The following is a 57,671-nucleotide window of genomic DNA, read 5'->3' on the forward strand; positions in this document are numbered from 1 at the left end:
CCGGCCGCCGGCGCACCGGAGGCGCGCGGTGCCCGGCGGCCGCCTCGCGGCCGCCGGCGGCGCGGCGGTTTCCTGACGCCGCCCTGGTGGTTCGCGGCGCCCGCCCTGCTCGTGTACGTGCTGGTCGTCCTGTATCCGAGCGCCAGCGGGGTCGTCTACGCCTTCACCGACTGGAACGGCATCGGTGACCGCTCGTTCAACGGCATCGACAATTTCCGGCGGCTGCTGCAGGACGACGCCACCCGCGGGTCGCTGGTCAACACCCTGCTGCTGACCGTCGCGATCGTCGTCGTCCAGAACGGCATCGGGCTGCTGCTCGCGCTCGGGGTGCACACCCGCATCAAGTCGCGCGTGGTGCTGCGGGTCGTGTTCTTCGCGCCCGCCGTCGTCAGCCCCGTGATGGTGGCGTTCCTGTGGAAGTACGTCTACAACCCGGCACCGGAGGCGGGGCTCAACGGGATCCTCGGCGCGATCGGTCTCGGGTCGCTGCGCCAGGACTGGCTGGGCGACCCGTCGCTGGCGCTGTGGTCGGTGGCGGGGATGGTGATCTGGCAGTTCGCCGGCTACTCGATGGTCATCTTCCTGGCCGGGCTGGAGGGCGTGCCCGTGGAACTGCACGAGGCCGCGATGATCGACGGCGCCGGCCGGTTCCAGCGGTTCCGCAGCGTGACCTGGCCGCTGCTGGCCCCCGCGGTCACGATCAACGTGATGCTGTCGACCATCGGCGGGCTGAAACTGTTCGACCAGGTCTACGCGGCGACGAGCGGCGGCCCCGGCCACTCCAGCGAGACGCTCTCGACCGTCCTGTACAAGCAGGCGTTCGTGTTCGGCAACTACGGCTACAGCACGGCGATCGCGCTGGTCCTGGCGCTGTTCGTCGCCGCGGTCTCGCTGATCCAGATCTACTACCTGCGCAGCCGGGAGGTGACCGCATGAGGCTTCGGTACGGGTTCCGCACCTTCCTGCTGGAAATGCTGATGATCGTGGTCGCGCTGGCGTTCCTGTTCCCGGTGTACGCGCTCATCACGCTGTCGCTGAAGGACAAGCAGCAGATCGCCTCGGCGCCGCTGTCCCCGCCGACGTCGCCGACGTTCGCGAACTTCTCCGACGCCTGGTCGCGGGCCTCGCTCGGGTCGGCGCTGCTGAACAGCACGGTGATCACGGTGGTCAGCCTGGTGGCGCTCATCGCCATCGGGTCGTTCGCCGCGTACTTCCTGGCCCGGTGCGCCACGCGGATGGGGTTCGTGCTGTACGTGCTGTTCCTGCTCGGCATCGTGCTGCCGTTCCAGCTCGGCATGATCCCGCTGTTCAAGCTGGCCGACTCGGCCGGTCTGCTCGGCACCTACCAGGGAATGATCATCTTCTACACCGGCATCCAGCTGCCGTTCACGATCTTCCTCTACACCGGGTTCATCCGGGCGCTGCCGGGCGACTACGCCAACGCCGCGCTGATCGACGGCGCCGGTCACCTCCAGGCGTTCACCCGGGTGGTGTTCCCGCTGCTGCGGCCGATCACCGGCACGGTGCTGATCCTCAACGCCGTGTTCGTCTGGAACGACTTCTTCACGCCGCTGCTCTACCTGGGCGGGTCGGCGCGGGAGACCGTCCCGGTGCGGATCTTCGCGTTCGTGGGGCAGTACGTGTCGGACTACGGGCTGGTCTTCGCCGGCCTGGTGCTCGCCGCACTGCCGATCATCGTGGTCTTCCTGGTGCTGCAGCGGTACGTGATCAAGGGCTTCGCCAGCGGGCTGAAGGGATGAGCCTGGCCGCGATCCCGTCCCGGCTGCTGGCGGTCCTGGACTCGCCGCCGCCCGCGTACTCCCCGGCGCCCATCTGGTGGTGGAGCGGCGAGCGGCTCGATCGGCGGCGGCTCCGCGACCAGCTCGAACGGTTCGCCGAGGGCGGCGTCCACAACCTGGTGGTGCTGAACCTGGCGCCCTCGGGACCGATGTTCGGCTCGGACGCCGACGACCCGCCGTTCTTCTCCGACGCCTGGTGGGACCTGCTGGACGCGGTGTGCGAGGACGCCGCCGAGCTGGGGGTGTCGCTCTGGTTCTACGACCAGCTCGGCTTCTCCGGCGCCGACCTGCAGGCCCGCTTGGTGCGCGACGTCCCCGCCTACGCGGGGCAGTGGCTCGAACCGTCCGGAACGGTGGGCGTGCGGGGCTTCGACTACCTGTCGGCCGAAGCGTGCGAGGTGCTGTTCGACCGCGTGCACGGCGAGTTCGCGCGGCGGCTCGGCCACCGGCTCGGCAACGTGATCGTCGGGTCGTTCCAGGACGAGCTGCCCTCGCTGCCGACCTGGTCGCCGACGTTCGCCGACGAGTTCGCGCGGCGCCGAGGCTACGACCTGACCCCGCACCTCGGGGTGCTGTGGGGGAAGGGAGAGAGCGGGCGGGACGCCTTCCGGATCCGCCGCGACTACCACCTCACCCGCGCGGAACTGGCCGAGGACGCGTTCTTCCGGCCGCTCGCCGAGTGGCACCAGGCGCACGGCCTGCTGCACGGGTGCGACCAGCAGGACCCGGCACGGGCCGGGCTCCCGGTGGACGGCGTCAAGATATACGCCGACTACGCGCGCACGCACCGCTGGTTCGGCGCCCCCGGTTCGGACCACCACGGCGACGCCCGCATCCACTCGTCACTGGCGCACCTGTACGGCCGGGACCGGACCTGGATCGAGGCGTTCCACTCCAGCGGCTGGGGCGGGACGCTGGAGGAGACCTTCGACTGGCTGCTTCCCTGGCTGCGCTCGGGCGCCACCCTCTACAACCCGCATGCCGCCTACTACACGACCAAGGCGGGCTGGTGGGAGTGGGCGCCGCCGTCCACCGACTGGCGGCAGCCCTACTGGAGGCACCACCGGGTGTTCGCCGACGCGGTCACCCGGTTGTGCGCCGCGCTGTCGCTGGGGAAGCACGTCTGCGACGTGGCGGTGCTGTTCCCGACCGCCACCGCACAGGCCGGGACGCGCCTCGACGGCGTCGACCCGGACGCCGTCCGCGCCCAGGACGTCTACCGGAGTCTCGTCGGCGACATGGCGTGGTTCCGGATGGTTCCCGGCGCGCTCGACCGACTGGGAATCGACGCCGACGTCGTGGACGACGACTCCGTGCAGCGGGCTGCCGTTACGCGAGGACGGCTCGACGTCGCGGACGAGTCGTACGGCATCGTCCTCCTTCCCGCGTGCACCGTGCTCGAAGGCGAGACCGCGCGCAGGCTCGTCGCGTTCGCCGAGACCGGCGGGCGCGTCATCGCGGTCGGGCCGCCGCCGCGCCACGGCGTCGGCGACCCGGACGCCGACGCGGCGGTGGCAAAGCTTCGCGCCTTGGCGGAGGTGGTGACGGACGCCGACGGCATCGAGGCGGTCCTCGCCGTCGACCGCCGGGTGGACGGGCCGGTCCCCGCCCTCGTCCGCGAGGTCGACGGCGCCACCGTCGTGTTCGTGACCGCCGCCCCGTCGATGGCCAGCCGTGTGTCGGTCGAGCGTCCCGGCGAGCGCGGCATCGACCTCGGCTGGCTCGACGTGACCTACGACTTCGACCCCGACCGCTACCTGCGCGACATGCGGTTGCGGGTGCGCGGCGTCCGCGGCCCGGCGTTCCTGGCCGGCCCGTTCGGAGGGCCGCCGCGGCCGCTGGAGGTCCGGGCGGTGGACGAGACGTGGGTCGAGGTGGTCGTGCCGTTCGACGACGCGCCCGCCGCGCTGCTCATCTTCCCCGGCGGCTCGGGCGGCGCGGGGAGCCTCCCGGCCGAAGAGCGGCCGACGGGCACGGGCCTGGACCTCGGTACCTCCTGGACGATGGAGACGGTGCCCACCCTCGACAACTCCTGGGGGGACTTCGGCCGCCCCGCCGGCCGCGACGTCCCGCTGGAATGCTGGAGCATGCGGCACCGCGTGGAGGGCGAGACGGCCTGGGCCGAGGCGCACGCCACGTTCGGACCGCATGGCGTTTGGGCCCTGGAGTCCGAGGGGTCGTGGCGTCCCGCCGTGTACTCCGACTCGCGCGGCATCCGCAAGGACGCCGTGCATCGCGACTTCCTCGGGCCCAAGGGGCACGTGCCCGAGGAGTTCCTCGACTTCGGTGAGGTCGCGGCCGGGGAAGCCGTGCTCTTCCGTTCCCGCGTGACCGTGCCGGGGAACGGTGGTTTCGTGGCGGTCGGCGCGTCGGCGTCCAAGAGGCTGCTGGTCGACGGGGCCGAGGTCCCGGTCGACGACGGGGGGCACCTGGCGATCGCCACGGCTCCCGTCGCGGGCGGGGAGCACGACATCGAGGTCCGGTTCGTCCCGGACGAGGAGGTGCGGCTGCGCGCCCACCTCGCCGTGGTCACCGATCCCGGCCGCTACCGGCGACCGGAGTGGATCACGGTCGCCGGGCCGGGGAGGCCGGGTGCGCGGGTCACGCTCACCGCCGCGGTGCCCCCGAGCGCTTCGGTCCTCCAGGTGGCCTCGGCGGCCCCCTGCCGGATCCTCGTCGACGGTGAGGAGATCGGCCGCCAGGGCGGTTTCGACCCGTACGCCGAACACGAGGTGCCCCGCGTCGGCCGCTACGAGGTGACCGGCGGCGAGGTGACGCTGGTCCTCACCGAGGGCGGGGCGCCCCCGGCCGTCATGGTGGACGGCGCGGTGGTCTCCGGCGCAGGGTGGACGGCCGCGTGCGACGGTGAGCCGGTGCCCGTCGTGCCGAGCCGCCGCCAGTACGGCGACCCGGCCTCGCTGCATCTGCAACGGCGCCCTCATCCGCTGCCCGGCGCGGCCTGGCTTGATGACGCGCCGGATACCGGCGACGTCCTGCCCGCGCGCTTCGCGGCACCGGACATCGGCCCGCGCGTCGAGTGGCTGCGCGTCACCGTGCCGCCGGGCGCTACGCGGATGGCCGTTGAGGTGCACGGTGAACTGCTGGAGGTGCTCCTGGACGGCGAGCGGCTGGAACCGGGCCCGGAGATGCAGCTGCCTCCGCAGGCGGGTCCCGGCGGGACTCCGCTCCAGGCGCCCGGCCGGAGGACGGCGGAGTTGCGGATCCTGACGATCCCCGGACACCAGGCCGGCGCCGCGCTCGCCGGGCCCGTGCGGTTCGCCGTGGGCCCCGGAACGATCGAGCTGGGCGACTGGGAGGACACGGGACTGGCCGGCTACAGCGGGGCCGTCCGCTACCGACGCCGCGTCGACCTCCCCTCGGCCCCGGCCGCGGCGACGCTCGACCTCGGACGGGTGCGCGGCACCGCCGAGGTCGCGGTCAACGGCGTGCACGCGGGCGTGCGGATCTGCGCCCCCTACCGCTTCGATCTCGGCGCCGCCCTGCGGGACGGCCCGAACGAGATCGAGGTCCTGGTCTGCGGCACGCTCGCGCCCTACCTCGATGAGGTGAGCCCGACCCACTTCGTCTTTCCAGGTCAGCGGGTATCAGGACTGTTCGGTCCGGTTCGCCTGCTCATGCCCACGGACGGGGGAACACCTCGCCGTCCAGCCGATCCCCAGCCGTGAGGCCGAGGCCGTCGGTCACGGGGTGGGCTTCGCCGCTGAAGGCGGTCTCCGCGTCCATGTAGATGTTGACGTGCGCGAGGCGGGCCGTCCCCGTCCGGTTGGGGAGCGCCATGTGCCCCGTGTAACCGCTATGGAAGGTGCAGTCGCCTGCCCGCAGAGGGAGGGTTACGCGGGGGGCCCACCGCAGCGCCGGATCCGCCGCGAACAGATCCTCCGCATCGTGCAGATCCTGCGGGCGGAGACCGGCGTGATGCTGGGTGCCGGGCAGGAACGTCATGCAGCCCCGTTCCGGCGGGACGTCGACCAGCGCGATCCAGGCGGAGAGGGGAAGGCGGTCGCCGCGGTGCGGCCAGTACGGACGGTCCTGGTGGAATTCCGTGGCGGTGCCGCTGTGCGGTTCCTTGACCAGCATCTGGTCGTGCCACAGCCGCAGCGGGAATCCGGCGAGCTGCTCGGCGATCCTGCCGAGACGCCGGTCCAGGGTGAGATCGCGTAGTGTCCGGTCGCGCCGCCACACGTTGACCAATTGGCTGAAGGTCCCGCGGGTCTCCAGGCTCTCGGCGCGATGGGCCTCCAGGAAGGTCTCGGCACCGGCCCTGAACCGCTCGATCCTGGACGGGTCGAGGACTCTCCTGACTCGGACGAAACCGTACTCGCGATACGCGTCCACCAGCTCTTGCGAGACCTGGCCATCGGCTCCGACATCGGTGCTCGCCTGCTCGTTCATCATGGGCCAAGCCTCGCCGGGGCATGCGGCCGAGGGCTAGGCCGATCCCGGTGAGGAGTCGTACGATCACGACATGCTCGCCACGCTGCACGAGCAAGCGCTGTTCGTCGACGGTCCGATCTGGGGTGGCGTCCACCACTTGAGAGCCGGCGTCGACCCGCATACGCACGACTTCCTCGAAATCGCGATCATCGGCCCCGGCGCCGGTCGGCACGTCACCAGCCACGGCGAGCGTCCGCTGCGGCACGGCGACGCGATCGTGTTGCGGCCGGGCGCGTGGCACGCCTTCGGCGACTGCGCCGATCTCACCGTTGCGAACTGCTGCCTGTCCGCCCACGCGCTGCGGGCCGAGCTGTACCAGTTGCCGATGCTGCGCCGGCTGCTGTGGACCGACCCGGTGTCCCACGGTGCCCGCGGTGTGGCGGTCCGATCCCTCGCCCCCTCGGACGCCGACGAGGCCATCGCGCAGATCAGCCTGCTCGAAGGGGACCTGACGGCGGGCCGCCGCCGGCCCGGCCGGGCGGTCGGCCGCCTGATGACCGTGCTGGGAATCCTGGCCGACGGCGCCGAGCCCGAACAGGTCACTCTCGAACCGGCCGTCCACCCCGCGGTCGCCGCGACCATCGCGCGGCTCGAAGCGGCGCCCGCGGAGCCGTGGAGGCTGGACGACCTCGCGCGGGCCGTCAACCTGGACCCCGCCTATCTCGGCCGCCTGTTCGGGCAGTGCACCGGCTCGTCCCCGATGGGCTTCCTGGCCCGGCTGCGCGCCGAGCGGGCGGCGGCGCTGCTGGTGAACTCGGCCCTGCCCGCCGCCCGGGTCGGCGCCGCCGTCGGCTGGGACGACCCGACGTACTTCGCCCGGCGCTTCAGGACCCTGGTCGGGCTGACACCCACGGAATACAGAAGGCGCAACAGACCCTCGGAATAGCGCCGGCCGAGCAGACTCGGCGAGCCGCAACACTAGGCCACGGTGGCCCAAGGACGCCTGCCGCCCCGGCGCACCCGGGGCTGCGCGGCCGCCCGCCGCGCAGTACCGGAGGCGTCGGCTCAGGCGCCGTTCGGGGCGCTCGCGCCAGTGTAGGAGTTCAGGTCGGAAACGAGCTCGGCGAGGGCCGGGCGGGGGTTACTGCCAGCCGGTGTTGTGGCGGGATGGCGGGGGGCAGGTGATCATTTCTCCTCCTCGTGTTCTCGGATACCGGGGGCCGGGGGTCAGTTCCACCGGCCGGGAGTGATCTCGCCGGCCAGCAGGTGGCGGACGGACTCGGCCACCGCGACCTCGCCGCCGCGGGGCTCGCCGACGTGGACGCCGACGCCGAAGGCCACCCGGCCCTCCTCGACGGCGGCGCGGAGGGCCTCCTCGTCCACGACGCCGTCCGCGGCCGAATAGACCATCCGGACCGCGGGACGGACCCGGTTCAGCGCCGCGCGGCCGATCAGGCCGGCGGCCCGGAACTGGACGGCGATGAAGTCCGCGGATTCCAGCAGGTCCTCCAGCGGCAGGAGCGTGATGTGCGGCCGGGCGGTGCGGTGGTGCTCCGGATCGGGGTCCCAGCCGACGATGCGCATCCCGAACGCGCGCATGCGCTCGGCGACCATCGCGCCGCAGGCGCCGAGGCCGACGACCCCGAGCACCTTGCCCTCCAGCCGCACGTCCGGCGGGGCGTGCCGGGCCGCGGACACCAGCAGGTCCACGGTGAGCTCGGCGAGGCTGACGGTGCGCGCGGTGCGGGCGCTGACGACCATGACGCCGGCGCGGGCGGTCGCGGTGACGTCCACGCCGCCGGGGCCCGGCCCGACGTTGGCGACGACCTTCAGCCGCCCGCCGGCCGCGACGATCCCGGCGTCCACCCGGGTCTCGCGGTGCACGACGAGCGCGCTGGCCTCGGCGACGGCGGCCACCAGCGCGGCGCGGTCGGTGCCGTCGCAGCGCCGGACGTCGAGGTCCGCGGAGAGCACCTCGATGGCGGCTGGGGAGATCTCCTCGGCGACCAGGACGACCGGGCGCGCGGAGACGGACGTTGGCGGGGGGAGTCTCACGGAAGCTCAGGATGACGCCCGCCGCTATATTTTTTCTCCAACAGCCGTTGTGCCGGCGGCTTTCTCCCGGTGTCAGGCCGTGAGGGCGAGGTCGACGCGCCGGATCGCCGCGGCCCGCAGGCGCGGTGTCTCCTCGGTGAGGGCCCGCTCCCTGGCGACGGCGTGCACCAGCCGGTGGAAGCGGTAGGTGTCGGGCCGCTCGGCGGGCACCTCCAGCAGGTAGGCCTCGACCAGTTCCTCCACCTGTGCCCTCGTCTCGGTGAGGGGCCGGTCCAGCAGCACCGAGGCGATCCAGAGCGAGAACTCCGGCGTGCTCAGCAGCGACAGCAGCCGCAGCGCCCGCCGCAGGTCGGCCGGCAGCCGCCGGTAGCCGAGCGCCAGCGTGGCCTGGACGTCGAGGTCGGCGACCCGCAGCTCGTCGAGCAGCCAGTGCGGGTCGGCGAGACGGTCCGCCAGGCGCGACAGCGGCCAGTGCGGGTGCCCGACGAGGCGGGCGCCGCACGCGCGGATCGCCAGCGGCAGGAACCCGCAGCGCTCGGCGATCAGGGGGAGCGCCCGCGGTTCGGCCGCCGCGCGCTCGGGGCAGGTGTGGCGGGCGAGCAGCTCGACCGCCTCGGCGGGCTCGAACGGCTGCAGCGAGATGCGGTCGGCGCCCTCCAGCGCGGCCAGCCGGGTGCGGCCGGTCAGCAGCACGCCGCACCCGGGGACGCCGGGCAGCAGCGGCCTGATCTGCCGCTCGCCGGCCGCGTCGTCCAGCACGATGAGGACCCGGCGTCCGGCGAGCCGGTCGCGGTAGTACCGGGTCAGCTCCTCCGCGCCGTGCGGGAGGTCCGCGGCGGGCGCGCCGAGCGTGCGCAGCAGCCGGGTCAGGGCCTCCGCAGCCTCCAGGGGCCGCGAGCTGCCCTGGAGGTCGACGTGGATCTGCCCGTCCGGGTAGGCGTCGGCGACCTGGTGTGCGACGCGCAGCGCGAGCGCGGTCTTGCCGACGCCGCCCATCCCGGTGATCGCGCACACCCGGGGCGCGCCCGCGTCGGCGAGCAGGGTCCGGGCGCGGTCGACCGCCGCGTCCCGTCCGGTGAAGTCCGCGGGCGGCGCTGGCAGCCGGGTAACCGGGGGCGCCGGCGCCGGCCGCGACGTGCTCGCGCTCGGCGCCAGCAGGGTGTGCCGGTCGGACAGGATCGCCTGCTGCAGGTCCTGGAGCTCGGCCGAGGGATCGATGCCCAGCTCGTCGGCGAGGAACCGCCGGTAGTCCTGGAAGGAGGCGAGGGCGTCGGCGTTGCGGCCGCACCGGTAGAGGGCGAGCATCAGCTGGGCGCGGGACCGCTCCCGCAGGGGGTGGGCGGTCACCACCGCCGTCAGCTCCGGTACGAGGCCCGCGTGCCGGCCGAGGGCGAGATCGGCCTCGACCCGGTCTTCCAGGACGGCCAGCCGCGCCTCCTCGAGCCGGGGGCGCTCCAGGTCGGCGAGGAAGTCGGTGACGCCGGTCAGGGCCTCGCCCCGCCACAGCGCCAGCGCGCCCGACAGCGACCGTGCGGCCGCCTCGACGCGCCGGTCGGCGAGGGCCGCGCGGCCCTCGGCCGCGAGCCCCTCGAACCTGGTCAGGTCGACGTCGGCGTGCTCGATGTGCAGCCGGTAGCCGGGCCGGTGCCGGTCCACGACCGCGCCGTCGCCGAGCAGGCCGCGCAGCCGGGAGGCGTAGGTCTGGATCTGGGCCTGGGCGGTGGCAGGCGGCGCGTCCTCCCACAGCATCTCGACGAGGGTCTGGTCGGAGACGACCCGGCCGTGTGCGAGGACCAGCGCGGTGAGGAAGGTGCGCAGCTTCGATCCGCGCAGTTCGACCCGGTCGGCATTGTCCCAGAGTTCGACCGGGCCGAGAATCCGCACTCGCATGGACCCTCCCTCAGCGTCATGTGTCACTACGGAGCGTGAAGCGAGAGCGCCCGCGGCCGGCTTCGGGACGGGCGCCGGACCGCTCGAGGGAAAGTGTGCGGGACGCACCCCCGGTTCGTCACTGTGCGCTACTGGCAGCTTCATGCCGTGGCAGGGTCTGTCCTACTGCGGTCACGGATCCCGCTCGGCTTCGCCCCCGTCGAACTCCGATGCATAATCCGGAACGGAGACTTGATCAAGACTGGGGGAGTCGGGATGCTCCATGGGCTCGGGCTTGGATCCGACGCCGAGGCGCTGTACCGAATGATGATCAGGTATCCGCGGGCTCCGACCGGGGAACTGGCGCGGCGGCTGGGGTGGACGGAGACGCGGGTGCGCGAGGCGCGCGGCCAGCTCGTCGCGCTCGCGCTGGTGCGCCATTCATGGGAGGAGCCGGGGGAGTACCGCGTCGTCAGCCCCGAACTCGGCCTCGAGGCGCTGCTCACCCGCCAGGAGGCGGAGGTACGCGATTACCAGCGGCGCATCGCCGACAGCCGCGCCGCGGTGGCGAGCCTGCTGGACGAGTACGGCGAGCTGCGCAGCTGCAGCGAGGGGTTGGAGGCCGAGCGGCTGGTCGGGATCGACGCCGTCCGGTCGCGCATCGAGGAACTCGCCCACCGCTGCGAGTCGGAGGTGCTGGGGTTCGCGGCGGGCGGGCCGCAGACGACCGACAACATGATGGCGAGCTGGCCGCTGGACCGGGCGATCCTCGACCGCCGGGTGCGGATGTGCACGGTGTACCTGGACAGCATCGCCGGCGATCCGGCGAGCATGGCCTACGCGCGCCGGCTCATGGGCTCGGGGGCCGAGGTGCGGACCGTCGCGGCGCTGCCGCTGCGCATGGCCCTGTACGACCGGCACACCGCCCTGGTCCCGATCGACCCCGACGACAGCGGTGCCGGGGCGGTGCTGCTGCGCGGCGCCGGGCTGCTGACCGCGCTGTGCGCGCTGTTCGACCGGGTGTGGGAGAACGCGTCCCCGCTCGGCGAGGAGCGCAACCGCGACGACGACGGGCTGCTGGCGCAGGAGCGCGAGGTGCTGCGGCTGCTGGCGCGCGGCTACACCGACGAGGCGGTCGCGCGCAGGCTCGGCGTGTCGGTGCGGACGGGCCGGCGCATCACGGCCGGCGTCATGCGCCGGCTCAAGGCGCGCAGCCGGTTCGAGGCCGGCGTCAAGGCGGTCGAGCGGGGCTGGCTGAAGGCGCTGTGAGCTGGCCGGGCGCGGCGGCGGACGCCGTGACCCGCACAGGTCAGGGCGCCGGGCGGCGCTGGCAGCATGTTGCCGCCGCAGGGTCATGCACCGGAGCTGGGCGCCGATTGGACCAGGATTTAACCGACAATTGCGATAATGCACCGGACTGCGGCATCGGGGGGCCTTTGCCGCGCAGGTCGAAACCACGGGGTGAGCGGGCGCGTGTCTGGCATGGGAACTGAGGACGGGAACGACGGGCCGGACCACGGCGCGGACCACCGGGCGGCGCCGCGGCCGCCCGCGGGACTGGTGGAGCGGATCGGCGAGCACGCGGCCCGGGCGCCGTCGCGCATCGCGGTCATGGAGGCGGAGGGCGCCGGCGGTCTCACCTACGCGGAGCTGGACGCCGTCGCCATGGCCAGAGCCGCCTGGCTGAGCGGCCACTGCGCCCCCGGCGACCGGGTGCTGCTCGTCTACTCGGCCGGATGCGAGCTGCTGAAGAGCCTGCTGGGCTGCCTGTACGCGGGGGTGACCGCGGTTGCCGCGCCGGTGCCGGGCCCGCCGTGGCATCTGGCGAGCGCGACCGGCAGGGCGCTGGACGCCGAGCCGCGCGTGGTGCTGACCGACATCCGCGACCTCATGGCGGTCGCGGACTGGATGGGGCAGGACGGCCTGCCCCGGATGTCGCTGCTCACCACCGACCTCGCCGACCTGGACGTCCCGGCCGCGCCCGGCGCGCCGCCGCCCCTCCGGCCGCCGGCGCCGGACTCGGTCGCGCTGCTCCGATACGTCCCGCGGCCCGCGGCGGGCGCGGAGCGGCTCACCCACACTCATGGCGAGGTCGCCCGCCATCTCGACCTCACCAGCCGGGTCATGGGCCTGGCCGAGGGGGTGCGGTCGGGCGCCTGGCTGCCGCCGCAGCCGGGCACGGGGGACCTGAGGCAGGTGCTGGCCGCGCTGTACGCCGGCGGCACCGCGATCACGTTGCCGCCGGGCGAGCCGGTCCCGCCGCGCCGCTGGCTGGAGCTGATCGACCGGCACCGCATCGAGGTGAGCGGGGCGCCCGCGCGCTTCTACGACGAGTGCGTGCGGGGGGTGCCGCCGGAGACGGTCGACCGGCTCGACCTGTCGCACTGGCGGCGGGCGCTGATCGAGGCCGACCAGGCCGCCGAGGGCGCCCCGGCGCGGTTCGCCGCCCGGTTCGCCCCCGCCGGTTTCCGGCCCGAGGCGTTCACGGCCTGCTACTCGCCGGCGTCGTGGACGACCCTCGTCTCGACCTCCCCGGCCATCACCGACGCCGGCGTCCGCTCGCTGGAGCGCGGCGTCCTCGAACCGCTCCGCTCCTGCTCGCTCGGCACCGAGGCCGCGGCCCAGGCCGACCCCGGCGTGGTGTCCCTGGTCGGGCTGGAGGTGCCGCCGGACATGCCGGTGGGCGTCGTCGACCCGGGCACCGGCGAGGCGATGCCGGACCTGCGCATCGGGGAGATCGAGATGGCGGGCGCGGACGGCCGCGAGCGCACCGGCGACCTCGGCGTCCGCTACGGCGACCGCGTGTACCTGGTCGGCCGCAGCGACGAGACCCTCTCCGCCTACGGGCGCACCGTGTACCCCGGGTTCGTCGAGCGCTGGGTCCGGGGGCTGCACCGCGCGTTCAAGGGCGCGATCGGCGGAGTCTTCACGGTGCCGGCGCTGCGCGAGGAACTCGTCGTCGTGCACGAGGTCCGGCAGGACGGCGCCGAGGAGTTCTGCCTGCCCTCGCTCGCCTGGACCATCCGGGACGCCCTGGCGCGCCGCTCCGGCGTGCGCGCCGGCAGCGTGGTGCTGCTGCCGGCCGGGGAGGTCCCGTGCAACGCCGAGGGCGGGGTCAACCGCGCCCTGCTGCGCGACCTGTTCATGGCGGACGCGCTGGAGTCGCTGCACGAGGAGCTCGACCAGGAGGTCCGGCGGCGCTACCGCCGCGAGCCCCCGATCCATCCGGTCCGGCTGATCCGGTCCCGCGCGCGCCGGCCGGCCGGGTCGGCGACGTAGTGGCGATATAGCCCAAATATTGGCACCTCCGCGACAGTGGATTCATCCGGGAGACGAAGTGACGGCCCGGAGACGTCGCGACCGGGCGCCGCCTGACGGCGCGCGCCCGGGAAAAGGGGAAGCCGTGCCGGGAAAGCTCGTGCGGGGTGTGCTCGAGAGCATCGGCGACACGCCTCTCGTCGAGCTGGAAAGGATTCTTCCGGAATTCCCCGTCCGGGTGTTCGGGAAGATGGAGCGGTTCAACCCCGGCGGGAGCATCAAGGACCGGACCGCGCTGGCGATGCTCCGCGACAGGATCCGCGACGGCGCGCTGGAGGCCGGCCGGTCGGTGGTCGTGGAGTCCACGTCGGGCAACCTCGGCGTCGGCCTCGCGCAGGTCTGCCTCTACCACGGCCTGCGCCTGGTCTGCGTGGTGGACGCCCGGACCACGGCGCGCAACCTCGCCGCGATGCGGGCGCTCGGCGCCGAGGTGGAGGTCGTGACCCGGCCCGACCCCGAGACCGGGGAGTTCCTGCCGGTGCGGCTGCGCCGCGTCCGGGAACTGGCCGAGACGCTGCCGCACGCCTACTGGCCGAACCAGTACGCCAACCCCCTGAACCCGGGCGCGCACGAGCAGACGATGCGGGAGATCGACCGGGCCCTGGACGGCCGCGTCGACTACCTGTTCTGCCCGGTCAGCACGTTCGGGACGCTGCGCGGCTGCGCCGACTACGTGCGCGGGCGCGGGCTGGCCACGACCGTCGTGGCGGTCGACGCCGTGGGCAGCGCCATCTTCGGCGGCCCGCCGGCGCCCCGCCTCATCCCGGGGCACGGCGCCTCCGTCCGTCCGGCGCTGGCCGACCCCGCCGCGGCCGACGACGTCGTGCACGTCACCGACCTGGAATGCGTGGCCGCCTGCCGCCGGCTGGTGCGCCGCGAGGCGGTGCTGGCGGGCGGCTCGTCGGGCGCGGCCGTCGCCGCCCTGGAGAAGCTCGCGGGCACCGTCCCGCGCGGGTCGCACTGCGTCCTCATCTTCCCGGACGGCGGCGACCGCTACCTCGACAGCATCTATTCCGACGAGTGGGTCTTCGAGCATTTCGGCGAGGTCTCACATCTGTGGAAGGAACCCGGAGAGAACACGCCGGAAATGGCGGACGAGAACTCCGGGCCCGGTATCTGAGCGCCGCCGGAAAACGGCGGCCCACTTGTATCCGTGAAGGGAACGTGCACATGGCCGAAGAGCAGACCGACGCGCGCCCGTACCGCGTCGTCCTCAACGACGAGGAGCAGTACTCGATCTGGTGGGCGGACCGCGAGCTGCCCGCCGGGTGGCGGGCCGAGGGCACCGAGGGCACCCGCGAGGAGTGCCTGGAGCACATCGGCGCCGTCTGGACCGACATGCGCCCCCTGAGCCTGCGCCGCCGCATGGAGCAGGAGGCCGCGGGCTGACGGCCCGCCGCCTCCGCGCCGCCCCGTAGCCCCGTCCGCTCGGCGCCCGAACCCGGGCGTCCGTCCCGCCGTGCCCGCCGTCCGCCTGGGAGCCACCATGTCCTTCGTGCCGAGCCCGCCCGACGGGGCCGTCACCGTTCCCGCCCTCATCGCCCGCAAGGCGGCCGAGTCGCCCAACGCGGTCGCCGTCGTGGACGGGGACGACGAGCTGACCTACGACGAGCTGGACGCGCGGAGCGACCGGCTCGCACGCCGCCTGCGGGCGCTCGGCGCGGGCCGGGGCCGGCGGGTGGGCGTGTGCCTGCACCGCGGCGCCGACCTGGTCGTCGCGCTGCTCGCGGTGTGGCGGGCCGGCGCCGCGTACGTGCCGCTCGACCCCGGGCATCCGCGCCGCAGGCTCGCCTGGATGATCCGCGACACCGGCGCCGACCTGGTGCTGACCACGGAGGCGGCGGACGCCGGCCGCGAGGCGGCGAAGGAGGCGGGCGCCCGCGCACTCCTCATAGAGGAGCTTCGTTCCGGCGCCGAAGAGCCGCCTCCCGCGGGCCCGGTCGAGGTGACGGGACTCGACGTCGCCTACGTCCTCTACACCTCCGGCTCGACCGGGGAGCCGAAGGGCGTCGTCATCGACCACGCCGGGTTCGCCAACGCCGTCGCCTGGCTGGCCCGCGCCCACGGGCTCTCGAACCGGGACCGGCTGCTGCACAAGACGGCCATGACGTTCGACGCCGCCCAGCTCGAGGTGTTCGCGCCGCTGGTGGGCGGCGGCACGCTCGTGGCGGCGCCGGACGGGGCCGAGCGCGACCCGGCCGCGCTGCTCCGCGAGATCGCCGCGCACCGGATCACCGTCGTCCAGGTCGTACCGTCGCTGCTGCGCGCACTGGTGGAGGAGCCCGGCTGGGACGGCTGCGAATCGCTCCGGCTCGTGCTGTCGGGCGGCGAACAGCTGCACGCCGAGCTCGCCCGCCGGCTGCGCGACCGGGTCCCGGCCGACGTCGTCAACACCTACGGGCCGAGCGAGTGCTCGGTGGACGTGACCGCGCACCGGCACGACCCGGCGCAGGCGTCGGGGCCGGTCGCCATCGGCCGCCCCGTCACCGGCATGCGGGTGATCGTCCTGGACGCGGCGGGCCGCCCCGTGCCGCCGGGCGTGCGCGGCGAACTGCACATCGGCGGCATCGGGGTGGGCCCCGGCTACCTGGACCGCCCCGCCCTCACCGCCGAGCGCTACGTGCCCGACCCGCTCGGGCCGCCCGGCTCGCGCCTGTTCCGCACCGGCGACCTGGTCTTCTGGCGCGAGGACGGCACGCTGGAGTTCGTCGGCCGGCTCGACCACCAGGTCAAGGTCAACGGCGTCCGCATCGAGCCCGGCGAGGTGGAGGCCGCGCTGTCGGCCCATCCCGGGGTCGCGCAGGCGGTGGTCGCCCCGTACCGGACCGCGGGCCTCGGCCTGCGGCTGGCCGGCCATGTGCGGCCGGTCGACGGCGGGCGCGGCCTCCCCGGCGACCTGCGGGACTTCCTGGGCGAGCGGCTGCCGGGAACGCACGTCCCCGCCGCCTTCGTCGAGATCGAGTCCTTCCCGCTCACCTCGAGCGGGAAGGTCGACCGCGCGGCGCTGCCCGAGCCCGGCGCGGCCGGCGACCGGCCGTGGGCGCCCGACGCGCCGCCGCGCACGCCGGAGGAACGGCTCGTCGCCGGCGTCTGGGAGGACCTGCTCAAGGTCGAGGGCGTGCGCGTCCGGGACGACTTCTTCCACCTCGGCGGCACGTCGCTCCAGCTCACCCGGCTGGCCAACCGGCTGCGGGCGGCCTCGGGCAGGGAGATCCACCTGCCCGGGCTGCTGGCGGCGGCGACGGTCGAGGAGCAGGCCAGGCTGATCGCGGCGCCGCCTTCCGCCGATCCGCCCGTGCCGGCGGCAGGGCCGGTGGCCGTGCCGCGCGAGGGCGGGCTGCCGCTGTCGTCCGGCCAGCGCCGCCTGTGGGTGCTGGACCGGATGAACCCGCGCGCCTTCGAATGGGTGTCGCCGCTGCTAATCCCCGTCCCCACCGGGACCTCGCCGGACGCGGTGCGCAGCGCGCTCGACGCGCTGGTCGCCCGGCACGAGGCGCTGCGCACCAGGTACGGCGTCGTGGACGGCGAGCCCGTCCAGTTCGTCGATCCGCCCCGTCCCGCGGAACTCCGCACGGTGGAGGTCACGCGCGAAGGGTTCGCGGCCCTGCTCGACGAGGAGTTCGACCGCGGTTTCGACCTGGAGAACGGCCCGGTCCTGCGGGCGGTGCTGGCGACCCTCCCCGGCGAGCAGGTGCTCGTGTTGACGATGCACCACATCGCCTGCGACGGCTGGTCGGCCGCGATCCTGCAGCGCGAGTTCGGGCTGCTGCTGGCGGCCGACCGGGACGGCGCGGAACCGGCGACGCTCCCGCCCCTGCCCGTGCAGTACGCCGACCACGCGGTCTGGCAGCGCGAACGGCTGGGCGAAGAGGTGATCGAGGCCGAACTCGCCCACTGGCGCCGCGCGCTCCACGGGCTCACCCCGCTGGCACTGCGCCCGGACCGGCTCCGGCCGCCCGTACGGGACCCGCGCGGCGCCCTCGTACCGTTCACCGTCCGGCGGGACGTCGCCGACGGGCTCACCCGCCTCGGCCGGCGGCACGACGCCACGCCGTTCATGACGCTCCTCACCGCGTTCGCCGTGCTGCTGGCGCGGCACACCGGCCGGTGGGACGTGCCGGTCGGGACGCCGGTCGCCGGCCGGCACCGTCCCGAGGTGGAGGGCGTCGTCGGGTTCTTCCTGAACAGCCTGGTCGTGCGCTGCGGCCTCGGCCCCGAGCTGCCCTTCGAGGAGGCGCTGGTCCGGGTCCGGGACGCCTGCCGGGACGCCTTCGCCCATCAGGAACTGCCGTTCGAGCGGCTCGTGGAGGACCTGGCGCCCGACCGCGACCTGTCCCGGACTCCGCTCTACCAGGCGGCGTTCGACCTGCACGACGAGGAGCTCACCGCGTCGGTGGCCGGCGGCGACCTGGACTCCTACATCAAGGCGTGGCGGGTCGCCAAGACGGACCTGACGCTGTTCATGCGCCGCGAGCCCGACGGCACGATGGTCGGCGGCCTGGAGTACGCCACGGCCCTGTTCGAGCAGGCGACCATCGAGCGGATGGCCGGTCACTTCGGCCTGCTGCTGGAGGCCGTCGCGACAGACCCCGGCGTTCCGGTGGGCACCCTCGGACTGCTGCCCGCCGACGAACAGGACCGGCTGCTGGCGTGGGGCGAGGGCACCGCCGTCGCCGCGGCGCCGCGTTCGGTGCTGGAACTGTTCGAGGAGCGGGCGGCCGCGTCGCCCAGTGCGGTCGCCGTGGTGGCGGGCACCGAGCCGGTCACCTACGGGGAGGTGGAGGAGCGCGCCAACCGGCTCGCCTGGTACCTGGCCGGATGGGGCGTGGGCCCCGAGTCGGTGGTCGGGGTGCGGCTCGACCGCGGCGCGGACCTGGTCGTCTCGCTGCTGGCGGTGTGGAAGGCGGGCGCGGCGTTCGTCCCGCTGGACCCGTCCGCGCCGGACGAGCGGACGGCGTCGATGCCGGCGGACGCGGGCGCCTCGCTGACGCTGACCGGGGCGGTGCTCAACGAGGACTCCGAGGAGATCGCGCGGATGCCCGTCACCCGCCCGGACGTGGCCCGCGACCCGGACCGGGCCGCCTATGTGATCTTCACGTCGGGGTCGACGGGGCGTCCGAAGGGTGTGCAGGTGACGCATCGGGGTTTGGCCAATCATGTGGGTTGGGCGTCGTCGGAGTTGCTGGGGGGTGACGGTGCGGGTGGTGCGCCGGTGTTCTCGTCGGTGGCGTTCGATCTGCAGGTGCCGAGTTTGTGGGCGCCGTTGGTGTCGGGTCGGGCGGTGCATCTGTTCCCTCAGGACGCCGACCTCGCCGGGCTGGGGAAGTGGCTGGCGTCGGAGGGGCCGTTCGGGTTCGTCAAGCTCACGCCGTCCCACCTGGAGATCCTCGCGGGGCAGCTCCCCATGGACGAACTCCGCGCCCTCGCCGAGACCTTCGTGGTCGCCGGCGAGGCGCTGCCGTCGGCACTGGCCGTTCCGTTCGCGCGGGCGAGAGCGCAGGGCCGGGTCCTCAACGAGTACGGGCCGACGGAGGCGTCGGTGGGGACGTGTGTGTTCCCGGTCGAGGGTGATGTGGCGGGTGAGGTCGTGCCGATCGGGCGGCCGTTGCCGGGGATGACGATGCGTGTTCTGGACGCGGAGATGCGTCTGGTTCCGGTGGGTGTGGCCGGTGAGCTGTTCGTGGGCGGTGTCGGTGTCGCGCGGGGTTACTGCGGCAATCCAGCGTTGACGGCTGAGCGTTTCGTCCCGGATCCGTTCGAGGTGGGGTCTCGGTTGTACCGGACGGGTGATCTGGTGCGGGTGCTGCCGGGCGGGGATGTGGAGTTCCTGGGCCGTCTGGACGATCAGGTGAAGATCCGGGGGTATCGGATCGAGCCGGGTGAGGTCCGGGCGGTGGTGGCCGCGCATCCGGGGGTGGCCGATGCGGTGGTGGTCGCCCGACAAGACCGGCTGGTGGCCTATGTGGTCCCGGCGGGGGACGTCACCGGCCTGCGTGAGCACTGTGCGGGGCTGCTGCCGGAGTACATGGTGCCTGCGGCATTCGTGGAGTTGCCGACGATTCCGTTGAACGCCAATGGCAAGGTCGACCGCCACGCCCTCCCCGAACCCGACACCGGGCCCGGCGACGACGCCGTCGAACCCCGCACGGTCGTCGAGGAGCGCATCGCGGAGATCTGGACCGAACTGCTCGGCACCACCGTGGGCGTGCACGCCAACTTCTTCCAGGCCGGCGGGAACTCCATCGTCGCGATCCGGCTGATCGCGGAGATCCAGGACGCCTTCGACATCGATCTGCAGGTGCGGACCGTCTTCGAGAACCCGACCATCGCGGCGCTGGCGCTGGAGATCGAGGACCGCGTCCGCGCGGAGATCGCCCAGCTGTCGGACGCCGAGCTGCTGGCCGGTTCGCTTCCCCTGGAGGGCCAGGACTGATGAGCATCGACGAGAACGCGCGCGACGCCGCGGCGCTGCGCGAGGACCTGCTCCGGCGCCGCCTCCAGGGTGGCGGGCGCGCCGGGGGCGCCGGGCGCCGCGCCGCGGCGATCGGCCGCGCCGACCGGGCCCGCCCGCTTCCGCTGTCCTACGGGCAGCAGCAGATGTGGTTCCTGCACCGGCTGGAGCCCGACAGCGCCGAGTACCTCGTGCCGCTGGTGCTGCGGATGCGCGGCCCGGTTGAGCGGGAACCGCTGGAGCGCGCCTGGCGGGAGCTGATCGTCCGGCACGAGATCCTGCGCACCCGCTACGCGATGTCCGGCGGCGCGCCCGTCCAGATCATCGACGAGCCCCGCGACCTGCCGGCGCTGCACGAGGTCGACCTGAGCGGCCACCCTGCGGGCGAGCGCGAGGAGCTGGCGGACCGGCTCGTCGCCCGCGAGACCGGGACTCCGTTCGATCTCGAACGCCAGTGGCCGGTCCGCGGGACGCTGCTGCGGCTGTCCGAGGACGACCACGTGCTCGCCGTGGTGTTCCACCACATCGCCTGCGACGCCTGGTCCTGCACGGTGTTCGGCACCGAGCTCGCGGCCCTCTACCGGGCCTTCGCGGCGGACGGCCCCGCGCCGCTGCCGCCGCTGCCCGTGCAGTACGCCGACTTCGCCGCCTGGCAGCGCCAGGAGCTGGCGGGCGACGCCCTGGAGGGGCGGCTCGCGCACTGGCGCGAGCGCCTCGCCGGGCTCGCGCCGCTCGACCTGCCCGCGGACCGCCCGCGGCCCGCCGTCCGCGACCACGCCGGCGCCGAGGTGTCGTTCGACCTGCCCGCCGCGCTGGGGGAGCGGGTGCGGGAGCTGGCGGCGCGCCACGACACCACGCCGTTCGTCGTCTTCCTGACCGTGTTCCAGGTGCTGCTCGCCCGCTACACCGGGCGGCAGGACGTCCCCGTGGGCACCGTCGTGTCCGGCCGGACGCGGCCCGAGCTGCAGGGACTCATCGGCTACGGCATCAACAGCCTGGTGATGCGGGCGGCCTGGACCGGGGACCCCGCCTTCGCCGACCTGCTGGTCCGCGGGCGCGCCATGGTGCTGGACGCCTACGACCACCAGGAGGTGCCCTTCGCCCGCCTGGTGGACGAGCTGCAGCCCGAGCGCGACATGTCGCGGACCCCGCTCTACCAGGTCGCCTTCACCCTGCACGGCGAGCGCAACGAGGGCGTCGACCTGCCGGGCGTCCGGGTGGAGGAGTTCGGCTCCGGGTCGGGACCGGCCAAGTGCGACCTGGAACTGCAGGTCCAGGAGGACGCCGGCGGCGCCTTCTCCGCGCGGATGCGCTACGCCTCGGCGCTGTTCGAGGCGTCCACGGTGCGGCGGATGACCGCGCACTTCCGGACCCTGCTGGAGGCGGCGCTGGCGGAACCGGCCGCGCCCGTGTCCCGGCTGGAGATCCTCGACGGCGCCGAGCGGGCGGCCGTCCTCGCCGATCCGGCCGTCCGCCCGCCGGTTGAACGCTGCGTCCACGAGCTCTTCGAGGAGCGGGCCGCCGCGGCGCCGGACGCGATCGCGGTGGTCGCCGGGACCGAGAGGCTGACCTACGCGCAGGTCAACGCCCGCGCCAACCGGCTCGCCCACCATCTGCGGTCGCTCGGCATGGGCCCCGAGTCGCTGGTCGGCGTCTGCCTGGAGCGCGGCCCCGACCTGATCCCGACGCTGCTCGGCGTGCTGAAGTCGGGTGCGGGGTACGTGCCGCTCGACCCCGTCAACCCCGCCGAACGGCTCGCCCACGTGGCGGCCGACGCGGGTGTGCAGGTCGTCGTCACGCGGCCCGAGCTGCTGGAACTGGTCGGCGACGTGCACGACGGCTCCACCGTCGTGGTCGGCCGGGACGAGGCGGACGCGCCGGACGGCGACCCGGCGAACCGCTCGGTCCCGGACAACTCGATCTACGTCATCTACACCTCCGGGTCCACCGGCCGGCCCAAGGGCGTGGCGCTGACGCACGCCAACGTGGTGCGGCTGATGACGACCGCGCACGAGCACTACGGGTTCGGCGCGGCGGACGTGTGGTCGCTGTTCCACTCCTACGCCTTCGACGTGTCGGTGTTCGAGATGTGGGGCGCGCTGCTGTTCGGCGGGACGCTCGTGGTGGTGCCCCGCGAGGTGACCCGTTCGCCGGAGGACTTCCTCGACCTGCTGGCCGAGGAGCGCGTGACCGTCCTCAGCCAGACGCCGACCGCGTTCCGCGGGCTGGTCGCCGCCGCGGCCGACGGCGACGAGCGTGTGGAACGCCTCGCGCTGCGTGCCGTCGTGTTCGCGGGCGAGAAGCTGGAGACCGCCGAGCTGCGGCCCTGGGCCGACCGGCGCGGTCTGGACGCCCCGGCCCTGGTCAACATGTACGGGATCACCGAGACGACTGTCCACTCGACCTATCACCGGCTGACAGGGGCGGACCTGGATCCCGCCGCCGGCAACCGCGTCGGACGCCCCCTCGCCGACCTGGCGATCCGCCTCCTCGACGGGTACGGCAACCCGGTCCCGGTCGGCGTCCCGGGGGAGATCCATGTCGCCGGGCCCGGTGTCGCCCGCGGCTACCTGAACCGGCCGGGCCTGACGGCCGAGCGGTTCGTGCCCGATCCGTTCGGCCCGCCGGGATCGCGGATGTACCGCAGCGGCGACCTGGCGCGGCGCACCGCGGACGGCGGCCTGGAGTTCCTCGGACGCGCCGACGACCAGGTGAAGGTGCGCGGCTACCGGGTCGAGCCGGGCGAGATCGAGGCGGCGCTGACCGCGCATCCCGCGGTGCGGCAGGCCGTCGTGGTCGTCCGCGACGAGCGGCTCGTCGGCTACCTCGTTCCCGCAGAGGACGCGGCGGACGGGTTGCCCGACGCCGCCGAACTGCGCGCGCTGCTGGCCCGCACGCTGCCCGACTACATGGTCCCCGCGGTGTACGTGCCGCTCGCCGCGATCCCGCTGACGCCCAACGGCAAGCTCGACAAGCGCGCGCTGCCCGAGCCGGGCGACGCGGCCGTGCGGGCCCGCGGCGCCTATGTCGCGCCGCGCACGCCCGGCGAGGCGCAGGTCGCGTCCGTGTGGGCGGACGTCCTCGGCGTCGAGCGGGTCGGGGTCCTGGACGGCTTCTTCGAGCTGGGCGGCGACTCGATCAGCGCGGTCGCGCTGGTCGGCGAGCTGCGCGCCCGCGGCCTGGACGTCTCGGTCCGGGACGTCTTCGCGCACCGCACGGTGGCCGCGCTGGCCGAACTGGCCGAGGGCCGTCCCGCCCTGCCCGCCGCCGGCGCCTCGCTGGTGCGGCCGTTCGAGCTGATCTCCGACCGCGACCGGGCCGCGCTGCCGGACGGGGTGGACGACGCCTATCCGCTGTCGCAGAACCAGATCGGCATGCTCGTCGAGATGTTCGCCGAGGACGGCCGCAACGCCTACCACAACGTCACCCTCTTCCGGATCAACGACGACGGGCCGTTCGACGAGGCGGCCTTCCGGGCCGCGGGCCGGATCGTCGTCGCGCGGCACGAGGTGCTGCGCACCTCGATCCACCTCACCGGCTACACGGTGCCGATGCAGCTCGTGCACGCCGCTGCCGAGCTGCCGATGGGCGTCCACGACCTCACCGGCCTGACCGGCGAGGAGGCCGACCAGGCCCTGGCGGAGTTCTCCGCCAACGAGCGGGCGGCGCTGTTCGACCTCGGCACGCCCGCGCTGATGCGCTTCCACGCGCATCTGACAGGGGACGGCGGGTTCTGGATGGCGGTGACCGAGTGCCACCCGATCCTCGAGGGCTGGAGCCACCACTCCCTGCTGATGGAGCTGCTGGACTGCTACCGGGCGATCCGCGACGGCCGCGACCCGGAACCGTACGAGGCGCCCGCGGTCCGCTTCGCCGACTTCATCGCCGCCGAACGCGCCTCCCTGGAGTCCGCCGAGGACCGGGAGTACTGGGACGGCGTCGTCGGCGGCCACGCCAAGTTCACCGTGCCCGCCGCCTGGTCCGGCGAGCGGCCCGCGCCCGACGGGCCCGACCCCAAGCCGAGCGAGAAGCACCTGGTCGGCATCCCCTGGCACGACCTCGAAGACGCTCTCCGCGCGCTGGCGACCGAGGCGGGGGCGTCGCTGAAGAGCGTGCTCGTCGCCGCCTACGTGAAGGTGATGAGCCAGCTCACCGAGGAGCCGGCCTTCCACGTCGGGCTCGTGTGCGACGCCCGTCCCGAGATCCTCGGCGCGGACCGCGTCTACGGCATGTACCTCAACACGCTGCCGTTCGCCGTGGACCGCGGCGCCCGGACGTGGCGGGAGCTGGTCCGGCGCACGTTCGAGCGCGAGGTCGAGCTCTGGCCGCACCGCCGCCACCCGTTCCCCGAGATCCAGCGCCGCGCGGGCGGGCGGCGCCGGCTGATCGACGTCTACTTCAACTACCAGGACTTCCACCAGGTCGACACGGCCCTGGTGGACGACCGCGCGGGCAGCGACGACGCGCCGACGGAGTTCCCGCTCACCATCTCCTCGCGGGTGGGGCACGTCATCCTCACCGCCGACTCGCACCACCTCACGCTCGAGGACACCGACCGCCTCGGCGCGATGTTCCGGGCCGTGCTGGAGGCGATGGCCGCCGGCCCGGACGGCGACGCCCGCGAGATCCTGCTGCCGCCCGGCGAGCGCGACCGGACCCTGGGGGAGTGGGCGGTAGGCCCGGCGGCCGAGGCGCACGCCGACGCCTGCTCCATGATTGGGGAACAGGCCGCCCGGACGCCGGACGCCGTCGCCGTGACCGGCGCGGCCGGCACCGTCACCTACGCCGAGCTGTGGGACCGGGCCGGGCGGATCGCCGGCCGGCTCCGCGACCTCGGCGCGGGCCCGGAGACGGTGGTGGGGGTGCTGCTCGGGCGCGGCCCCGACCTCCTGGCGAGCATGCTCGGCGTGTGGCGCGCCGGCGCGGCCTACGCGCCGATGGACCCGTCCGACCCGGCCGAACGGCTCGGCCATGTGCTGGCCGACGCCGGTGCGCGGATCGTGCTGACCGAGGAGGCGCACGAGGGGCTGCTCGCGGGCGCCTTCGACGGCACGCGGTTGCGGGCGGCCGAGGCCGCGCGGGAGGGGACGGCTCCCGGGCCCGTCGTCCGGGACCCCGACTCCACCGCCTACGTGATCTACACGTCGGGGTCGACGGGCCGCCCGAAGGGGGTGCGGGTCACCCACCGCGGCCTGGCGGGCTACCTGGGCTGGGCCGCCGCGGAGTACATCGGCGACACCGAGCGCACTGGAGAGGCGGGCGGGGCGCCGCTGTTCTCCTCGGTGGCCTTCGACCTGGCCGTCACGATGCTGTACGCGCCGCTGGTCGCCGGACGGGCCGTCCACATGTTCCCGCAGGACGGCGACCTCGCCGACCTCGGCGGATGGCTGGCCGCGAACGGCCCGTTCGACTTCGTCAAGCTGACCCCCTCCCACCTGGAGATGCTCGCCCACCAGCTCGGCCCGGACCGCGCCGCCGGGCTCGCCGGGACGCTGGTGGTGGGCGGTGAGCCGCTGCACGGCCCGGTCGCCGGGCTGTGGTCGCGGCTGCTCGGCGGCGGCCGGATCGTGAACGAGTACGGGCCGACCGAGATCACCGTCGCCGACGCCGCGTTCACCGTGGAGGAGCCGCGTCCCGAGGGCGTGGTGCCCGTCGGCCGCCCGATCCCGGGCACGACCCTCTACATCCTCGACGAGCTGATGGAGCCCGTCCCCGTCGGCGTCGTCGGGGAGCTGTACGTGGGCGGCGCGGGGCTCGCGCGCGGCTACTCCGGCGACCCCGCCATGACCGCGGAGCGGTTCGTGCCCGATCCGTTCGGGGGCGGCGGGCGCCTGTACGCCACCGGCGACCTCGCCCGCTGGCGCTCCGACGGCGACGCCGAGGTGCTCGGCCGCCGCGACGGCCAGGTGAAGATCCGCGGCCACCGCGTCGAGCCGGGGGAGGCCGCCGCCGTGCTGCGGGAGGCCCCGGCCGTCCGGGACGCGGTGGTCGTCGCGGGCGACGACGGGACGGGGTCGGTCCGTCTCGTCGCCTACGTCGTGATCGACGGCGCCCTCGACGGACTGCGCGAGCACTGCGCTGCCCTGCTGCCCGAGCACATGGTGCCGCGGACGTTCGTGCGTCTCGACCGCATCCCGCTCACCACGGCGGGCAAGCTCGACGAGCGAGCCCTGCCCGTCCCGGACCGCGACGCCGCGGGCACCGGGCCGGACCGTCCGTACATCGCGCCGCGCACACCCGTCGAGGAGCGCGTCGCCGCCCTGTGGGGCGAGGTGCTCGGCGTCGGCCGCGTCGGTGTCGACGACGCCTTCTTCGACCTCGGCGGCGACTCCATCCGCGCCGTCGTGCTCGCGGCGGCCCTGCGCGCCGAGGGCTTCGAGGTCGGGGTGCGGGACGTCATGGAGCACCGGACCGTCGCCGGGCTGTGCGCGCGGCTCGCCGAGCGGGACGGCGGCGCGGCGGCCGCCCCGAGGCCCGCCGTCGCCCCGTTCGAGCTGGTCTCCGACGCCGACCGCGCCCGGCTCCCGCTGGGCGTCGTCGACGCCTATCCGCTGTCGCAGAACCAGGCCGGGATGCTCGTCGAGATGCTCGCCGACGACACCCGCAACAGCTACGTGGACGTCACCTCGTTCCGCATCCGCGGCGGCAGCGCGTTCTCGATCGAGGCGTTCCGGCGGGCCGTCGCCGCCGTCGCCGGCCGGCACGACGTCCTGCGCTCGTCCCTGCACCTGGACGGCTACTCGACGCCGATGCAGCTCGTCCACGCCGCCGCCGACATCCCCTGCGAGCTGCGGGACCTGCGCGGGCTCGGCGAGCCGGAGCAGAAGGCGGCCCTGGCCGCCTTCGTCGCCGAGGAGCGGGCGCGCGCGTTCGGCGAGGCCGCCGACGGGCCGCTGCTGCGCGTCTTCGTGCACCTCCACGACGACGACGCCTGGCGCTGCACGTTCGTCAAGAGCCACGCCCTCCTGGACGGGTGGAGCTATCACCTGCTCCTCGGCGAGCTGGTGGACGCCTACGAGCGGATCCTGTCCGGCCGCGCCGAACCGGAGCCGGAAGCGCGGCCCGCAGTGCGGTTCGCCGACGCGATCGCGGCCGAGCTCGCGGCGCTGGACTCGGCGGAGGACCGCGCCTACTGGCGGGAGGTCGTCGGCGGGCGGAGCAGGCTCACCCTGCCCGAGGCCTGGCGCGGCGACCCCGTCCTGCCGCTGACCGACGTCCGCTCGGGCCTGTCGTTCCGCGACCTCGAACCGCGGCTGCGCGCCCGCGCGGCCGAGGCCGGGGCGTCCCTCAAGAGCATCCTGCTCGCCGCGCACCTGGCCGTGATGAGCCGGATCACGCCCGAGCCGGAGTTCCACACCGGGCTCGTCACGCACACGCGGCCCGAGGCGCCGGACGCCGAGCGGATCCTCGGCATGCTGCTGAACACGCTGCCGTTCCCGATGGACCGGACCGCCCGGACATGGCGCGATCTCGTCCGGCGGGTCTTCGACCGGGAGGTCGGGCTTTGGCCGCACCGGCACTTCCCGCTCCCCGCCATCCAGCGCGAGCACGGCGGCGGCCGCATCACCGACGTCTTCTTCAGCTACATGGACTTCGACGACGTCGGATCGGAGCGGGCCGAGGACGAGGGCAACGGCATCAACGCCAGCGCGACCGAGTTCCCGCTCGGCGTCACCGTGCTCGGCGGCATCCTCACGCTGCGCACCAACACGCACACCATGACCCAGGAGAACGCCGACCGGCTGGCGGGCATGTACCGGGCCGCGCTGGAGGCGGTCGCCGGCGACCTCGACGGGGACCCGCACGCCGAGCTGCTGCCGCGGGACGAACTCGACCGCCTGCTCTCGTGGGGCGAGGGCGCAGCCGTCGCCGCGACGTCGCGGTCGGTGCCGGAGCTGTTCGAGGAGCGGGCGGCCACGTCGCCGGAGGCGCCGGCGGTGGCGGCCGGCGGCATGTCGTTCACCTACGGGCAGATCGACGAGCGCGCGAACCGCCTCGCCCGGCACCTCATCGGCCGCGGCGTCGGACCCGAGTCCGTGGTGGGCGTCCTTCTCGGCCGCGACGCCGATCTGGTGGTGTCGCTGCTGGCGGTGTGGAAGGCGGGCGGCGCGTTCGTCCCGCTGGATCCGGCGTACCCGGCGAACCGGGTCACCTCGATGCTGGAGGACGCGGGCGCATCCCTCCTCCTAAACGCGTCGTTCCTGGACGGGGAGGCCGAGCGGATCGCGGCCATGCCGCCCACCCGGCCCGACCGAAGCCCGGACCTGGACCGCGCGGCCTATGTGATCTTCACGTCGGGGTCGACGGGGCGGCCGAAGGGTGTGCAGGTGACCCATCGGGGGCTGGCCAATCATGTGGGTTGGGCGTCGTCGGAGTTGTTGGGTGATGGCGTGGGTGGTGCGCCGGTGTTCTCGTCGGTGGCGTTCGATCTGCAGGTGCCGAGTTTGTGGGCGCCGTTGGTGTCGGGTCGGGCGGTGCATCTGTTCCCTCAGGACGCCGACCTCGCCGATCTCGGCGGATGGCTCGCGCAGGAGGGGCCGTTCGGGTTCGTCAAGCTCACGCCGTCCCACCTGGAGCTGCTCGGCCACCAGCTCGGCGCCGAGCAGGCCCGCGGCCTCACCGACACGCTGGTCGTCGCCGGCGAGGCGTTCGGGCGACAGGCGCTGGGGTCCTGGCGCGAACTCGCCCCGGACGGCCGGGTCCTCAACGAGTACGGGCCGACGGAGGCGTCGGTGGGGACGTGTGTGTTCCCGGTCGAGGGTGATGTGGCGGGCGAGGTCGTGCCGATCGGGCGGCCGTTGCCGGGGATGACGATGCGCGTTCTGGACGCGGACATGCGTCTGGTCCCGGTCGGTGTGGCCGGTGAACTGTTCGTCGGTGGCGTGGGTGTGGCGCGCGGTTATGTGGGACGCGCGGAGTTGACGGCTGAGCGTTTCGTCCCTGATCCGTTCGAGGTGGGGTCTCGGTTGTACCGGACGGGTGATCTGGTGCGGGTGCTGCCGGGTGGGGATGTGGAGTTCCTGGGTCGTCTGGACGATCAGGTGAAGATCCGGGGCTACCGGATCGAGCCGGGTGAGGTCCGGGCGGTGGTGGCGGCGCATCCCGGGGTGGCCGATGCGGTGGTGGTCGCCCGACAAGACCGGCTGGTCGCTTATGTGGTCCCGGCGGGAGACGTCACCGGCCTGCGTGAGCACTGTGCGGGGCTGCTGCCGGAGTACATGGTTCCGGCGGCGTTCGTGGAGTTGCCGGCGATCCCGTTGAACGCCAACGGCAAGGTCGACCGCCACGCCCTCCCCGAACCCGACAGCGCACCGGAGGACGAGGCCGTCATCGCTCCGCGCACGCCGGCCGAGGAACGCATCGCGGCGGTCTTCGCCGAGGTGCTCGGCCGGGCCCGCGTCGGCCTGCACGACGGCTTCTTCGAGAGCGGCGGCGACTCGATCAGCGCCATCGTCGTGGTGGGCACCCTGCGCGACGAGGGCTACGACGTCTCGGTGCGCGACCTCTTCGTGTCCCGCACCGTCGCCGGACTGGCCGAGGCCGCGGCGGGACGCGGCGCCGCGGCGGCCGCCGGGCGCGCCGTCGAGCCGTTCGAGCTGATCGGCCCGGACGACCGGGCGGTACTGCCCGCCGGAGCCGGCGATGCCTACCCGATGTCGCAGGCCCAGGTCGGCATGCTCGTCGAGATGATGGGCGGCGAGGGCCACTACCTGAGCTTCGCCGCCTACCGGATCCCCGATCCGCGGCCGTTCGACGAGGGCGCGCTGCGCGCCGCGGCCCAGGTCGTCGTGGACCGCCACGAGGTGCTGCGCTCCTCCCTCGACCTCGGCTCGTACTCGGTCCCGATGCAGGTCGTCCACGAGGCCGTCGAGGTCCCGGTGACCGCCCGCGACCTGCGGCGCCTGCCGGAGGACGAGCGCGAGGCCGCACTGATGGACCTGCTGACCGCGGCGCGGAACGAGCCGTTCGACCTGGCCGCGGCGCCGCTGCTGCGCCTGGGCGCCTACGTGGCCGACGGCGGCGGCTGGTGGCTGGCAGTCGCCCGCCCGCACGCGGTCACCGAGGGCTGGAGCCACAACGCCCTGCTGGCCGAACTGCTGGACTGCTACCGGCGCATCAGGGACGGGCGCGAGCCCGCGCCTTACGAGGCGCCGCCGGTGCGCTTCGCGGACTTCATCGCCGCCGAACTGGCCGCGCTGGACTCCGAGGAGGACCGCGCCTACTGGCAGGCGACCGTCGACGGGCACGCGCCCGTCGCCCTGCCCGAGGGCTGGGGCGGCGAGCCGGGGGCCGGCCCTGGGGAGCCGTATGACGTGCGCGTGGAACTGGGCGCGCTGGAGGAACCGCTCAACGCCCTCGCCGCGCGGGCGCACGTGTCGATCAAGAGCGTCCTGCTCGCCGCGCACGTGAAGGTCATGAGCCAGCTGACCGACGCGAGGGCCTTCCACGTCGGGCTGATCTGCGACGCGCGTCCCGAGGTCCTCGGCGCCGACCGCGTGTACGGGATGCACCTCAACACGGTGCCGTTCGCGATGGACCGTACTGCAGGCACCTGGTACGACCTGGTCCGGCGGGTCTTCGACCGCGAGGCCGAGCTGTGGTCGCACCGGCGCTACCCGATGCCCTCCATGCAGCGCGCCTGGGGCGGCGGGCGCCTGGTGAACGTGGTCTTCAACTACTTCGACTTCCCCCGGACGGGCCCGGACGAGGCCGGTGGGCCGTCCGGCGGCGCCGACCTGAGGCTCGGCGACTCGCGGACCGAGTTCGGCCTGACCGTGCACTGCCGGCCGGACCGGCTCAGCCTGAGCACCGACACCAGCGTGCTGGGCCGCGCGAACGGCGAGCGGCTGGCCGGGATGTACCGGGCGGTGCTGGCGGCGATGGCCGCCGACGCCGACGGGGACGCCCGCGACACGTACCTGGGGCCGGACGAGCCGGACCCGCTGCCGGACGAGCGCGCCGTGGCCGCCCGCGAGCCCGTCGCGATCCGCGTGCCGGCCGAGTTCGAGCGGCACGCGGCCGAGACCCCGGACGCCGTGGCGGTGCACGCCGCCGGGGTCTCGCTCGGCTACGCCGAGCTGAACGACCGGGCCGACCGGCTCGCGCACCGGCTCCGCGAGCTGGGCATCGGTCCCGAGACACTGGTCGGGATCTGCGCCGACCGGTCGGCCGAGCTGGTCCTCGGCGTGCTGGCGGTGTTCAAGGCCGGCGGCGCCTACCTGCCGCTCGACCCGGAGCTGCCGCCGGAGCGCCTCGCGGGCATCGCGGCCGACGCCGGTCTGGAGCTGCTGCTCACCCGCCGCGACCTGCTCGGCACGGCGCCGGGCGACGGGCGGACCGTGGTCCTGCTGGACGAGCCGGACGGATGGCCGCACCCGTCCGCACAGGCTCCCGTCCCAGCCGCCGAAGCCGGTACCGACGCCGACGCCGACCATCTCGCCTACGTCATCTACACCTCGGGATCCACCGGAAGGCCGAAGGGCGCCATGGTCCACCGGCGCGGCATGGGCAACCACCTGCTCGCCAAGATCGAGGACCTCGGACTGACCGCCGCCGACACCGTCGTGCTGAACGCCTCGCCCGCCTTCGACATCTCGGTGTGGCAGATGCTGGCCCCCCTCGTCGTGGGCGGCCGGGTCAGGGTGGTGGACGCGGCGACCGCGCTCGATCCGGAGAGTCTGTTCGGGCTGGTCGCGAGCGACCGCGTCACCGTCCTGGAGGTCGTCCCGTCGCTGCTGCGCGCGGCCCTGGACACCTGGGACACCGGCGCTCCGGCCCCCGCGCTGCCGGACCTGCGGTGGCTCGTGGTGACCGGCGAGGCGCTGCCGCCGGAGCTGTGCGCGCGGTGGTCCGCCCGCTTCCCCGGCGTCCCGGTGGTGAACGCCTACGGCCCGACCGAGTGCTCCGACGACGTCACGCACGCCGTCATCATGGCCGAGGACCCCACGTCCGCCGAGGCGCGGGTGCCGATCGGCCGCGCGGTCCGCAACACCCGCCTGCACGTGCTGGACGAATGGCTGCAGCCCGTCCCGGCGGGCGTGCCCGGCGAGCTGCACGTCGGCGGCGCCGGGGTGGGGCGCGGCTACCTGGACCGGCCGGACCTCACCGCCGCGTCGTTCGTCCCCGACCCGCACGGCCCCGCCGGAGCGCGCTTGTACCGCACCGGCGACCTGGCGCGCCGGCTGCCGGACGGCTCGCTGGACTTCCTCGGCCGGCTGGACGACCAGGTGAAGGTCCACGGCCACCGGATCGAGCTCGGCGAGATCGAGGCGGTGCTGGCGGCCGACCCCCGGGTGCGGCACTGCGTGGTCGTCGTGCGCGACGAGCGCCTGATCGCCTACCTGGTCGCGGAGGAGGGCGCGAGCCCCGCCCCGGCCGCGCTGCGCTCGGAGCTGGCCCGCACCCTGCCGGACTACATGGTCCCCGCGGCGTTCGTGGCGATGGACCGGCTGCCGCTGACCTCCAACGGCAAGCTCGACCGGCGCGCCCTGCCCGCGCCCGGGGAGGGCGACTTCGCCCGCGGCGAGCACGTGGCGCCGCGCACCGGGCTGGAGCGCCGGGTGGCCGACGCCTGGCGGCGCGCCCTGGACGCCGACCGGGTCGGTGTCGACGACGGCTTCTTCGACCTCGGCGGCGACTCGATCCGCGCGGTGGCGCTGGTGGGCGCGCTGCGCGCCGAGGGCCTGGACGTGGCCGTGCGCGACGTCTTCGAGTACCGGACGGTCGCCAGGCTGTGCGAGGCGCTGCGCGACCGGGACCGGCTGACCGCCGGCGACCGGGCGGCGGTCGCGCCGTTCCAGCTGATCTCCGAGCGGGACCGCGCCGCGCTCCCGGACGGCGTCGCCGACGCCTACCCGCTGACCCGCAACCAGATCGGCATGCTCGTCGAGATGCTCGCCGACGACGGGCACCGGGCGTACCACATCATCAACACGTTCCGGATCCGCGACGAGCGGCCGGTGGACGCGGACGCCCTCGCGGCGGCGGCGCGCACGCTGGCCGCCCGGCACGACATCCTGCGCACGTCGATCCACCTGACGGGCTACTCGGTGCCGATGCAGATCGTCCACGACCCGCGCGACGCGGCGGGCATCCGGGTCGGCGTCCAGGACCTGCGCGGCGTCCCCGACGTGACCGGCGCGGCGGGCGAGCGGATCCTGCGCGGGTTCGTCGCCGCCGAACGGGCCGACGCGTTCGACCTGGAGACCGCCCCGCTGATCCGGATGTTCGCCCACCAGGAGAGCGACGAGGCCTGGTGGCTGACCTTCACCCAGGCGCACCTGATCACCGAGGGGTGGAGCTACCACCTGCTGCTGATGGAGCTGCTGGAGGTCTACCGCCGGATCAGGGACGGCCGCGAGCCCGAGCCCTACGAGGCGCCCGGCGTGCGCTTCGCCGACTCGGTCGCCGCCGAGCTGGCGTCGCTCGACTCGGCCGAGGACCGCGGCTACTGGCGGCGGATCACCGGCGAGTACGCGCCGCTGACCCTCCCCGCGGACTGGGCGACGGCCACGACGGCCCCGGCGGGCCCGGCCGGTCCGGCGGCCACGGACGTCGAGCCGGTGTACGCGCAGGTGCCGTTCGAGGACCTCGGCGACGGGCTGCGCGCCCTCGCCACCGCGACGGGCGTCTCGCTCAAGGCGGTGCTGCTGTCCGCCCATCTCAAGGTGATGAGCCAGATCACCGGCGCCCAGGCCTTCCACACCGGCCTGGTCTGCGACACCCGGCCCGAGGAGCTCGGCGCCGACCGCGTCTACGGCATGTACCTGAACACGGTGCCTTTCGCGATGGACCGCGGCGCCCGGACGTGGGCCGACCTGGTCCGGCGGACCTTCGACCGCGAGGTCGAGCTGTGGCCGCACCGCCGCTACCCGATGCCCGACATCCAGCGGGAGTGGGGCGGCGGCCGGCTCATCAACGTCTACTTCAACTACCTGGACTTCCACCAGGTCGACACCGACGCCGTCGACACCGGCCGCCGGATCAGCAACGCGCCCGTCGAGGCGGGCATCGGGCTGACCGTGCACAACCGCGGCGACCGCCTCTACCTGAGCACGCACACCGGGGCGATCGGCCACGCCGCCGCCGAGCGGCTCGCCGGGATGTACCGCGCGGTGCTGGAGGCGATGGCCGCCGGGGCGGACGGCGACGCCCGCGCGATGTACCTGCCGGAACCGGCCGCCGAGGACGTCGCCGAGGGCGCGTCCGGCACCGCCGTGGGCGGCTGCCTGCACGAGCTTTTCGCCGAGCAGGCGGCGCGCACCCCGGACGCGCCGGCGGTCACCGCGGGCGGCGTGACGCTGACGTACGCCGAGGTGGACGCGCGCGCCGACCGGCTCGCCCGCCGCCTGCGGTCGCTGGGCGCGGCGCCGGAACGGCTGGTCGGCGTGTGCCTCGGCCGCGGCGCCGACCTGCTGCCCGCGCTGCTCGGCGTGCTCAGGTCCGGGGCGGGTTACCTTCCGCTCGACCCCGCCAACCCGGCCGACCGGCTCCGGTACATCGTCGCGGACGCGGGCGTGGACCTGCTGGTCACCGACGACGCGCGCACCGACCTCGCGCGGGCGATCCACGGGGGACGGCTCGTGGTGCTCGACGATCCGGCGGAGGCGGCCGTCCCGGCGGACGACGGCGCCGCGGACCCGGCCGGGTCCGCGGCCGTGCCGGGCAACCTCGCCTACACCATCTACACGTCCGGGTCGACGGGCCGCCCGAAGGGCGTCGCCGTCACGCACGCCAACGTCGTCCGGCTGATGACGACGGCGCAGGAGCACTACGCCTTCGACGACTCCGACGTGGTCAGCATGTCCCACTCGTACGCCTTCGACGTGTCGGTGTTCGAGATGTGGGCGGCGCTGCTGCACGGCGGCCGGCTGGTGCTGGTGCCGACGGAGGTGGCCCGCTCGCCGGAGGACTTCCTCGACCTGCTGGTCGACGAGGAGGTCACCGTCCTGTCGCAGACCCCGACCGCGTTCCGCTCGCTGGTGGCCGCGGCGGCCGCCGGAGACCCGCGGATGAAATCGCTCGCCCTGCGCGCCGTCGTGTTCGCGGGGGAGAAGCTCGACATCCCCGAGCTGCGGCCGTGGGTGGAGCGGCGCAGCCTCGCCCGCACGGCGCTGGTCAACATGTACGGCATCACCGAGACCACCGTCCACACCACCTACCACCGGATCACCAAGCGCGACCTGGACCCCGCGGCGGGCAACGCCGTCGGCCGACCGCTCAGCGACCTGCGGGTCCACCTGCTGGACGCGGAGGGCAACCGGGTGCCCGACGGGGTCGCGGGTGAGATCCACGTGTCGGGTCCGGGCGTGGCCCGCGGCTACCTCGGCCGCCCCGACCTCACCGCGCAGCGGTTCGTGCCGGACCCCTTCGGCCCCCCGGGATCGCGGATGTACCGCAGCGGCGACACCGCCGTCCGCAAGGACGACGGCTCGCTGGAGTTCGTCGGCCGGATCGACGACCAGGTCAAGATCCGCGGCTTCCGGGTCGAGCTCGGCGAGATCGAGGCCGCCCTCGCCGCCCATCCGCGGGTCGGGCACGCCGTGGTGCTGCTGCGCGACGACGAGCGCGGCGAGCCCGCGCTGGTGGGATACGTCGTCCCGGCGGGCGAGGAGAAGCCCGACGCCGCCGACCTGCGGGACCGGCTCGCCGAGACGCTGCCCGAGTACATGGTGCCCGCGGTGTTCGTCGCGCTGGACGGCATCCCGCTCACGCCGAACGGCAAGCTCGACAAGCGCGCGCTCCCCGCCCCCGGCGCCGCCGCGCTGCGCGCCCGCCGGGCCTACGTCGCCCCGCGCACCGCGCTGGAGCAGCGGATCGCGTCGGTGTGGTCGGCGGTCCTGGGCGTCGGCGGCGTCGGCGTCGAGGACGGCTTCTTCGACCTCGGCGGCGACTCGATCCGCGCGGTGTCGCTGGTCGGCGCCCTGCGGGCGGAGGGGCTGGACGTCGGCGTCCCCGACGTCTTCGCCCGGCGGACCGTCGCCGGGCTCGCGCGGGCGCTGGAGGGCCGGGAGGAGATCCAGGAGTCCGCCACCAGGGCCGCCCCGTTCGAGCTGATCGCCGAACGCGACCGCGACCGGCTCCCCGCCGGCGTCGCCGACGCCTACCCGCTCACCCAGGGGCAGGCCGGGATGCTCGTGGAGATGCTCTCCAGCACCGGGCAGCCGAACTACCACATCGTCAAGACCGTGGGCTTCTCCGCGGCCGAGCCGTTCGACGAGGACGCGCTGCGCCGGGCGATGGACGAGTTGGTGTCCCGGCACGAGATCCTGCGCACCTCCGTCGACCTGGAGCGCTACTCCGAACCGCTGCAGCTCGTCCACCGGGAGGCGCGGATCCGGCTGCGCGTGGTGGACCGCCGCGACCTCGGCGAGGACGCCGAGGCGGCGGTGCTCGCCGCGCACCTCGAGGCCGAGGCCGGAGAGCCGCTGGACCACGAGGCGGCGCCGCTGATGCGGCTGACCGTCCACCGGCTGGCCGGCGGGCGCTGGCAGCTGACGTTCGCCCAGTCCCACGTCATCCTGGACGGCTGGAGCTTCTACCTGCTGCGCGTCCAGGCACTGGAGCTGTACCGCGCCTACCGCGACGGCCGCGAGCCCGAGCCCTACACGGCACCGGACGTGCGTTTCGCCGACTTCGTCGCCGCCGAGCGCGCGGCGCTGGCAGGCGACGGCGACCGCGAGTACTGGCGCTCGGCGCTCGACGGGGCCGCCAAGTTCACCTTCCCCGACGGCTGGGGATCGGTCTCCGCCGGGCCGGGCGAGGTCCACCTGCACCAGGTCCACTTCGGCGACCTGATGGACGGCATCGAGCACCTCGCCTACGACGCCGGTGTGCCGGTCAAGAGCGTTCTGCTGGCCGCGCACCTGAAGGTGATGAGCCGGCTCACCCCCGAGCACGCGTTCGTCACCGGCCTGATGTGCCACTCGCGCGCCCAGGTCATCGGCGCCGACCGGGTGGCCGGGATGAGCCTCAACGCCCTCCCGGTCGTCATGGACCGCGGGGCGGCGACCTGGCGTGAGCTGGTCGCGGACGTCTTCGCCGCCGAGGCCCGGATGTGGGAGCACCGGCACCTCCCGATGTCGGCGATCCAGCACGACCTGGCCGGCGGCGAGCGCCTCATCGACGTGTACTTCAGCTACATCGACTTCGACCAGCCCGAGGAGGGGCCGGTCGACCGCAGGCTCGACTTCTGCTTCAGCTCCAACGAGTTCCCGCTGACCGTGGCCGTGCAGGCGGCCCGGCTCACCTTCCACACCAACTCGCGGGTGCTCTCGCCGGAGAACGCCGAGCGCCTCGCTGGCATGTATCGGGCGGTGCTCGCGGCGATGGCCGCCGATCCGGACGGCGACGCCCGGCAGACCTGCCTGCCCGACGGCGAGGACGAGACCCTCCGGCGCGCCGCGACCGGCCCGGTCGCCGACTACGGCCCGCTCAGCGTGCCCGAGCGGATCGCCGAGCAGGCGGTGCGCACCCCGCAGGCGCGGGCCGTCGTCTGTGGCGACGACGCCCTCACCTACGCCGGCCTCATCGAGCGGGCCGACGCCGTCGCGGCGGCGCTGTGGACCGCCGGCGCGGGCGCCGGCACCGTGGTGGGCGTCCTGCTCGACCGGGGCGTGGACCTGATCGCGGGCCTGCTGGGCGTCTGGCGGGCGGGCGCCGCCTACCTGCCGCTCGACCCGTCGCACCCCGCCGCGCGGCTGGGCGAGGCGCTCACCGACGCCGGCGCGGTGGCGCTGCTGAGCCGCGACGGCCTCGCCGAGCCGATCGGTACGGACTTCGCGGGCGCGGTGCTCGCCGTCGACCGGATCGACGCCGCCCCCGGCCGGGCGCCCGCCCCCCGCCCCCACGCGGACGAGACGGCCTACGTGATCTACACGTCGGGATCGACCGGACGGCCGAAGGGCGTCCAGGTGACCCACGGCGGGCTGGCGAACCACCTCGGCTGGGCCGCGGCGGAGCTGGCCGGGCGCGGCCGCGGCGGCTCCGCGGTCTTCTCCTCGGTGGCCTTCGACCTGGTCGTCCCGAACCTGTGGGCGCCGCTGCTGGCCGGCGGGGCGGTGCGGCTGCTGCCGCCGGACCTGGAGCTGACGAGGCTGGGCGAGGAACTCCTGCGGCACGCCCCGTTCGGCTTCCTGAAGCTGACGCCCGGCCATCTGGAGATCCTGTCCGGGCAGGTGACGCCCGAGCAGGCCGCGGAGCTGGCTGAGGTGATCGTCGTCGCGGGCGAGGCGCTGCCCGCCGGGCTCGCCGCCGAGTGGCTCGACCGGGTCGGGCCCGGACGCCTGGTGAACGAGTACGGGCCGACCGAGACCTCGGTCGGCGCGAGCGTCCACCCGGTGCACGGACCCGCGGACGGCGAGGTGGTGCCGATCGGCCGGCCGCTGCCGGGCGTCCGCATGCACGTCCTCGACGAGGACCTGCGGGAGGTCCCGATCGGCGTCCCCGGGGAGCTGTTCGTCGGCGGCGCGGGCGTCGCGCGCGGCTACCTGGACCGGCCCGCGCTCACCGCCGGGCGGTTCGTGCCCGACCCGTTCGGCCCGGCGGGCTCGCGGCTCTACCGCACCGGCGACCTGGTGCGGCTGCGGCCGGACGGCGCCGCCGAGTTCCTCGGCCGGCTCGACCACCAGGTGAAGATCCGGGGCCACCGGGTCGAGCCCGGCGCGGTCGCCGCGCTGCTGACCGCCCATCCCGCCGTCCGGGAGGCCGCCGTGGTCGCCGACCGGACCGCGGCGGGCGACGTCCGGCTGGTGGCCTACGTGGTCACCGGCGACGGCGAGGCCGGCCCCGGCGACGCGGCGGACCTCGCCGCGTACTGCGCGGCCGAGCTTCCCGCCGCCATGGTCCCCGCGGTCATCGTGCCGCTGGACGCCCTGCCGCTGAACGCCAACGGCAAGCTCGACCGGTCGGCCCTGCCGGCGGCCGAGGCGCGCCCGGACCGGCCGCACGCCGAGCCGGCGACGCCGACCGAGCGGCGCATGGCGGAGATCTGGGCCGGTGCGCTGAAGGTGGAGCGGGTCGGCCGCGACGACGGGTTCTTCGAACTCGGCGGGCACTCGATCCTGCTGATCCAGGTCGTGCTGGAGGCGGTCCAGGCCGGGCTGCCGGTGACGCTGCTGATGTTCTACCAGCACGAGACCCTGCGCGAGCTGGCGGCGGCGATCGACGCCCAGCCCCGGCCCGAGTCGCGGCCCGAAACAGAGCCCGAGCCACGGCCCGAGTCGCGGCGGACGGCACCGGCGCCGGCCACGGCGAAGCACGAGCCGCTGCCGGGCAACGTGCCGGGGCTGAGCGCCGCGATCGTCCAGGACGGGGAACTCGTCGCCCTGGAGACGCGCGGCGTCCTGGCGGCGGGCGGGGACGACCCCGTCACCCCGGACACCTGCTTCCAGGCCGGCTCGATGAGCAAGCACGTCACGGCGTTCGGCGCGCTGCGGCTGGTCGACGAAGGCGTGCTGGACCTCGACGAGGACGTCGCGGCCTACCTCACCGGCTGGCGGGTGCCCGGCGGCGCGCGCGTCACCGTCCGGCATCTCCTCGCACACCTGTCGGGGCTCGCGCCGAACCCCGGCAAGGGATACCCGCGCGGGGGGCCGGTCCCCACGGTGCTGGACGTCCTGAACGGGCGGCCGCCCGCGACCAACCCGCCGGTGACGATGGACGCGGAGCCGGGAGCGGTCTTCCGCAAGGCGAACGTGCACTACTCGGTCCTGCAACAGGTCATGACCGACGTCACCGGACGGCCTTTCCCGGATCTGATGCGCGAGCTCGTCCTCGAACCGGTCGGCATGACCGGGAGCGGCTTCGAGCACTCCTTCCCCGAAGGGAAGGGACGCCGGGCCGCCCGCGGGCACGACGCGGACGGCGAGCAGGTTCGCGGCGGCTGGCTCGTCCGCCCGGACATGGCGGCCGCCGGGCTCTGGACGACGGCGGCGGACCTGGCCGGGCTCGCGCTGGCGATCCGCCGCTCCCACCTCGGCCGTCCGCTGGCGCCGCTGTCGCGGGAGACCGCCCGGCGGATGCTCACCGTCCAGCACGAGGGCGCGTTCTACGGCCTCGGCACGGTCGTCGACCCCACCGGCGCCGACCCGCAGTTCGGGCACGGCGGCGAACCGGCCGGCTACCACGGCCTCACCGTGCTGCGGCTCGGCGCGGGCACCGGCGCCGTCGTGCTCACCAACGGCTCGGCGGGCCGGGAGGCGGTGCGGGAGCTGATGTCCCGCGCCGATCCGGGCACCGCCCCGCTCGACTACTGATCGGTCCCCGCCGGCACCCCTGGAGTGGTCCACCATGCGACGTCCTGCCCGACATCTGCTGTCGATCGACGATGTGAGCGACGCGGATCTGCGCGCCCTCGTCGACCGCGGGGCGGCCCTGTCCCGGGGCGAGGCGGATCCGCCGCGGCCCCTGGACGGGCAGGTCGCCGGGATGCACTTCCGGATGACCTCGACCCGGACCCGGGCCGCCTTCTCCGTCGGCGCGCTGCGGCTCGGCGCGCACGTGCTGGCGCTCGGCCCCGGCGACCTGCAGACCGGCACCGGGGAGACGTCCGCCGACACCGGGCGGGTCCTGGCCGGGATGCTGGACCTGATCGTCGCCAGGACCGGCGGGGCGGTCGCGGAGCTGCGCGGCTGGGCGGCGCAGGACCGCATGTCGGTGGTGAACGCGATGAGCGGGACCGAGCACCCCACCCAGGCGCTCGCCGACCTGGCCACGCTGCGCCTGCGGTTCGGCGACGTGGAGGGGCTGCGGATCCTCTACGTGGGGGAGGGCAACAGCACCGCCGCCGCGCTGTCGCTGGCACTGAGCCGCTTCCGCGGCGTCGAGCTGGAGCTGCGCACGCCGCCCGGCTACGGGCTCGCGCCCGACGTGCTGGCCGCGGCCGGCGGGCACGCCGCGCGGCGCGGCGCCCGCATCACCGAACTGCACACCATGCACGCCCCGCCCGACGACGTGGACGTGATCTACACGACGCGCTGGCAGACCACCGGCACCACCAAGAAGGATCCGGACTGGCGGACGGCCTTCGGCCCGTTCCAGGTCACCGAGAAGCTCTGGGCGCACAGCCCGAAGGCGGCCTTCATGCACGATCTGCCCGCCCACCGCGGCGAGGAGGTGACGCCCGGGGTCCTGGACGGCCCGGACAGCATCGCCTTCGAACAGGCCGCCAACAAGCTGTACAGCGCCATGGCCGTGCTGGAGTGGTGCCGCGGGGACATCGCGTGAGCGGCGTCGTCGAGGAGGTCGCCGCGCCCGACGAGCCGCGCGGCGAGCCGTCCGCTCCGCTGCGCCGCAACCGCGACTTCCTCATGCTGTGGTTCGGCGCGGGGCTGTCCATGCTCGGCGGGCGGCTGAGCGTCGTGGCCTACCCGCTGGTGATGATCTGGCAGGGCGGCTCGACGATCGGCGCCGGCCTGGTGGGCTTCGCGGCGCTGCTGCCCACGCTGCTGGTGCAGCTGCCCGCGGGCGTGCTGGTGGACCGCTGGGACCGGCGGCGGCTGATGATCTGGTGCGACGTGGCCGGGTTCGCGGCCATGGGCAGCGTCGGCGTCGCCCTGCTGTTCGGGCACGTCTGGTTGCCGCACCTGATGGCCGCCGCGTTCGTCGAGGGCGGCGCGACGATCTTCTACCGGCTGGCCGAGCGCGCCGCCGTGCGCAACGTCGTCCACCCCAAGCACCTGCCCGCCGCCCTGGCGCAGAACGAGGCGCGCGGGCGGGCCTTCGGGCTGGTCGGCGGGCCCACGGGCAGTTCGCTGTTCGCGCTGGTCCGGTGGTCGCCGTTCGTCGCCACCGCGATCGGCCACGCGCTGGCGCTGGTCATGCTGCTGCTGATCAAGCGCGACTTCCAGACCGGGCGGAGCGACGAGCCTCGGCGCCTGAAGGCCGAGATCCGCGAGGGCATCGGTTGGCTGCTGCGGCAGCGGTTCCTGCGCGCGGCCGTCGTCCTGGTCGCCGCCACCAACATCCTCTTCCAGGTGATGAGCCTGGCGCTGGTGGTCATCATCAAGGACAGCGGCGGCTCGCCGGCGGCGGTCGGCGTCATCAGCGTCGTGTCGGGCGTCGGCGGGGTGCTCGGCGCGCTGTCGGGCTCGTGGTGGGTGAAGAGGCTGCCGCTGGCGACCGTGATCATCCTGTCGTTCGCGGCGTGGACCCTGCTGATGCCGGCGGTCGCGCTGACCGCGAACGTGTTCGCGCTCGGCGCGCTGTTCGCCGGGATGACGTTCTGCGGCGCGGTGATGAACGTGACCGCCGGGGTCTACCAGGTGCAGATCACCCCGGACGGGATGCAGGGCCGGATCAGCAGCGTCATCCTCCTGGTCACCTCGGGCGCGAACTCGTTCGGGGTCATGGGGGCGGGCTTCCTGCTCAGCGGCTTCGGCTCCACCCCGACGCTCGCGGGCGTCGGCGTCGTGATGCTCCTCATCACGCTCGGGGCGGCCGTGAGCCCGGCGATCCGCAGCGGCAACGAGATCCGCCTCACCGGTGAGGCGGACGGCCCCGCGCCCGAACCCGAGCCCGCGCCCGAACCCGAGCCCGGCGCCGGTAGACGGGATAGCGAAGAAATATAGGGGCCCGGCGCACCCTGGAGATCACGACCCCGCGGACGACGAGGGAGAGGCAGATGGGCAACGGCCCGCAGTGGGCGCCACTGGAGATCGACCCGGCGGGCGCCGGAGCCGAGGCGACGCCGGACGGGCTGGCCCGCCACCTGCGCGGGCTCGCCGACCTAGAGGGCCTCCTCACGCGCGAGAAGGCACTGGTCTTCCGCGGCTTCGGCATCGGCCCCGGCGAGCTGGACCCGGTCCTGGACCTGCTGCTCCCCAACCGGCTGGCGTACGTGCACGGGAACTCGCCGCGCACGAAGGTCGGCAAGAACGTCTACACCTCGACCGAGTACCCGCCGAAGTACACCATCTCGATGCACAACGAGATGTCGTACGCGCACCGGTGGCCGGCCCGGCTGGCGTTCTACTGCGAGCGGGCGCCGGAGACCGGCGGCGCCACCCCCGTCGTCGACGGGACCCGCTGGCTGGAGGCGCTGGACGCGGAGGTGCGGGACGCCTTCGCCGCGGGCGTGCGCTACAACCAGAACCTGCACGACGGCCTCGGGCTCGGCAAGAGCTGGCAGGACACCTTCGAGACCGGGGACCGCGCGGACGTCGAGGCCTACCTGAAGGAGTCGGGGGCCGAGTGGGAGTGGCGGCCGGACGGCGGGCTGCGGGTGAGCCAGCTGCGCCCCGCCACCGTCGAGCACCCGGTCACCGGCGACGAGGTGTGGTTCAACCAGGCCGACCAGTGGCACGCCGCCGGGCTCGGCGACGAGACGGCCGCCGCGCTCGCCAAGATCATGCCGGCGGCGGACCTGCCGCAGTCGGTGACCTACGCCGACGGCTCGCCGATCCCGCCCGAGCACGTCGTCCAGGTGCGCGACCGGGGCCTCGCGGCCGCGGTGGACGTCGGCTGGCGGGCCGGCGACCTCCTGCTGATCGACAACGTCCTCGTCGGGCACGGCCGCCGCCCCTTCACCGGGCCGCGCCGGGTGCTCGTCGCGATGTCGGACTGACCGCGCCGGGCGCGGAACGAGCAAAGGACCTCGACACCGATGACCGATCAAGGGCGGGTGCTCCCGTACCCCGTGCAGGCCGAGCCGGGCGGCGCGGACGCCACCGACCACATCGCGGCCCACCGGCCGCGGCTGCGCGCGCTGCTGTCCGAGCACGGCGCGATCCTGCTGCGGGGCTTCCCCATCGGCGGGGTCGAGGGCTTCGAGGCCGTCGTGCGCGCCCTGTCGGGCGAGCCGCCGCTGAAGTACGCCGAGCGGTCCTCGCCCCGCTCGACCATCAAGGGGCATGTCTACACCTCGACCGACTACCCGCCGGACGAGGAGATCTTCCTGCACAACGAGAGCTCCTACCAGGTCACCTGGCCGAGGTTCCTGTACTTCTACTGCGACCGCCCGCCCGAGACGCAGGGCGCCACCCCGCTGGCCGACTCGCGCCGCGTCCACGCGTCCATCGACCCCGCGGTGCGCGAGGAGTTCGCCCGGCGCGGCTGGATGCTGGTCCGCAACTTCCACGAGCGGTTCGGCGTGACGTGGCGCGACACGTTCAACACCGGGGACCGGGCCGAGGTCGAGGAGTACTGCCGGCGCCGCGGCCTGGAGTTCGAGTGGCGCGGCACCGACGGCCTGCGCACCCGGGCCGTCCGCAAGGCCGCGCACGTCCACCCCGAGACCGGCGAGACCGTGTGGTTCAACCACGCGACGTTCTTCCACTACACGACGCTGCCCAAGGACGTGCAGGAAGGACTGCTGGCGATCCTCGGCGAGGACGGGCTGCCGACCAACACCTACTACGGCGACGGCGGCCGGATCCCCGACGACGTCATGGACCACCTGCGCGAGTGCTACCGGGACAACCTCGTCCGCGAGGACTGGCGGCAGGACGACGTGCTGGTCATCGACAACATGCTCACCTCGCACGGCCGCGAGCCGTTCACCGGCCCGCGCAGCATCGCCGTCGCCATGGCCGAGTCGTCCGATCCGGCGTCGTCCGATCCGGTAGGGAGAGCCTGACCTGTGGGCCCCGGCTGGCTCCGCACCTTCCGCCCGCGGCCCGCGGCGCGGCTGCGGCTGATCTGCTTCCCCAACGCGGGCGGGGCGGCCTCGGCCTTCCGCGACTGGCCCGGCCTCCTGCCGCCGCAGGTCGAGGTCGTCGCCGTGCAGTACCCCGGCCGGCAGGACCGCTACGGCGAACCGCTCGTCCGGGACCTGACCGCGATGGCCGACGCGATCACCGAGGACGTCATGGCGATCCTGGACCGGCCGGCGGCGCTCTTCGGGCACAGCATGGGCGCCATCGCGGCGTTCGAGGTGGCCCGCCGCGTCCGGCCGCGCTACCCGTCGCCGCTGGTGCACCTGTTCGCCTCGGCGCGCAAGGCGCCCGACGCCTGCGAGCCCACGGGGCTGGAGTTCGACGACGACGAGGTCCGGGCGTTCGTCCGCCGGCTCGGCGGCTCGGGCGCCGTCCCGCTGCAGGACGAGGAGCTGTGGAGGCTCACGTTGCCGATGCTGCGCAACGACTTCCTGATGGCCGACGAGTACCGCTACACCCCGGGCGCCCCGCTGACCTGCCCGATCACGGCCATCTCGGGCGAGAACGACCCGGCCTTCACCGCCGCGGACGCGCGGCGGTGGGCGGCGCACACCGTCGCCGGGTTCGAGGCGCGGTCCCTGCCCGGCGGCCATTTCTACAACGAGGAAGTTCCGGGGGAACTGGTGGCACTTCTGCTGGAGAGGCTGGACGGCGACCTGGACGGCTCCGGCCGGGTGGAGGCGCGCCATGGCTGAGCCCCGCGGGTCCGGCGAGCGGCTGCGGCTGTCGGCCGCGCAGACCGGCGTGTGGCTGGCGCACCAGCGCGACCCGTCCGCCCGCCGCTACGTCGTGGGCGAGTACCTGGAGATCGACGGGCCGGTGGACCGGGCGCTAATGGAGGCGGCGTGGCGGCGGCTGCGCGCTGAGGCCGACGTCCTGCGGGTCCGCTCGATCGAGGAGAGCGACGGGCTCTGGCAGGTCCTCGGACCCGCGGACGGCGAGGACGGCCCCGACCTGCGGTACGCCGACCTCACCGGGAAGGCCGACCCGGACGCGGCGGCGCTGGCCTGGATGCGGGCGGACATGGACCGGCCGGTCGACCTGGCCGCCGGGCCGCTCTGCGCGTTCGCCCTGCTCAAGCGGGCAGGCGACCGCTACAGCTTCTACCACCGCTACCACCACGTCCTGGCTGACGGCTTCGGCTACTCGCTGGTCCCGCGGCGGCTCGCGGCGGTCTACTCGGCGCTGGAGCGCGGCGAGGAACCGGCGCCGGCGGGCTTCGGGACGCTGCGCGGCCTGGTCGAGGAGGAGACCGCCTACCGCGCCTCCGACGACTTCGTCCGCGACCGCGCGTACTGGACGGAGCGCTTCGCCGACATGCCCGCGCCGACCCGCCTGATCCGCGGCGCCGGCGAGGCGGGCGGGCGCGGCGCCCGGCCGGGGCTGCGGCGCACCGCCTCGCTGCCCGCCGGGACGACCGCCCGGCTGCGGGCGGTGGCCCGGGACGCGCGCACGGGCTGGCCCGTGGTCTTCGTCGCCGCCGTGGCGGCCTACCTGGCGAGGATGACCGGACGCCGCGAGGTCGTCCTCGGCCTGCCGGTGACCGCGCGCACGTCGCCGTCCGCCCGCCGCACGCCCGGGATGCTGGCCAACACCGTCCCGCTGCGGATCGAGGTCCCGCCGCACGCGGGCCTGGCCGGGCTGCTGCCGGCCGTCGCGGCGGAGTTCGGCGCGGCACTGGCCCACCAGCGGTACCGGCACGAGGACCTCTGCCGCGACCTCGGGCTCACCGGGGACGACCGGGGCTTCCTCGGCGCGATGGTCAACATCCTGTCCTTCCCGCGCGACCTGGCCTTCGGGACGGCGCGGGCGACCGCGCACAACCTGTCCTCGGGCCCGGCGATCGACCTGACGGTGGGCGTGTACGAGGGGGCCGAGGGCGCGGGCGCGGCGCTCGCGTTCGACGCCAACCCGGACTTCTACGGCGAAGACGACGTCGCCGACCACCGGGACCGGTTCCCCCGCTTCCTCGACAATGCGCTGGCGGACCCGGAGGGCCCGGTCGGCGGGATCGACCTGCTGACGCCGTCCGAGCGGGACACCCTGCTGCACCGCTGGAACGACTCCGGCCGCTCGGCCGGCCGCGACGGGACCCTGGACGGGAGGTTCGCCGCGCAGGCCGCCGCGACGCCCGACGCGGTCGCACTGGAGTCCGACGGCGCGGCGCTGAGCTATGCCGAGCTCGACGCCCGGTCGTCCGCGCTGGCGTCCGAGCTGCGCGCCGCCGGCGTGGGCCCGGAGCGGTTCGCGGCCCTGGTGCTGCCCAGGTCGCCGGAGTTCGTCGTGGCGATGCTGGCCGTCCTGAAGGCGGGCGGCGGATACCTGCCGGTCGACCCGGACTACCCGGTGGAGCGGATCCGCCACATGCTGGAGGACTCCGCCCCGATCTGCGTGATCACCGGGGCCGGCGCGGCGGCGCCGCCCGTCCCGGGACCCGCGCGCGTCGACCTGGACGCCCACGCCCGGGTGCGCTCGTTCGCACCGGGCCAGGTACCGGCCGGACCGCGCCGGGCCGCCGCCGGATCCGGCCCCGCCCACCCGGCCTACGTGATCTACACGTCGGGCTCGACCGGCCTGCCCAAGGGCGTGGTGGCCACGCACGCCGGAGTGGTGAACATCGCCGCCGACCACATCGAGCGGTTCGGGGTCGGCCCCGGCTCCCGGATGCTGCAGCTGGTCTCCCCGAGCTTCGACGCCTCGATCGCCGACATCTGGCCCGCGCTGCTGTCCGGCGCGACCCTCGTGCTCGCGCCGGCCGGCCGGCCGCCGCTCGGCGAGGCGCTGCTGCGGCGGCTCGCCGATCAGCGGATCACGCACGCGGCGCTGCCGCCGGTGGTGCTGGCGGCGCTGCCCGAACCGGACCTGCCCGGCCTGGTGACGCTGGCCACCGGCGGCGAGGTCGCCGAGCCGGAGGTGGTGGCGCGCTGGGCCGCCGGACGCCGGATGATCAACGTGTACGGCCCGACCGAGACCACGGTCGCCGCGACCGCGAGCGACCCGCTCACCGGCCGCGAGCGGCCCCCGATCGGCCGCCCCGTCTCCAACACGCGGGTGTACGTGCTGGACCCGGGCCTGCGGCTGCTGCCGCCGGGCGTGCCGGGGGAGCTGTACATCACCGGGGACGGCCTGGCCCGCGGCTACCTGCGCAAGCCCGCGCTGACCGCGGACCGCTTCCTGCCCTGCCCGTTCGGGGCGCCCGGCGGGCGCATGTACCGGACCGGCGACCTGGTGCGCTGGCGGCCCGACGGGAGCCTGGAGTACCTGGGCCGCACCGACGACCAGGTCAAGGTCCGCGGGTTCCGGATCGAGCCGAGCGAGATCGAGACGGTGCTGACCGGGCATCCCGCCGTCCGCGCCGCCGCCGTCGTGGCCCGGGAGGACCGGCCGGGCGACAAGCGGCTGGCCGCCTACGCCGTGCCCGAGCCGGGGCGGGACGTGCGGCCCGCGGAGCTGCGCGAGTTCGCCGCCCGCGCGCTGCCGGACTTCATGGTCCCCGCCGCCGTCGTCGTCCTCGACGAGCTGCCCCTCACGCCCAACGGCAAGGTGGACCGGCGGGCCCTGCCGAAGCCCGACTTCGCCGCGCCGGCGCCCGGCCGGGCGCCGCGCACGCCCGCCGAACGGCTGCTGTGCGGGCTGTTCGCCGAGGTGCTCGGCCTGGAGGCGGTCGGGGCCGAGGACTCGTTCTTCGACCTCGGCGGGGACAGCATCGTGGCGCTGCAGCTGGTGTCGCGGGCCCACGCCGCCGGGCTGCGGATCTCCTCGCGGGAGGTGTTCGAGCACCGGACCGCCGCGGCCCTCGCGGCGGCCGCCCGCACGGGTGACGCCGCGGAGGCCGAGCCGCCGGAGGAGCGCCTCGGGCCCGTCCCGCCCACCCCGGTCGTGCGGTGGCTGCTGGAGACGGCGGACGAGATCGACGGGTTCCACCAGTCGGTCCTGGTCCGCGCGCCCGCGGGGCTCGGCCGCGAGAGGCTCGCGGCGGCGCTGCGGACCCTGGTCGATCACCACGACGCGCTCCGCCTGGAACTGGGCCCGGACGGGGGACCGGCGGTCCGGCCGCCGTCCGGACCGGGCGCCGCCGTCCCCCTCATGCGCGTCGACGTCGCCGGGCTGACCGGCGAGGAGACCGACGCGGTCATCGCCGCGGAGTCGCTCGCCGCGCGGGACCGCCTCGTCCCGCGCGAGGGCGTGATGCTCCAGGCCGTGTGGTTCGACGCGGGCCCCCGGGAGCCCGGACGGCTCCTGCTGCTCGTCCACCATCTGGCCGTCGACGGGGTCTCCTGGCGGATCCTGCTGCCCGACCTGGCCACGGCGTTCGACGGCGGCGAACCGCCGCCGGTCCCGACCTCGCTGCGGCGCTGGGCGCGCCGATTGACCGAGGCCGCCGCGGCGCCCGGCCGCGCGGACGAGCTGGACCACTGGACGCGCGTCCTGGACCGGCCGGACCCGCCGCTCGCCGCCCGGCCGCTCGACCAGGCCGCCGACCGCGCCGGCGACGCCGGACGGCTCCGGCTGCGCCTGCCCGCCGAGGTGAGCGCGCCGCTGCTGGCGGTCGTCCCCGCGGCGTACCGGGCGGGGACGGCGGACGTGCTGCTGACCGCCCTGGCGCTGGCGATCCGCGAATGGCGCGGGCGCGCCGGCTCTCCTGGCGTGCTGCTGGAGGTGGAGGGCCACGGCCGGGAGGAGGGCGTGGTGCCCGGCGCGGACCTGTCCCGCACGGTCGGCTGGTTCACCAGCAACCACCCGGTGCACCTCGACCCCGGCGGCGTCGCCTGGGACGAGGTCGTCGCGGGAGGCCCCGGCGCCGGAGCGGCGCTGAAGCGGGTCAAGGAGCAGATGCGCGCCGCACCCGACCACGGCCTGGGCTACGGCCTGCTGCGCCACCTCAACGCCGACACCGGCCCCCGCCTCGCCAAGTACAACGCGCCGCAGATCGCGTTCAACTACCTCGGCCGCTTCGACCTCGCGCGGGACGGCGACTGGAGTCCCGTGGCGGTGGCGGGCGGCGCCGATCCGCGGATGCCGCTCACCCACGTCCTCGCGTTCGACGTCATCGCCCACGACCGGCCGGACACGGAAGGCCCCGAACTTGAGGCCACCGTGACCTGGGCCCCGGGCCTGCTCGGGGAGGACGAGGTGGCCGGGCTCGCCGACCTGTGGGAGGCGGCGCTGCGCGGTCTGGCCGTGCACGGCGGCGGCGGGCGGACGCCGTCCGACCTGCCCGCGACCGGCCTGGACCAGGCCCAGATCGAGGAGCTCGAAGCCGCGCATCCCGGGCTGGTGGACGTCCTGCCGCTGGCGCCGATGCAGGAGGGGCTGCTGTCCCACGCCCTCATCACCGAGCGCGAGGTGGACGTCTACACCGCCCAGCTGCGGTTCGATCTCGACGGCCCGCTCGACGCGGCGGCGCTGCGGCGGGCCGCCGGGGCCGTCCTCGCCCGGCACGTGAACCTGCGCGCGGCCTTCCGCCACGACGGGCTGCCGCGCCCCGTCCAGGTGCTGTGCGGCGCGATGGCGCCGCCCTGGACCGACGTCGACCTCACCGCGCTGGGCGAGGCCGCCGCGGCGGACGAGGCGCTCCGGCTGGCCGGGCAGGAGCGGGTCCGCCGCTTCGACATGGCGCGCCCCCCGCTGCTGCGGTTCCTGCTGCTCAAACTGGCGCCCGAGCGGTACCGGCTCGTGCTCACCATCCACCACATCCTGTGGGACGGCTGGTCCACCCCGGTCCTGCTGGAGGAGCTGTTCACGCTGTACGAGCAGGACGGCGACGACACCGGCCTGCCCCGCGTGACCCGTTACGGCCGGTACCTGGAATGGCTCGCCGCCCAGGACGAGCGCGCCGCGCGGGACGCGTGGACGCAGGCGCTGGAGGGCCTCGCCGGGCCCACGCTCGTCGCCCCCGCCGTCGAGGACCTGCCGTCCGCGCCCCAGGAGCAGGTCCAGGACGGCCTGGCCGAGGACTCCACCGAGCGGCTGACCGCCTGGGCGCGCCGCAGCGGACTCACCCTCAACACCGTCGTCCAGGGCGCCTGGGGGCTGCTGCTCTCGCACGCGACCGGCCGCGACGACGTGGTGTTCGGCGGCTCGGTGTCCGGCCGCCCGCCCGAGCTGCCCGGGATCGAGCGGATGGTCGGGCTGTTCACCAACCTGGTGCCGGTCCGCGTCGCGCCGCGCGACGGGGAGACCGTGCGCGGGTTCCTGACCCGCCTGCAGGACGAGCAGGTCCGCCTCATCCCGCACCACCATCTCGGGCTCGCCGAGATCCAGCGGCGGGCGGGCGAGGGCGCGCGGTTCGACAGCACGATGGTGTGCGTCAACTACCCGCTCGACGTCGCGGCCCTGGACACGCCGCTGCGCGAGGTGCGGCTCGCCGGCCTGGAGGTCGACGAGGGCACCCACTACCCGCTGCGCCTCATCGCGATCCCCGGCCCCCGGCTCCGGCTGTGGCTGGGCTACCGCTCCGACGCGTTCGGACGGCCGGAGATCGAGCGGCTGATGGCGCGGCTGACCCGCCTGCTGGAGGCCGTCGCCGCCGAGCCGGACCGCCCGGTGCGGGAGGTCGACGTGCTCACCCCGCAGGAGCGGCGGCGCCTCCTGGTCGAGTGGGGTGGTTACGGACAGTAGGTGCCCGGCGTCCCTCCCGATCGGCCGCTCTGTGGAGACCTCCATGCCTCTCGCCGCCAGTCCCGTCCCTCCGGTGCCCCCGCACCAGCTCCTGGTCTTCCTGCTCCAGGTCTTCCTCCTGCTCGGGCTCGCGCTGCTGCTCGGCCGCGGCGCGGCCCGGGTCGGCATGCCCGCGCTCGTCGGGGAACTGCTGGTCGGCCTGCTGCTCGGCCCGTCGCTGCTCGGCCACCTGGCCCCGGACCTGTCCGGCTGGCTGCTGCCGCAGCGGCCCGAGCAGATGCACATGCTGGACGCGTTCGGCCAGATCGGCGTGCTGCTCCTGGTCGGCATCACCGGCGGCCGGCTGGACCTCGGCATGGTGCGGCGGCGCGGGCGCACCGCCGTGCAGATCAGCGTCACCGGCCTGGCCGTCCCGCTCGCGCTCGGCATCGGCACCGGATACCTCGTCCCGGGCTCGCTGCTGCCCGCGACCGCCGACCGGACGGTCTTCGCGCTGTTCCTGGGCGTGGCCATGTGCGTGAGCGCCATCCCGGTCATCGCCAAGACGCTGACCGACATGAACCTGCTGCACCGCAACATCGGGCAGCTCACCCTGGCCGCCGGGATCGTGGACGACATCGTCGGCTGGCTGTTGCTGTCGATCGTCTCCGCGCTGGCGGTGTCGCATCTGGACGGCGGCCGGCTCGGGCTCTCCCTGCTCTACCTCGCCGCGGTCGTGGCGTTCGCCGCGCTGCCCGGCCGGCCGCTCGTGCGGTGGGTCATGGGCCGGGCCGCCGCGGCCGGGCCCGGCGTGACCGTCGCGGCGGCCACCGCGCTGATGCTCGGCGGGGCGGCGGCGACCCAGGCGATGGGGCTTGAGGCGATCTTCGGGTCGTTCGTCATGGGCATCGTCATCGGCACCTGCGGCGCGGTCGGGCCCGCCGCGCTGGCGCCGCTGCGGACGGTGGTGCTCGGCGTGCTGGCCCCGGTGTTCTTCGCCACCGTCGGTCTGCGGGTCGACCTCACCGCGCTGGCGCGGCCGCAGGTGCTGGCCACCGGGACGGCGGTGCTGCTGGTCGCGGTGCTCGGCAAGTTCGGCGGAGCCTACCTCGGGGCGCGGCTGGGGCGGCTCGGCCGCTGGGAGGCGCTCGCGCTCGGCGCCGGCATGAACGCCCGCGGCGTCATCGAGGTGGTCGTCGCGATGGCCGGGCTCAGCCTCGGCGTGCTGAGCGCCGAGACGTTCACGATCGTGATCCTCGTCGCGGTCGCGACCTCGCTCATGGCGCCGCCGATCCTGCGGCTCGCCATGGGGCGCGTCGAGCACACCGCGGAGGAGCGGCTCCGCGAGATCGACCTCCTCGGACCCGGGACCGGAGAGCGGGTCGGGTGAGGACATGAGAGGAAGGGAGACGGCGATGGCGGCGACGGCGCCCCATCTGGTGTTCCTCAGCGGGACCCTGCACGCGGGGTCCAAGGCGGACCGGATCGCGGCGTGGTGCGCGCGCCGGTGCCGCGGGGCCACCACGACGGTCTTCACCGGCGAGGACCTGGAGTTCCCGCACTACCGGCCGGGGCTCAGCGGGCGGCACGCCCAGCTGACCCGCTACCTGTACGAGCTGGCGTGGGCCGACGGGATCGTGCTGATCTCCCCGGCGTACCACGGCACGGTCTCGGGGCTGCTGAAGAACGCGCTCGACTACGTCAACGACCTGTCGCAGGAACGCCAGCCGTTCCTGCAGGACAGGTCCATCGGCTGCGTGGCCCTGGCGCTCGGCGACCAGGGGGCCGCCTCGACGCTCGCGACGCTCCGCACGATCGCGCACGCGCTGCGCGGCTGGCCGACGCCGCTCGGCGTGACGCTCACCAGCGCGACCGCCGCGCTGCGGCCGGACGGGGAGCCCGCGCGGCCGGAGACCCGCGACCGCCTCGATCTCATGCTCGGCCAGGTCCTCGCGGTCGCGTGGCGCAACGCCGAGGCGCGGCGGCGGGCGCAGGCGCGGGCGGCGCTCGGGCCCGAGAGCGCGGCCCGCCGGGTGACGCTGGCCGACACCGACACCAGGGAGAGCCGACGATGACCACGCCACTGCCCGACTGCCGCACCCTCGCGGAGGCGTTCGGCGAGCGCGCCGCGGCGACGCCCGGCAAGCCCGCCTTCGTGTTCGCCCGCGAGCCGGGCCAGGGGCCGGACACCGTGCTGACCTACCGCGACCTGCGGCGGCGGGCGCTGTCGGTCGCGCGGCGGCTGCGCGACCGGACGGCCCCGGGCTCGCGGGTGATGCTCGCCCTCCCCACCGGTCCGGAGTTCGTCGAGTGCTATCTCGGCTGCCTCATGGCCGGGATGGTCGCGGTGCCCGTCCCGGCCCTGGACGGCCGGCGGGAGGCGCGGGAGCGCGTCGCCGGCATCGCCCGCGACTGCGGCGCGTCGCTGGTCCTGGCCGACGAGCGGGACGTCGGCGCCACGCGGGAGTGGATCGGCGAGACCGGCCTGGACGGGCTCGCCGCCGTCGCCGTCGCGGGCCTGGCCGAGGGGGAGGGGGCCGACCCCGGAGCCGGGCCGGACCGCGACGACCTGGCCGTCCTGCAGTACACCTCCGGGTCCACGGGCGACCCCAAGGGCGTCATGCTGACGCACGGCAACATCCTCGCCAACGTCGAGGCGCTGCGGGTCGCGGGCGGGCTCGGGTCCGCCGACCGGCTCGGCGGCTGGATCCCGCTGCACCACGACATGGGCCTGTTCGTGCTGCTGAGCACCGCCCTCGCGATCGGCGGCACGTGCGTGCTGATGTCGCCGGTGGGCTTCCTCAAGCGCCCGGTCGAGTGGCTGCGCATGATCGACCGGCACGGCGTCACCGCCACCGCCGCGCCCAGCTTCGCCTTCGAGCGCTGCGCCCGCCTGGTCACCGACGAGCACCTGGCGGAGCTGGACCTGTCCCGGCTGCGCTACATGTGGAACGGCTCGGAGCCGATCCACGCGCCCGCCATGCGGGCGTTCACCGAGCGCTTCGCCCGGGCCGGGTTCCGCCCCGAGACGATGAGCCCCGGCTACGGCCTCGCCGAGGCGACGGTGTTCGTGTCGCTGCGGACCGCGGAACCGGTCGTGCGCACCATGGACGGACGGGAGGTCGTCGGCTGCGGGACGGTCGCCGGACTGGACGTGCGCGTCGTCGACCCGCGGACGCGGCGCGCGCTGCCCGACGGCGAGACCGGCGAGATCTGGCTGAGCGGCGCCAGCGTCGGGCGCGGGTACTGGGGGCGCCCGCGGGAGAGCGCCGACGTGTTCGCCGCCGGGATCGACGGCGAGGGCGGCCGGTGGCTGCGCACCGGCGACCTCGGCCTCCTGCGGGACGGCGAGCTCTACATCACCGGCCGGCTCCGCGAGATCCTCATCGTGCACGGCCGCAACCTGTTCCCGCAGGACCTGGAGCAGATCGCCCGGGACGCCCACCCGGCCCTGTCCGGGCTGGTCGGCGCCGCGTTCGCGGTGCGGGCCCCGGACGAGCGGGTGGTGCTGCTGCACGAGGTGGCCCCGCGGACCGCCGCCGCCGACCTGCCCGGGATCGCGCGGGCGGTGTCCCGGCGGCTGGCCACCACGCTCGGCATCCCCGCCGGGAACGTCGTGCTCGTCCGCCGCGGCGCGGTGCGCCGGACCACCAGCGGCAAGATCCGGCGGGGCGAGATGCGGGCGCGGTTCCTGGACGGCGACGTCGCGGTGCTGCACGCCGAGCTGGAACCGGCCGTGCGGCGGATGCCGGGCCGCCCGCTCGTCGGCGCCGGTGACGCGCCGTGACCGGCGCGACCGGCGCGACCGGCGCGACCGCGGCCACCCGGCCGGGGACCGGTCCCGCCGGCGAGCTGGAGGCCCTCCTCGACGCGCGGCCCGACGTGTTCTCCGCCGAACGGTCGGGGGAGCTGGACCGCGCTGAGGAGCTCCCCGCCGACGCCTGCGCCCTGCTCGACGCGTTCGGCCTGCCCGCCTACTACGTCCCGGCCGAGGCCGGCGGGCGCCTCGACGACCACGAGCTGCTCTTCCACCTGCTGCGGACCGTCGCCCTCCGCGACCTGACGGTCGCGGTGGCGCACGGCAAGACCTACCTCGGCGCGATGCCGGTCTGGGTCGCCGGCGACCCCGGGCAGGCCCGGCGGCTCGGCGCCCGGATCCGGGACGGCGCGCGGGTGAGCTGGGCGCTGACCGAGCCCGGTCACGGAGCCGACCTGCTGGCGGGCGAGGTGTCGGCCCGGGCGTCCGGCGGCGGGTACCGGCTCGACGGCGTCAAATGGCCGATCAACAACGCGACGGCCGGCGGCCACCTGTGCGTCCTGGCCCGCACGGACGAGGCGGGCGGGCCGCGCGGCCACAGCTTCTTCCTGGTGGACAAGGCCGAGCTGCCCGCCGGCTCCTACCGGCCGCTGCCCAAGGCCCGCACGCACGGGATCCGCGGCGCCGACATCAGCGGCATCGCCTTCGAGGGCGCCCGCGTCCCCGCGTCCGCGCTGGTGGGGCGGGAGGGAGGCGGGGCCGAGACGGCGCTGCTCGGGCTCCAGCTCACCCGGACCATCTGCGCGTCGCTGTCGGCGGGCGCGGCCGAGCACGGCCTGCGGCTTGCGGTCCGGTTCGCGGGCGAGCGGCTCATCCAGGACCGGCCCCTGATCGAGCGCTACAACGTCCGCGCCGTCCTCGCCCGTGCCGCGGGTGCGCTGGCCGCCGTCGAAGCCGCCGGGATCGTGGGGGCGCGGGCCGTGCACGGGCTCACCGGGGAGATGAGCGTGGTCTCCGCCGTGGTGAAGGCGCTGGCGCCCACGCTGACCGACCGGATGCTGGGTGAACTGGCCGAGCTGCTCGGCTCGCGGGCCTTCCTCACCCGCGAGTACGCCTCCGGCGCGTTCCAGAAGCTCCAACGCGACCACCGGGTGGTCGGCATCTTCGACGGCAGCACGGTCGTGGCGCGCAACGCGCTGATCAACCAGTTCCCCCGGCTGGTCCGCGGCCACGCGGCCGGGATCCGCGACGCCGCGGGCCTGGCCGCGACGGCCCGCGCGGGCACGCCGCCCGGGGAGCTGGAGTGGGCGCGGCTGTCGCTGGTGTCGCGGACGGGCTGCAGCGTCGTCCAAGGGCTGCGGCCGGCGGTGGAGGGGCTGGCTTTGGACGGCGCGGAGCCGCTGGTGTGCGACGTGCTCACCGCCATCGACGCGGTGCACGGGCGCATGGCGGCGATCCGCCCGTCCGCCCGTCCCGACATCGGGGCGTTCGAGGTCGCCGCCGACTACGAGCTGTGCTTCGCCGCCGCGTCCTGCCTGCACCTGTGGGCCGCGGGCGCCGCGGGCGGGTCCGCGGACGGCGCGCTGTGGCTGCGGGTCGCCCTCCGGCACCTGCTGGACGGGCTGGGCCGCGGCCCGGGCTCCGACCCGGCGGACGACGAACGGATCGCCGGGCTGCTCGCCCGGGCGGTCGCGGAGGGGCGGCCGCTGTCGCCCTTCCGCGGCGACCAGGACGGAGAACGGACGTGACCACTTCGACCGCCGGTCCCGGGACGGACGCGGACCTGCTCGACAAGCTGCTCGGCGACCCCTGGGAGGCCGGCAACCCCACCGGCTTCGGCGCGCTGCTGGAGGCCGACGAGCGCGAGGAGATGCACGCCGAGTCCGAGGGCGTCCTGGACGACTACGGCCTGAACGCCGAGTTCGTTCCCGCCGAGCTCGGCGGCAGGTTCCGGCAGCTCGACCGGCTCGTCGAGGTGATGCGGACCGTCTGGCGCCGCGACCCCTGCCTTGGGCTCGGCTACGGTGCCAGCTCGTTCATCGCGTCGGTCAACGTCTGGAGCGCGGGCGACGCGCGGCAGCGGCGCGAGGCCGCCGGCCTGCTGCTGGCCAACCGCAAGATCGCCTCGGTCTACCACGAGCTGGCGCACGGCAACGACTTCTCCCGCGCCGAGTTCGCCGCCGTCCGCGCGGGCTCGGGCTGGCGGCTGGACGGCCGCAAGGAGGTGGTCACCAACCTGCGCCGCGCGGACGCCATGGTGATCTTCGCCAGGACCCGGCCGGACCCCGGCAGCCGAAGCCACTCGCAGTTCCTGGTGCCCGCGTCGGCGGTCCCGGACGGCGCCCTGCGCCATCTGCCGCGGTTTCCGAGCTCCGGCATGCGCGGGGTGCAGCTCGGCGGCGCCGAGTTCCGCGGCTGCCCGGTGCCCGGCGACGCGCTGCTGGGCGAGCCTGGCCGCGGGATCGAGACCGCGCTCAGCTCGTTCCAGCTCACCCGCAGCGCGCTGCCCGCCATGTGCGTCGGGATCGTCGACACCGGGCTGCGCGCCGCGCTGGCCTGCGCGCTCGACCGGCGGCTCTACGGCGGCGCCGTCGCCGACCTGCCCTACGTCCGGGCCGTGATCGGGCGGGCCCAGGCCGACCTGCTGGCCGCCGACGCGTTCGGCACGGTGGTGACCCGGTCGCTGCACGTGCTGCCCGGCGAGACCGGGGTGTCGGCGCCGGCCGTGAAGTACCTGGTCTCGCGGCTGCTCATGGACGCCATGGACGGGCTGG

The 57,671-nt window shown here is 74.8% G+C and carries 24 protein-coding genes (1 of these 24 running past the window's edge); 21 read left to right on the plus strand and 3 right to left on the minus strand.

From position 1 onward, the window contains the following. The 3 genes from ABD296_RS24950 to ABD296_RS24960 all read left to right on the plus strand — a co-directional run. The coding region (locus ABD296_RS24950) for a carbohydrate ABC transporter permease (RefSeq protein ID WP_344271636.1) at positions 1 to 936 on the plus strand (936 nt) is incomplete at its 5' end. Then, positions 933 to 1,760, plus strand: a complete 828-nt coding sequence (locus tag ABD296_RS24955) for a carbohydrate ABC transporter permease (RefSeq protein ID WP_344271639.1) — start codon at positions 933 to 935, stop codon at positions 1,758 to 1,760. The genes ABD296_RS24950 and ABD296_RS24955, both read left to right, overlap by 4 nt. Further along, entirely contained in the window at positions 1,757 to 5,485 is a 3,729-nt protein-coding gene (locus ABD296_RS24960) for a glycosyl hydrolase (RefSeq protein ID WP_344271641.1), read from the plus strand. Before ABD296_RS24955 ends, ABD296_RS24960 begins: the two co-directional genes overlap by 4 nt. On the opposite strand, the gene ABD296_RS24965 is transcribed toward ABD296_RS24960, so the two are convergent. Further along, entirely contained in the window at positions 5,433 to 6,215 is a 783-nt protein-coding gene (locus ABD296_RS24965; protein WP_344271644.1) for a phytanoyl-CoA dioxygenase family protein, read from the minus strand. The two genes, ABD296_RS24960 and ABD296_RS24965, sit on opposite strands and share 53 nt — an antisense overlap. A gap of 70 nt (positions 6,216 to 6,285) precedes the next feature. Here ABD296_RS24965 and ABD296_RS24970 point away from each other — a divergent pair, with 70 nt between their 5' ends. After that, the gene (locus ABD296_RS24970) at positions 6,286 to 7,140 is read left to right on the plus strand and encodes a helix-turn-helix domain-containing protein (protein ID WP_344271646.1); all 855 of its coding nucleotides are present in this window, start codon (positions 6,286 to 6,288) and stop codon (positions 7,138 to 7,140) included. 281 nt (positions 7,141 to 7,421) lie between these two features. On the opposite strand, the gene ABD296_RS24975 is transcribed toward ABD296_RS24970, so the two are convergent. Then, a complete protein-coding gene (locus tag ABD296_RS24975) occupies positions 7,422 to 8,249 on the minus strand; it encodes an NAD(P)-dependent oxidoreductase (protein WP_344271649.1) in 828 nt (275 codons plus the stop codon). A gap of 72 nt (positions 8,250 to 8,321) precedes the next feature. After that, positions 8,322 to 10,139 (minus strand): AfsR/SARP family transcriptional regulator, encoded by a 1,818-nt coding sequence (locus tag ABD296_RS24980; RefSeq protein WP_344271651.1) that lies wholly within the window; start codon positions 10,137 to 10,139, stop codon positions 8,322 to 8,324. Between the two features lie 255 nt (positions 10,140 to 10,394). Here ABD296_RS24980 and ABD296_RS24985 point away from each other — a divergent pair, with 255 nt between their 5' ends. The 17 genes from ABD296_RS24985 to ABD296_RS25065 all read left to right on the plus strand — a co-directional run. Further along, the gene (locus tag ABD296_RS24985) at positions 10,395 to 11,387 is read left to right on the plus strand and encodes a LuxR C-terminal-related transcriptional regulator (protein ID WP_344271653.1); all 993 of its coding nucleotides are present in this window, start codon (positions 10,395 to 10,397) and stop codon (positions 11,385 to 11,387) included. A 213-nt stretch (positions 11,388 to 11,600) separates the two neighbouring features. Further along, on the plus strand, positions 11,601 to 13,397 hold the full coding sequence (locus ABD296_RS24990) for an AMP-binding protein (protein WP_344271656.1): 1,797 nt from the start codon (positions 11,601 to 11,603) through the stop codon (positions 13,395 to 13,397). Between the two features lie 139 nt (positions 13,398 to 13,536). Further along, positions 13,537 to 14,556 carry a 2,3-diaminopropionate biosynthesis protein SbnA gene (gene sbnA / locus ABD296_RS24995; RefSeq protein ID WP_344271659.1) on the plus strand — a complete coding sequence of 340 codons (1,020 nt, stop codon included), beginning with the start codon at positions 13,537 to 13,539 and terminating at the stop codon, positions 14,554 to 14,556. 50 nt (positions 14,557 to 14,606) lie between these two features. After that, positions 14,607 to 14,825 carry an MbtH family protein gene (locus ABD296_RS25000; RefSeq protein ID WP_344271661.1) on the plus strand — a complete coding sequence of 73 codons (219 nt, stop codon included), beginning with the start codon at positions 14,607 to 14,609 and terminating at the stop codon, positions 14,823 to 14,825. Between the two features lie 97 nt (positions 14,826 to 14,922). After that, positions 14,923 to 19,869, plus strand: coding sequence for an amino acid adenylation domain-containing protein (locus ABD296_RS25005; RefSeq protein WP_344271664.1), 4,947 nt, complete (start codon positions 14,923 to 14,925; stop codon positions 19,867 to 19,869). Continuing rightward, complete coding sequence (locus tag ABD296_RS25010; RefSeq protein ID WP_344271667.1) at positions 19,869 to 40,142, plus strand: amino acid adenylation domain-containing protein; 20,274 nt, start codon at positions 19,869 to 19,871, stop codon at positions 40,140 to 40,142. The genes ABD296_RS25005 and ABD296_RS25010 overlap by 1 nt, the downstream gene beginning before the upstream one ends. A gap of 34 nt (positions 40,143 to 40,176) precedes the next feature. Beyond that, on the plus strand, positions 40,177 to 41,112 hold the full coding sequence (locus tag ABD296_RS25015) for an ornithine carbamoyltransferase (protein WP_344271670.1): 936 nt from the start codon (positions 40,177 to 40,179) through the stop codon (positions 41,110 to 41,112). Further along, positions 41,109 to 42,455 (plus strand): MFS transporter, encoded by a 1,347-nt coding sequence (locus ABD296_RS25020; protein ID WP_344271673.1) that lies wholly within the window; start codon positions 41,109 to 41,111, stop codon positions 42,453 to 42,455. The genes ABD296_RS25015 and ABD296_RS25020 overlap by 4 nt, the downstream gene beginning before the upstream one ends. Before the next feature lie 53 nt (positions 42,456 to 42,508). Beyond that, complete coding sequence (locus ABD296_RS25025) at positions 42,509 to 43,450, plus strand: TauD/TfdA family dioxygenase (protein WP_344271676.1); 942 nt, start codon at positions 42,509 to 42,511, stop codon at positions 43,448 to 43,450. Positions 43,451 to 43,489: 39 nt separating this feature from the next. Then, positions 43,490 to 44,461, plus strand: a complete 972-nt coding sequence (locus ABD296_RS25030) for a TauD/TfdA family dioxygenase (protein WP_344271679.1) — start codon at positions 43,490 to 43,492, stop codon at positions 44,459 to 44,461. A gap of 3 nt (positions 44,462 to 44,464) precedes the next feature. Then, positions 44,465 to 45,235 (plus strand): thioesterase II family protein, encoded by a 771-nt coding sequence (locus ABD296_RS25035; RefSeq protein ID WP_344271681.1) that lies wholly within the window; start codon positions 44,465 to 44,467, stop codon positions 45,233 to 45,235. Further along, positions 45,228 to 51,161: an amino acid adenylation domain-containing protein gene (locus tag ABD296_RS25040; RefSeq protein WP_344271683.1), complete on the plus strand. Its 5,934-nt coding sequence runs from the start codon at positions 45,228 to 45,230 to the stop codon at positions 51,159 to 51,161. The genes ABD296_RS25035 and ABD296_RS25040 overlap by 8 nt, the downstream gene beginning before the upstream one ends. Positions 51,162 to 51,204: 43 nt before the next feature. Next, a complete protein-coding gene (locus ABD296_RS25045; protein WP_344271686.1) occupies positions 51,205 to 52,530 on the plus strand; it encodes a cation:proton antiporter in 1,326 nt (441 codons plus the stop codon). A 4-nt stretch (positions 52,531 to 52,534) separates the two neighbouring features. Next, positions 52,535 to 53,215, plus strand: coding sequence for an NADPH-dependent FMN reductase (locus tag ABD296_RS25050; RefSeq protein WP_344271690.1), 681 nt, complete (start codon positions 52,535 to 52,537; stop codon positions 53,213 to 53,215). Next, entirely contained in the window at positions 53,212 to 54,927 is a 1,716-nt protein-coding gene (locus ABD296_RS25055; protein ID WP_344271693.1) for a fatty acyl-AMP ligase, read from the plus strand. The genes ABD296_RS25050 and ABD296_RS25055 overlap by 4 nt, the downstream gene beginning before the upstream one ends. Continuing rightward, positions 54,924 to 56,645 carry an acyl-CoA dehydrogenase family protein gene (locus ABD296_RS25060; protein WP_344271696.1) on the plus strand — a complete coding sequence of 574 codons (1,722 nt, stop codon included), beginning with the start codon at positions 54,924 to 54,926 and terminating at the stop codon, positions 56,643 to 56,645. The genes ABD296_RS25055 and ABD296_RS25060 overlap by 4 nt, the downstream gene beginning before the upstream one ends. Beyond that, positions 56,642 to 57,671, plus strand: partial view of an acyl-CoA dehydrogenase gene (locus ABD296_RS25065; protein WP_344271698.1) — the 5' portion only. Its footprint extends 680 nt past the window's final position; only the first 1,030 of its 1,710 coding nucleotides appear in the window; the start codon lies at positions 56,642 to 56,644; its stop codon lies beyond the right edge, outside the window. The genes ABD296_RS25060 and ABD296_RS25065 overlap by 4 nt, the downstream gene beginning before the upstream one ends.

Origin of the sequence: Actinomadura napierensis (genome assembly GCF_039529375.1) — a bacterium.
Lineage (GTDB): Bacteria > Actinomycetota > Actinomycetes > Streptosporangiales > Streptosporangiaceae > Spirillospora > Spirillospora napierensis.

Bases quoted from the DNA above. Each gene is read 5' to 3' on its own strand.
- ABD296_RS24955 (WP_344271639.1), top strand. From the start codon at position 933: ATGAGGCTTCGGTACGGGTTCCGCACCTTCCTGCTGGAAATGCTGATG.
- ABD296_RS24960 (WP_344271641.1), top strand. From the start codon at position 1,757: ATGAGCCTGGCCGCGATCCCGTCCCGGCTGCTGGCGGTCCTGGACTCG.
- ABD296_RS24965 (WP_344271644.1), bottom strand. From the start codon at position 6,215: ATGATGAACGAGCAGGCGAGCACCGATGTCGGAGCCGATGGCCAGGTC.
- ABD296_RS24970 (WP_344271646.1), top strand. From the start codon at position 6,286: ATGCTCGCCACGCTGCACGAGCAAGCGCTGTTCGTCGACGGTCCGATC.
- ABD296_RS24980 (WP_344271651.1), bottom strand. From the start codon at position 10,139: ATGCGAGTGCGGATTCTCGGCCCGGTCGAACTCTGGGACAATGCCGAC.
- ABD296_RS24985 (WP_344271653.1), top strand. From the start codon at position 10,395: ATGCTCCATGGGCTCGGGCTTGGATCCGACGCCGAGGCGCTGTACCGA.
- ABD296_RS24990 (WP_344271656.1), top strand. From the start codon at position 11,601: ATGGGAACTGAGGACGGGAACGACGGGCCGGACCACGGCGCGGACCAC.
- ABD296_RS25000 (WP_344271661.1), top strand. From the start codon at position 14,607: ATGGCCGAAGAGCAGACCGACGCGCGCCCGTACCGCGTCGTCCTCAAC.
- ABD296_RS25005 (WP_344271664.1), top strand. From the start codon at position 14,923: ATGTCCTTCGTGCCGAGCCCGCCCGACGGGGCCGTCACCGTTCCCGCC.
- ABD296_RS25010 (WP_344271667.1), top strand. From the start codon at position 19,869: ATGAGCATCGACGAGAACGCGCGCGACGCCGCGGCGCTGCGCGAGGAC.
- ABD296_RS25015 (WP_344271670.1), top strand. From the start codon at position 40,177: ATGCGACGTCCTGCCCGACATCTGCTGTCGATCGACGATGTGAGCGAC.
- ABD296_RS25025 (WP_344271676.1), top strand. From the start codon at position 42,509: ATGGGCAACGGCCCGCAGTGGGCGCCACTGGAGATCGACCCGGCGGGC.
- ABD296_RS25030 (WP_344271679.1), top strand. From the start codon at position 43,490: ATGACCGATCAAGGGCGGGTGCTCCCGTACCCCGTGCAGGCCGAGCCG.
- ABD296_RS25040 (WP_344271683.1), top strand. From the start codon at position 45,228: ATGGCTGAGCCCCGCGGGTCCGGCGAGCGGCTGCGGCTGTCGGCCGCG.
- ABD296_RS25045 (WP_344271686.1), top strand. From the start codon at position 51,205: ATGCCTCTCGCCGCCAGTCCCGTCCCTCCGGTGCCCCCGCACCAGCTC.
- ABD296_RS25050 (WP_344271690.1), top strand. From the start codon at position 52,535: ATGAGAGGAAGGGAGACGGCGATGGCGGCGACGGCGCCCCATCTGGTG.
- ABD296_RS25055 (WP_344271693.1), top strand. From the start codon at position 53,212: ATGACCACGCCACTGCCCGACTGCCGCACCCTCGCGGAGGCGTTCGGC.